58 protein-coding genes and 1 tRNA gene (2 of these 59 cut by a window edge) are annotated in these 55,119 nt (G+C 53.5%); 23 read left to right on the top strand and 36 right to left on the bottom strand.

What is annotated here, in order from left to right; genetic code table 11:
- The 3 genes from SynSYN20_RS14135 to SynSYN20_RS14125 all read right to left on the bottom strand — a co-directional run.
- Positions 1 to 586, bottom strand: the 5' portion of a protein-coding gene (locus SynSYN20_RS14135) for a formate/nitrite transporter family protein (RefSeq protein ID WP_186525702.1). The gene continues 302 nt to the left of window position 1, outside the view; 586 of the gene's 888 nt are visible here — the first part of the coding sequence; it begins with the start codon at positions 584 to 586; its stop codon lies off the left edge, out of view.
- 278 nt (positions 587 to 864) lie between these two features.
- Positions 865 to 2,406, bottom strand: coding sequence for a ferredoxin--nitrite reductase (locus tag SynSYN20_RS14130; RefSeq protein WP_186524185.1), 1,542 nt, complete (start codon positions 2,404 to 2,406; stop codon positions 865 to 867).
- 221 nt (positions 2,407 to 2,627) lie between these two features.
- On the bottom strand, positions 2,628 to 2,771 hold the full coding sequence (locus SynSYN20_RS14125) for a hypothetical protein (RefSeq protein WP_255444326.1): 144 nt from the start codon (positions 2,769 to 2,771) through the stop codon (positions 2,628 to 2,630).
- Between the two features lie 96 nt (positions 2,772 to 2,867).
- Here SynSYN20_RS14125 and SynSYN20_RS14120 point away from each other — a divergent pair, with 96 nt between their 5' ends.
- Both SynSYN20_RS14120 and cobA read left to right on the top strand, forming a co-directional pair.
- Positions 2,868 to 3,500 carry a DNA mismatch repair protein MutS gene (locus SynSYN20_RS14120; protein ID WP_255476297.1) on the top strand — a complete coding sequence of 211 codons (633 nt, stop codon included), beginning with the start codon at positions 2,868 to 2,870 and terminating at the stop codon, positions 3,498 to 3,500.
- An 11-nt stretch (positions 3,501 to 3,511) separates the two neighbouring features.
- On the top strand, positions 3,512 to 4,285 hold the full coding sequence (cobA, locus tag SynSYN20_RS14115) for a uroporphyrinogen-III C-methyltransferase (RefSeq protein ID WP_370586739.1): 774 nt from the start codon (positions 3,512 to 3,514) through the stop codon (positions 4,283 to 4,285).
- A 78-nt stretch (positions 4,286 to 4,363) separates the two neighbouring features.
- Here cobA and moaB read toward each other — a convergent pair whose 3' ends face one another.
- Positions 4,364 to 4,894 (bottom strand): molybdenum cofactor biosynthesis protein B, encoded by a 531-nt coding sequence (gene moaB / locus SynSYN20_RS14110; RefSeq protein WP_186525700.1) that lies wholly within the window; start codon positions 4,892 to 4,894, stop codon positions 4,364 to 4,366.
- A 59-nt stretch (positions 4,895 to 4,953) separates the two neighbouring features.
- On the opposite strand from moaB, the gene SynSYN20_RS14105 reads away from it, so the two are divergent.
- Together SynSYN20_RS14105 and SynSYN20_RS14100 are read left to right on the top strand one after the other, a co-directional pair.
- Positions 4,954 to 5,208 (top strand): MoaD/ThiS family protein, encoded by a 255-nt coding sequence (locus SynSYN20_RS14105; RefSeq protein ID WP_186524181.1) that lies wholly within the window; start codon positions 4,954 to 4,956, stop codon positions 5,206 to 5,208.
- Positions 5,171 to 5,662 carry a molybdenum cofactor biosynthesis protein MoaE gene (locus tag SynSYN20_RS14100; RefSeq protein WP_186524180.1) on the top strand — a complete coding sequence of 164 codons (492 nt, stop codon included), beginning with the start codon at positions 5,171 to 5,173 and terminating at the stop codon, positions 5,660 to 5,662. The genes SynSYN20_RS14105 and SynSYN20_RS14100 overlap by 38 nt, the downstream gene beginning before the upstream one ends.
- Here SynSYN20_RS14100 and glp read toward each other — a convergent pair.
- Genes glp through SynSYN20_RS14085 form a run of 3 tightly spaced genes read right to left on the bottom strand, consistent with a single transcriptional unit; the run spans position 5,659 to position 7,701 of the window.
- On the bottom strand, positions 5,659 to 6,918 hold the full coding sequence (gene glp, locus SynSYN20_RS14095; protein WP_186525693.1) for a gephyrin-like molybdotransferase Glp: 1,260 nt from the start codon (positions 6,916 to 6,918) through the stop codon (positions 5,659 to 5,661). The genes SynSYN20_RS14100 and glp overlap by 4 nt on opposite strands.
- Positions 6,902 to 7,378, bottom strand: coding sequence for a cyclic pyranopterin monophosphate synthase MoaC (gene moaC, locus SynSYN20_RS14090; RefSeq protein WP_186524179.1), 477 nt, complete (start codon positions 7,376 to 7,378; stop codon positions 6,902 to 6,904). The genes glp and moaC overlap by 17 nt, the downstream gene beginning before the upstream one ends.
- Positions 7,379 to 7,380: 2 nt before the next feature.
- On the bottom strand, positions 7,381 to 7,701 hold the full coding sequence (locus SynSYN20_RS14085; protein ID WP_186524178.1) for a hypothetical protein: 321 nt from the start codon (positions 7,699 to 7,701) through the stop codon (positions 7,381 to 7,383).
- 312 nt (positions 7,702 to 8,013) lie between these two features.
- Between SynSYN20_RS14085 and SynSYN20_RS14080 the strand changes: the two genes are divergently transcribed.
- Positions 8,014 to 8,469, top strand: a complete 456-nt coding sequence (locus SynSYN20_RS14080) for a nitrate reductase associated protein (RefSeq protein WP_186524177.1) — start codon at positions 8,014 to 8,016, stop codon at positions 8,467 to 8,469.
- On the opposite strand, the gene SynSYN20_RS14075 is transcribed toward SynSYN20_RS14080, so the two are convergent.
- A complete protein-coding gene (locus SynSYN20_RS14075) occupies positions 8,450 to 10,678 on the bottom strand; it encodes a molybdopterin oxidoreductase family protein (protein WP_186524176.1) in 2,229 nt (742 codons plus the stop codon). The genes SynSYN20_RS14080 and SynSYN20_RS14075 overlap by 20 nt on opposite strands.
- Before the next feature lie 71 nt (positions 10,679 to 10,749).
- The gene (locus SynSYN20_RS14070) at positions 10,750 to 12,312 is read right to left on the bottom strand and encodes an MFS transporter (RefSeq protein ID WP_186524175.1); all 1,563 of its coding nucleotides are present in this window, start codon (positions 12,310 to 12,312) and stop codon (positions 10,750 to 10,752) included.
- A gap of 198 nt (positions 12,313 to 12,510) precedes the next feature.
- Here SynSYN20_RS14070 and SynSYN20_RS14065 point away from each other — a divergent pair, with 198 nt between their 5' ends.
- From SynSYN20_RS14065 to SynSYN20_RS14055, 3 genes are all read left to right on the top strand, one after another.
- The gene (locus SynSYN20_RS14065; protein WP_255476296.1) at positions 12,511 to 13,128 is read left to right on the top strand and encodes a molybdenum cofactor guanylyltransferase; all 618 of its coding nucleotides are present in this window, start codon (positions 12,511 to 12,513) and stop codon (positions 13,126 to 13,128) included.
- The gene (locus tag SynSYN20_RS14060) at positions 13,125 to 14,177 is read left to right on the top strand and encodes a GTP 3',8-cyclase MoaA (RefSeq protein ID WP_186524174.1); all 1,053 of its coding nucleotides are present in this window, start codon (positions 13,125 to 13,127) and stop codon (positions 14,175 to 14,177) included. Before SynSYN20_RS14065 ends, SynSYN20_RS14060 begins: the two co-directional genes overlap by 4 nt.
- A gap of 64 nt (positions 14,178 to 14,241) precedes the next feature.
- Positions 14,242 to 14,733, top strand: coding sequence for a redox protein (locus SynSYN20_RS14055; protein WP_186524173.1), 492 nt, complete (start codon positions 14,242 to 14,244; stop codon positions 14,731 to 14,733).
- Here SynSYN20_RS14055 and SynSYN20_RS14050 read toward each other — a convergent pair.
- The 8 genes from SynSYN20_RS14050 to SynSYN20_RS14015 all read right to left on the bottom strand — a co-directional run bounded on the left by SynSYN20_RS14050 (position 14,721) and on the right by SynSYN20_RS14015 (position 22,556).
- Positions 14,721 to 15,620: a transglutaminase family protein gene (locus SynSYN20_RS14050; RefSeq protein ID WP_186524172.1), complete on the bottom strand. Its 900-nt coding sequence runs from the start codon at positions 15,618 to 15,620 to the stop codon at positions 14,721 to 14,723. The genes SynSYN20_RS14055 and SynSYN20_RS14050 overlap by 13 nt on opposite strands.
- Complete coding sequence (locus tag SynSYN20_RS14045) at positions 15,605 to 16,603, bottom strand: alpha-E domain-containing protein (RefSeq protein WP_186524171.1); 999 nt, start codon at positions 16,601 to 16,603, stop codon at positions 15,605 to 15,607. Before SynSYN20_RS14045 ends, SynSYN20_RS14050 begins: the two co-directional genes overlap by 16 nt.
- On the bottom strand, positions 16,597 to 18,069 hold the full coding sequence (locus SynSYN20_RS14040) for a circularly permuted type 2 ATP-grasp protein (protein ID WP_186524170.1): 1,473 nt from the start codon (positions 18,067 to 18,069) through the stop codon (positions 16,597 to 16,599). Before SynSYN20_RS14040 ends, SynSYN20_RS14045 begins: the two co-directional genes overlap by 7 nt.
- 427 nt (positions 18,070 to 18,496) lie before the next feature.
- The gene (locus tag SynSYN20_RS14035) at positions 18,497 to 19,258 is read right to left on the bottom strand and encodes a type 1 glutamine amidotransferase (protein WP_186524169.1); all 762 of its coding nucleotides are present in this window, start codon (positions 19,256 to 19,258) and stop codon (positions 18,497 to 18,499) included.
- Positions 19,255 to 20,964: an urease subunit alpha gene (gene ureC / locus SynSYN20_RS14030; RefSeq protein WP_186524168.1), complete on the bottom strand. Its 1,710-nt coding sequence runs from the start codon at positions 20,962 to 20,964 to the stop codon at positions 19,255 to 19,257. Before ureC ends, SynSYN20_RS14035 begins: the two co-directional genes overlap by 4 nt.
- Before the next feature lie 3 nt (positions 20,965 to 20,967).
- On the bottom strand, positions 20,968 to 21,288 hold the full coding sequence (locus SynSYN20_RS14025; RefSeq protein WP_186524167.1) for an urease subunit beta: 321 nt from the start codon (positions 21,286 to 21,288) through the stop codon (positions 20,968 to 20,970).
- Positions 21,289 to 21,299: 11 nt separating this feature from the next.
- The gene (locus SynSYN20_RS14020; protein WP_186524166.1) at positions 21,300 to 21,602 is read right to left on the bottom strand and encodes an urease subunit gamma; all 303 of its coding nucleotides are present in this window, start codon (positions 21,600 to 21,602) and stop codon (positions 21,300 to 21,302) included.
- Positions 21,603 to 21,665: 63 nt separating this feature from the next.
- Positions 21,666 to 22,556 (bottom strand): urease accessory protein UreD, encoded by an 891-nt coding sequence (locus SynSYN20_RS14015; RefSeq protein ID WP_186524165.1) that lies wholly within the window; start codon positions 22,554 to 22,556, stop codon positions 21,666 to 21,668.
- Between the two features lie 109 nt (positions 22,557 to 22,665).
- On the opposite strand from SynSYN20_RS14015, the gene ureE reads away from it, so the two are divergent.
- The 8 genes from ureE (at position 22,666) to urtE (ending at position 29,680) form a co-directional block, all read left to right on the top strand.
- The gene (gene ureE, locus SynSYN20_RS14010) at positions 22,666 to 23,133 is read left to right on the top strand and encodes an urease accessory protein UreE (RefSeq protein WP_186524164.1); all 468 of its coding nucleotides are present in this window, start codon (positions 22,666 to 22,668) and stop codon (positions 23,131 to 23,133) included.
- Entirely contained in the window at positions 23,130 to 23,810 is a 681-nt protein-coding gene (locus SynSYN20_RS14005; RefSeq protein WP_186524163.1) for an urease accessory protein UreF, read from the top strand. Before ureE ends, SynSYN20_RS14005 begins: the two co-directional genes overlap by 4 nt.
- Positions 23,810 to 24,412 carry an urease accessory protein UreG gene (ureG, locus tag SynSYN20_RS14000; RefSeq protein ID WP_186524162.1) on the top strand — a complete coding sequence of 201 codons (603 nt, stop codon included), beginning with the start codon at positions 23,810 to 23,812 and terminating at the stop codon, positions 24,410 to 24,412. Before SynSYN20_RS14005 ends, ureG begins: the two co-directional genes overlap by 1 nt.
- 117 nt (positions 24,413 to 24,529) lie before the next feature.
- Positions 24,530 to 25,825, top strand: coding sequence for an urea ABC transporter substrate-binding protein (gene urtA / locus SynSYN20_RS13995; RefSeq protein WP_186524161.1), 1,296 nt, complete (start codon positions 24,530 to 24,532; stop codon positions 25,823 to 25,825).
- A 91-nt stretch (positions 25,826 to 25,916) separates the two neighbouring features.
- The gene (locus SynSYN20_RS13990) at positions 25,917 to 27,071 is read left to right on the top strand and encodes a branched-chain amino acid ABC transporter permease (RefSeq protein WP_186524160.1); all 1,155 of its coding nucleotides are present in this window, start codon (positions 25,917 to 25,919) and stop codon (positions 27,069 to 27,071) included.
- A gap of 4 nt (positions 27,072 to 27,075) precedes the next feature.
- Positions 27,076 to 28,206 (top strand): urea ABC transporter permease subunit UrtC, encoded by a 1,131-nt coding sequence (gene urtC, locus SynSYN20_RS13985; protein WP_186524159.1) that lies wholly within the window; start codon positions 27,076 to 27,078, stop codon positions 28,204 to 28,206.
- Entirely contained in the window at positions 28,203 to 28,976 is a 774-nt protein-coding gene (urtD, locus tag SynSYN20_RS13980; protein WP_186524158.1) for an urea ABC transporter ATP-binding protein UrtD, read from the top strand. The genes urtC and urtD overlap by 4 nt, the downstream gene beginning before the upstream one ends.
- Complete coding sequence (gene urtE / locus SynSYN20_RS13975) at positions 28,973 to 29,680, top strand: urea ABC transporter ATP-binding subunit UrtE (protein WP_186524157.1); 708 nt, start codon at positions 28,973 to 28,975, stop codon at positions 29,678 to 29,680. The genes urtD and urtE overlap by 4 nt, the downstream gene beginning before the upstream one ends.
- Here the strand turns inward: urtE and SynSYN20_RS13970 are convergent.
- From SynSYN20_RS13970 to queC, 4 genes are read right to left on the bottom strand one after another with little or no spacing between them, the layout of a single operon-like run.
- The gene (locus SynSYN20_RS13970; protein WP_186524156.1) at positions 29,643 to 31,238 is read right to left on the bottom strand and encodes an APC family permease; all 1,596 of its coding nucleotides are present in this window, start codon (positions 31,236 to 31,238) and stop codon (positions 29,643 to 29,645) included. The genes urtE and SynSYN20_RS13970 overlap by 38 nt on opposite strands.
- Positions 31,239 to 31,262: 24 nt before the next feature.
- On the bottom strand, positions 31,263 to 32,129 hold the full coding sequence (locus SynSYN20_RS13965) for an aminotransferase class IV (RefSeq protein WP_186524155.1): 867 nt from the start codon (positions 32,127 to 32,129) through the stop codon (positions 31,263 to 31,265).
- Complete coding sequence (locus tag SynSYN20_RS13960) at positions 32,126 to 33,469, bottom strand: anthranilate synthase component I family protein (protein WP_186524154.1); 1,344 nt, start codon at positions 33,467 to 33,469, stop codon at positions 32,126 to 32,128. The genes SynSYN20_RS13965 and SynSYN20_RS13960 overlap by 4 nt, the downstream gene beginning before the upstream one ends.
- A complete protein-coding gene (gene queC / locus SynSYN20_RS13955) occupies positions 33,466 to 34,146 on the bottom strand; it encodes a 7-cyano-7-deazaguanine synthase QueC (RefSeq protein ID WP_186524153.1) in 681 nt (226 codons plus the stop codon). The genes SynSYN20_RS13960 and queC overlap by 4 nt, the downstream gene beginning before the upstream one ends.
- A 31-nt stretch (positions 34,147 to 34,177) precedes the next feature.
- On the opposite strand from queC, the gene SynSYN20_RS13950 reads away from it, so the two are divergent.
- Complete coding sequence (locus SynSYN20_RS13950; RefSeq protein ID WP_186524152.1) at positions 34,178 to 34,699, top strand: ecotin family protein; 522 nt, start codon at positions 34,178 to 34,180, stop codon at positions 34,697 to 34,699.
- Between the two features lie 4 nt (positions 34,700 to 34,703).
- Here the strand turns inward: SynSYN20_RS13950 and SynSYN20_RS13945 are convergent, their stop codons facing one another.
- From SynSYN20_RS13945 to SynSYN20_RS13925, 5 genes are all read right to left on the bottom strand, one after another.
- Positions 34,704 to 35,963, bottom strand: coding sequence for an HlyD family secretion protein (locus tag SynSYN20_RS13945; RefSeq protein WP_186524151.1), 1,260 nt, complete (start codon positions 35,961 to 35,963; stop codon positions 34,704 to 34,706).
- Between the two features lie 2 nt (positions 35,964 to 35,965).
- Entirely contained in the window at positions 35,966 to 38,920 is a 2,955-nt protein-coding gene (locus SynSYN20_RS13940) for a peptidase domain-containing ABC transporter (RefSeq protein ID WP_186524150.1), read from the bottom strand.
- Positions 38,920 to 39,678, bottom strand: a complete 759-nt coding sequence (locus SynSYN20_RS13935; RefSeq protein ID WP_255476295.1) for a peptidylprolyl isomerase — start codon at positions 39,676 to 39,678, stop codon at positions 38,920 to 38,922. Before SynSYN20_RS13935 ends, SynSYN20_RS13940 begins: the two co-directional genes overlap by 1 nt.
- A gap of 113 nt (positions 39,679 to 39,791) precedes the next feature.
- Positions 39,792 to 40,400 carry a 7-carboxy-7-deazaguanine synthase QueE gene (locus SynSYN20_RS13930; protein WP_186524149.1) on the bottom strand — a complete coding sequence of 203 codons (609 nt, stop codon included), beginning with the start codon at positions 40,398 to 40,400 and terminating at the stop codon, positions 39,792 to 39,794.
- Positions 40,397 to 42,070: a CTP synthase gene (locus SynSYN20_RS13925; RefSeq protein WP_186524148.1), complete on the bottom strand. Its 1,674-nt coding sequence runs from the start codon at positions 42,068 to 42,070 to the stop codon at positions 40,397 to 40,399. The genes SynSYN20_RS13930 and SynSYN20_RS13925 overlap by 4 nt, the downstream gene beginning before the upstream one ends.
- A gap of 53 nt (positions 42,071 to 42,123) precedes the next feature.
- Between SynSYN20_RS13925 and SynSYN20_RS13920 the strand changes: the two genes are divergently transcribed.
- Positions 42,124 to 42,858 (top strand): SDR family NAD(P)-dependent oxidoreductase, encoded by a 735-nt coding sequence (locus SynSYN20_RS13920; protein WP_186524147.1) that lies wholly within the window; start codon positions 42,124 to 42,126, stop codon positions 42,856 to 42,858.
- 3 nt (positions 42,859 to 42,861) lie between these two features.
- Here SynSYN20_RS13920 and SynSYN20_RS13915 read toward each other — a convergent pair whose 3' ends face one another.
- From SynSYN20_RS13915 to speE, 6 genes are all read right to left on the bottom strand, one after another.
- Positions 42,862 to 43,344 (bottom strand): Dps family protein, encoded by a 483-nt coding sequence (locus tag SynSYN20_RS13915; RefSeq protein WP_186524146.1) that lies wholly within the window; start codon positions 43,342 to 43,344, stop codon positions 42,862 to 42,864.
- 29 nt (positions 43,345 to 43,373) lie between these two features.
- Entirely contained in the window at positions 43,374 to 44,504 is a 1,131-nt protein-coding gene (locus tag SynSYN20_RS13910) for an RNA polymerase sigma factor, RpoD/SigA family (RefSeq protein WP_186524145.1), read from the bottom strand.
- 93 nt (positions 44,505 to 44,597) lie between these two features.
- Positions 44,598 to 46,433 (bottom strand): aspartate--tRNA ligase, encoded by a 1,836-nt coding sequence (aspS, locus tag SynSYN20_RS13905; protein WP_186525688.1) that lies wholly within the window; start codon positions 46,431 to 46,433, stop codon positions 44,598 to 44,600.
- A 61-nt stretch (positions 46,434 to 46,494) separates the two neighbouring features.
- A complete protein-coding gene (gene gcvT / locus SynSYN20_RS13900) occupies positions 46,495 to 47,604 on the bottom strand; it encodes a glycine cleavage system aminomethyltransferase GcvT (protein ID WP_186525686.1) in 1,110 nt (369 codons plus the stop codon).
- A gap of 596 nt (positions 47,605 to 48,200) precedes the next feature.
- Complete coding sequence (speB, locus tag SynSYN20_RS13895) at positions 48,201 to 49,079, bottom strand: agmatinase (RefSeq protein ID WP_186524144.1); 879 nt, start codon at positions 49,077 to 49,079, stop codon at positions 48,201 to 48,203.
- On the bottom strand, positions 49,076 to 49,939 hold the full coding sequence (gene speE, locus SynSYN20_RS13890) for a polyamine aminopropyltransferase (protein WP_186524143.1): 864 nt from the start codon (positions 49,937 to 49,939) through the stop codon (positions 49,076 to 49,078). The genes speB and speE overlap by 4 nt, the downstream gene beginning before the upstream one ends.
- 122 nt (positions 49,940 to 50,061) lie before the next feature.
- Here speE and arfB point away from each other — a divergent pair, with 122 nt between their 5' ends.
- Positions 50,062 to 50,496, top strand: a complete 435-nt coding sequence (gene arfB, locus SynSYN20_RS13885; protein WP_186524142.1) for an alternative ribosome rescue aminoacyl-tRNA hydrolase ArfB — start codon at positions 50,062 to 50,064, stop codon at positions 50,494 to 50,496.
- Between the two features lie 16 nt (positions 50,497 to 50,512).
- Here arfB and mazG read toward each other — a convergent pair whose 3' ends face one another.
- Both mazG and SynSYN20_RS13875 read right to left on the bottom strand, forming a co-directional pair.
- On the bottom strand, positions 50,513 to 51,361 hold the full coding sequence (gene mazG / locus SynSYN20_RS13880) for a nucleoside triphosphate pyrophosphohydrolase (protein ID WP_186524141.1): 849 nt from the start codon (positions 51,359 to 51,361) through the stop codon (positions 50,513 to 50,515).
- A gap of 33 nt (positions 51,362 to 51,394) precedes the next feature.
- Complete coding sequence (locus SynSYN20_RS13875) at positions 51,395 to 51,907, bottom strand: metal-binding protein (protein WP_186524140.1); 513 nt, start codon at positions 51,905 to 51,907, stop codon at positions 51,395 to 51,397.
- Positions 51,908 to 51,966: 59 nt separating this feature from the next.
- On the opposite strand from SynSYN20_RS13875, the gene SynSYN20_RS13870 reads away from it, so the two are divergent.
- Together SynSYN20_RS13870 and SynSYN20_RS13865 are read left to right on the top strand one after the other, a co-directional pair.
- Positions 51,967 to 52,038 (top strand) — tRNA-Val (locus SynSYN20_RS13870).
- A 218-nt stretch (positions 52,039 to 52,256) separates the two neighbouring features.
- Entirely contained in the window at positions 52,257 to 52,415 is a 159-nt protein-coding gene (locus SynSYN20_RS13865; protein WP_186524139.1) for a hypothetical protein, read from the top strand.
- Positions 52,416 to 52,996: 581 nt separating this feature from the next.
- Here the strand turns inward: SynSYN20_RS13865 and SynSYN20_RS13860 are convergent.
- Together SynSYN20_RS13860 and SynSYN20_RS13855 are read right to left on the bottom strand one after the other, a co-directional pair.
- Positions 52,997 to 53,230, bottom strand: coding sequence for a chlorophyll a/b-binding protein (locus tag SynSYN20_RS13860; protein WP_186524138.1), 234 nt, complete (start codon positions 53,228 to 53,230; stop codon positions 52,997 to 52,999).
- 579 nt (positions 53,231 to 53,809) lie between these two features.
- Entirely contained in the window at positions 53,810 to 53,980 is a 171-nt protein-coding gene (locus SynSYN20_RS13855) for a hypothetical protein (protein ID WP_186524137.1), read from the bottom strand.
- A gap of 307 nt (positions 53,981 to 54,287) precedes the next feature.
- Between SynSYN20_RS13855 and SynSYN20_RS13850 the strand changes: the two genes are divergently transcribed.
- Both SynSYN20_RS13850 and SynSYN20_RS13845 read left to right on the top strand, forming a co-directional pair.
- Entirely contained in the window at positions 54,288 to 54,632 is a 345-nt protein-coding gene (locus SynSYN20_RS13850; protein WP_186525684.1) for a hypothetical protein, read from the top strand.
- A gap of 320 nt (positions 54,633 to 54,952) precedes the next feature.
- Positions 54,953 to 55,119, top strand: the 5' portion of a protein-coding gene (locus SynSYN20_RS13845) for a hypothetical protein (protein WP_186524136.1). The gene runs 37 nt beyond the window's last position; the window shows 167 of its 204 coding nt (coding positions 1–167); the start codon lies at positions 54,953 to 54,955; the stop codon falls past the right edge of the window.

Below are 55,119 nucleotides of genomic sequence, written 5' to 3'. Positions count from 1 at the left end.
CACTTTTGCTCACAAGAGCCATCGTGACGCCGAGGCACACCAACCAGTTTGCAACAACTCCACGCAAGAAAGCCAAGAAGAAACCCATGCTTCCGAGGGCTTCGTACTTTTTCACAACGTTGATCTGATTCAGAGCAACAATCTTTTGAGCCACAAGATCCCAAATGGGTGGACCTACGTTCTCAGCAGCAGCATCCATGCTGCCGCTGGTGAGGCTGATGGCCATGATGATCGCCACAACGAGCGTGCCGATGAAATTGCCAATCCAGACCCATGTCCAATTTCGGAATGTTGCTTTCCAGCTACATTTGCCGGCCCATGTTGCCATCGGTAGCAACGCGAAGTTTCCAGTGACTAACTCCATCCCGAACAGGACGATGCTGGCAAAACCAAATGGGAATAGAAGAGATCCCACAAATGGCAGTTTCGTAAGGATTCCTACTGTGAGGGCCAGGATGACGGCAAGACCAAGAATGGCGCCAGAATAAAAGCCACGGATCAGCAGATTTTTAATGCTGACAGTTGCTTTCTTGCCGCCGGCTAAAATCATGCCGTCGACGAGTTCATTAGGTAGGACGTAGTCCATCTGGGACGCTGTTGCGCTCATGATTGGGTTTTAGTAAATGAAAAAGGAATCAACCGCTAACGCGATTCATGAAGCGTGAAAAAACATCTTGTTGCTGTGGGGATACAGAAACTGGTTCTTTGTCTTTGCCACTTGCGCTGAGCCAATTGACAAAGCGCGATAGGAAATCACCTTTGAAAGTCATTGTAAAATGAATAAAAGTTTGATTTTAAATGCGTTGAACAATGGCTTCAAAACAAAGCGCCACGGTTTGACGTCGTAGATCTAATTCGTTTTGTTTAAGCCCGAGGCTTTGCTCCGAATTGTTCGATCAGCACCTGTCGAAGAACGTTTTGAATGTCTTCTGCAGGGATTGCCTTTTGCTGGACTTCGCCGATCTGAGGGTTTTCACCTTGAGATCCCCCGATGCTCAGGGTGTAGCCCTCACCCATTTCGCCTTTGCTGTTTTTCGCCTTGGTGCCTGTTAGCCCGATCGCACCCATAAAGGCTTGGCCGCAGGTATTGGGGCAACCGGTCCAATGGATCTTCAGCTCTTCGGGTAATTCGAGATCTGCATCGAGTTGTTTGGCAACGGCAAGGGCTTGGTCCTTGGTGTTGGTGAGACCAAAGCTGCAGTAGGTGTTTCCCGTGCAGGAGACCGTGCCAGCGGCGATGACACCTGGTTCAAGAGGGAAGCGTTGCAACAACGGATCTGCTTTGAAGCGATCCAGATTGGCTGTTGAAAGACCCACGATGATCACGTTTTGGTCCTCTGTTAGGCGAATTTCACCAGTCCCGTAATCAAGACTTGCTGTTGCCAAGTCGTGCAGATCGGTGGCCGTGAGTCGTCCAACACTCACATGCAGTCCTGCGAAAAACTCATCTGCATTTTTTTGTGGGTGGATTCCGTAGTGAGAACGAGGAGTGTCGTTAAAAACTGAGCCTGGATCCTCTGTGAGCGGACCAAAGAGGCCTTCCACTTCACTTCTGAACGCGTCGATGCCGAGCTGGTCGAGATACATGCGGAAGCGCCCTTTCGGTCGCTTGTCCCGCTCGCCGTTGTCCCGCCAGAGGCGAATGACGCAATCGGTCATTTTGCAAATCTCATCCTGCTTCACCCAAGCATTAAGGGGAATGGCATAAGCATTCATTTGTGATGAGAGGATCCCTCCGACCCATACGCCGAAACCCAAAACACCATCTCGTTCAACAGGGTGAAAGACGATGTCGTTGTGGAGTAGAAAGTTATCTTTTGCCCCAGCAACCGCTGTATTCCATTTTCGAGGGAGGTTGGAGAACTCTGGATTTCCTTCGCAATGGTTTGTCAGAAAGTCCTGAAGTTCAGTAGTGAAAGGGCGTGTATCGATGATTTCGTTTGGATCAATGCCTGCAAGTGGGTTTCCAGTTACATTCCTTGGGTTGTCAAAGCCTGATTGGATTGAGCTCAGTCCAACGTCCTTCAGTCGCTTGAGAATATCTGGTAAATCATTCAGTAGGACGCCACGCAGCTGTAGGTTTTGGCGTGTTGTGATGTCGCAGCTTCCATTCTCGCCGTAACGCTCCACGATTGAAGCTACAACTCGAAGCTGTCGATGATTAATGACGCCATTGGGGACTCGCAAGCGAAGCATGAACTTGCCTGGTGTTTTGGGACGCCAAAACATTCCATACCATTTTAAGCGAAGCTGAAGATCGGTTTCATCAACCTCTTCCCAACCAATTCTTGCAAACTCTTCAATCTCATTGCCAACTAGTAAGCCATCCTTTGCTGCTTTGTTCTGCTCAATTTTATTGAGCTTCTTGTTTTCTAGGAATGGTCTTGTGGGGACTTGAATGCTCATAGTGCTGATGCCCTGGTACAGGAATTCGTCAGTTAGCGAGATTTCCAGCACATCAGAAGTGTTCGTGCTGAGAAAAGGTTTATAGCGATCTGTGGCGTAATCTTTCGGTATCGGTTGGAACCAAATCAGCGTCTACGGACTCGCATTTTTGTTTGATTTGCTACAAAGAAGTTCTGCAGTTTCTGGCTCGATTAACCCCTCCTTAACGGCAAAGAATTGAATCAGTATTGGCGGCCTATTTCTCCGATCCAGCGAACGGCTCCATGGCGGATCATGGACCAAACCCTTGCCATGGCCGCTAAATCGCGATCAAAATCATTTTTAAATTGCTGTGGTGCTCGGTTCCTGCGAGCAGTTGACTGCATGGGAGCGCGAGAATGCCTTCTGCGGTAGTTAGTCATGCATGCATGAATGAAAACCACCTGACTAGATCAGTTCCAGGGGCTTCAGATCCGTGGCCGTTGTTACGGAAACGTGGCGAATTGGGTGGTGGAACTGCCCTTCGTCTTGTGATCCATGGACGTTCAGGTGGATTGATATCCCCTTGCTTGCAGCAGATTGTGGATGCTGTGGCTGAGCGCCGAACGGCCCCAGTTGAATTGGAAGTGCTGACTGCAGAGCATCCATCGCCAGTGCAGTGCGATTGCCAGTGGCTTGTCCCTCTGCTCCTGCTACCTGGCAGTCATGCATGCAGTGACGTGCCGCTGATTCGTGAGCGCTTGAAGGCTGAGGGCGTTGTTGTGAAGTCGCTTCCTTTTCTTGGCGCCTGGAATTGTTGGTGGGTGCTGATGGCGCGTTGGATTGAGGATGTTGCCGCTAAAAACGCTTCTCTGGCGCTGGTTCATCATCCATTGAGGCCAGGGCTGTCTGATCGTTTCCTAGCTTCAATTCAGCATCGCTTTGACTTGCCTGTGGTGCCCTTTGATGCTTGGGACCAGTTTGCTAGTGACCATCCCAATGTGGTTCCATTACCTCTCTCCTTGGCTCCCAATCGGATGTCTGAGGCGTTGCGTCAGGCTGGTGGTCTGCCATCCCTCCTTGAAGATCCCCAGCTTCGGCAGGGACTGATTCATTGTCTTGCCCTATTGCCGTGACTGACTCGACCATGACGGGCACTGTGTACCTCGTTGGAGCTGGACCAGGCGATCCCGATCTCCTCACCGTTAAGGCGCATCGCCTACTGCAGTGTTGCGATGCCCTCGTCTACGACTCCCTGGTTCCCAGTGAGGTCCTTAATCTCGTTCCAGACTCCTGTGAACGTCACTTTGTCGGCAAACGCCGCGGTCACCATTCCGTGCCTCAGCCCAGTACGAATTCAGTTCTCGTTGCGTTGGGTCAGCGCCATCAAACGGTCGTGCGCTTGAAAGGTGGAGATCCCTTCCTGTTTGGCCGTGGTGGAGAGGAAGCAGCCCATCTGGTTTCCCATGGCATTGCTGTTGAGGTTGTGCCTGGCGTGACGGCCGGGATTGCGGCTCCCGCTTATTCCGGAATACCGGTGACGCACCGACGAGCAGGCTCGTCGGTCACCTTCGTGACCGGTCATGAGGAGATCGACAAGCGTCGTCCATCTGTGAATTGGCGTGCTCTTGCCAAAGCGAGTGATGGCTTAGTGATTTATATGGGTTTGCATAATTTGCCGCGAATTGCCGAGGAATTGATGGCCGGTGGTCTTGATGGGGACACCCCTGTCGCTGTTGTTCAACAGGGCACAGTCGCTGGTCAGCGTTGCTTGAAAGCACCCTTACGTGAAGTGGCAGCCGCGACTCGGACTGAAAAATTTGCCTCTCCTTCGATTGTTGTTGTGGGAGACGTGGTCAACCATCAAGTGGAGGCTTGTGCACCTGAGCCCGCGGCGGTCACCATGCCGATTCCGTTTTGAATTCTGTGCCTTTGGAGCAGAGACCACGTAGAGCTTTGAGGAGTCCCAACGACTGAATCAGGATTCACAGATCTAAATTCACTGATCTGGATTCACTGGTGCTCTCCAGGATGCTTCTCGTAGTCGAGGCAAAAGTTGTACGAGATTGCATGGACGCGTGTTCGCGTCTAATTGGCTGGAGATCAATCGGTCCCAAGCCGTTTGAACGGCATCTAATGAACCAGGGAGCACGAAGACGATGGTTCCGTTGGCAACGCCTGCTAGGCATCGACTTTGTAACGTGCTGCTCCCAATGCTCTCGTAGGAAAGAACGCGGAACAGTTCACCAAAACCGTCGATGGTTTTGTCCAGCAACGGGGCAATCGCTTCTGGGGTCCCATCTCGGCCGGTCAGGCCTGTTCCGCCGCTTGTGATCACCACATCAACGCTTGGATTGGCAATCCATTGACTGAGTTCTGAACGGATCTGATAGCGATCATCAGGGCAGATCCGCCGATCATTGAGTTGATGGCCTGCTGCCGTCAAACGTTGTTCGAGTGCATCACCGCTGGTGTCTTCCGCCCTGGTGCGTCGGTCGGAAATGGTGAGGAGTGCAATTGAGAGGGCCAGCTCCAGAATCGCGGATGCAAGATAACGCTAGAACGAAGCAGGTCTTGCAGGTGTTCGCTATGACGAAATCTCCGGAGAGAACACTCCAGGTGTTGTTGTTTGCTTCGCTTCGAGATCAGGCTGGTTGGGATGAACAGTGTGTTTTGCTTCCTGACCAAGATGTTGTAACGGCTGAGGATATTTGGCATCAATTGAACCTGGGACCTCGTCCGGCGTCTGTTCAGATTTCGATTAATCAGCGGTTGGTGAATGCGCTTACCCCTGTCCAAAAAGGGGATGAAGTTGCCTTCCTTCCACCCTTTACTGGAGGCTGAAGGGTTGACACAAAAACGAGAAATAACTATTGAGATTTACAGCCAACCCTTCGATCCTTGGATTCAGTTGTCTGAATGGTCATCGACTGCTGCTGCTTCAGCCTCATTCTGTGGACATGTTCGAGCTGTTGATGAACATGGGAGTTCGCTAGAAGCGCTTGAGCTCACGCACTATCCAGGACTGTGCGAAAGCTTGATCCGTGAGAATGCGCAAAGGTTATTGACGGTGCATGGAGCAACTGCAGCGCTTGTGATTCATCGGGTTGGACGCTTATCGCCCCATGAGGTCATCGTGCTTGTGGCTGTTGAGGCTGATCGCCGTGGCCCTGCACAACGTTGTTGCATGGCATTGCTGGAAGCGATTAAGTATGAGGCCCCTTTCTGGAAAAAAGAGTGGAGGAACGGACAAGGCTCGTGGGTTAGTGGAAATACGCCACTTTCATCCTCTTCTTAGAGGAGGCGGGATCGTATGAGTTGCGCCCAAAGACTCTCACCGGCTTTTAACTCTCCTGTTTGTGCCGGAATCTCTAGCAATAGATCGCTCTGAACCAGGGAGCCAATGCGGGATGAGGCTTGAGAATCGCTAACCCGCGCCATCAGCTCTCCGTTGGCATTGACCTCCAAGCGAGCGCGGGCTAGTTCGGGGCGTCCAGGCCGGCGAGCCAAAGCGTTGGCCAGCTTGACTTTGACGCGTGGGAAGAACTCAGTCTCCTGTTGACCCTCCAAGATCTGTAAGGCTGGCCAGAGCAGTTGTAGGGCGGTGATCGCCGCAGCAACAGGGTTTCCAGGAAGGCCAAAGAAAGGCACGGTCCCGTCCTGGCTTTTGATGTGGCCGAAGGCAAAGGGACGTCCCGGCTTCAGAAACAGTTTCCAGAAACTCACTTGCCCTAATTCGTTCACAAGCGCTCGGATCCAGTCACTGTCTCCTGCTGAAATCCCTCCCGTGCTCACCACAACATCACAGGTCTTGCTGAGCTCAGTTAAAGCTCGCCGCAACGCTTCTGGTTGATCGGGAACCACGCATTTCGTATGCACCTCTTGGTGGAGACTGTTCAGGATCGCCTCAAGCAGGGTGCTATTGCTTTCCCATATGGCTCCTGCCCGTCGCTCTAGCCCTGCTGGCACGAGCTCATCACCGCTGATCAGGAGACCAATGCGAGGTTTGCGATGGACTTGAAGCGTGGCTACACCACAACCTGCTAGACGTCCAAGCTGGGAAGGCGTTAAGCGCTGGCCTTGATTGAGCAATCGATCTCCGGCTTTGCATTCTTCCTCTGCGGCTCGGATCCAGGGTTGATTCGAGACTTCAGCAGCCAAGGTCAGTTGCGTTTGGCTGGTCTCCACACATTCCTGTGGCAAGACCCAGCCTGCTCCTTCTGGGAGGGGGGCTCCGGTCAAAATACGGATGGCTTCACCAGCGTTTAAGACCTGATTAAACGGAGAGCCAGGGGCTGATCGACCTTGCAGGGCCCATTGTTGGCCGACTGTCGGTTGATGGTGTTGCCCTAAGGCATACCCGTCCATGATCGAAGCTCGGAATCCTGGGATCGAGGCAGGAGCGTTGATTGACTTGGCATTGACGCGCCCAAGCGCCTCATCAAGAGGCACGGTTGCTAACGCCTTGATTGGGCTGATGTCTGAGAGAAGACGATGTCTGGCTTCGCTAAGAGGTAACCCTTCGCGTCCATAGGGCTCAACGGGACCAGGCACCGTTTCGACCTCCATCTTTATGGATGAGAGCGATCTGACCCAAGGTCATCCCTGGATCAATGGACTTGAGCATGTCGTAGAGCGTGAGTAATCCAATGGACACTGCTGCCATGGATTCCATCTCCACACCCGTGCTGTTTGTTGTGCTGCACCGGCAGCACAGGATGAGTCCCGGTAGTGAGGAATCCTGTTCAATCGTGACCTCCACACCACTGAGTGGTAACTGGTGGCAAAGGGGAATCAGTTCCCAGGTCCGTTTTGCCGCCTGTATTGCAGCGACTCGCGCAACAGCAAGGAGATCACCTTTCGGTGTGTTGCCGGAACGGATCAGTTCCAGCGTGGTTGGCTGCATTTGAAGGCAGCCCCTAGCGGTTGCTTCGCGTTTCGTTGGAAGGCGATCACCCACGTCAACCATGTGAACTTCACCTGCTGTGTTGAGGTGAGTGAGGCCTTCTTCCATGTTCAGCGGTTTCCTAAGGCAGACCAAAGTGTTGCTTCAGATCCCACAACTGGATCCACTACGGCTTTTGGCGATGCGTTGATGGCCGGTGATGACGAAGGTTGCTCAACCAACTCGCTGCGGGATCCCATATCGGCCCAGAGGGTGGCTGGTGAAGCAATCACTGGCTCCACTTGTGCACTGGGTCTAGTGCCGTCGATCGCAACCCCGCCTTGACTGCGCACCATTTGTACTGCGAGTGAGCCAACAATGAAGGCTCCTAGAAAGCCCGTCGCTATTGCGATTTGGCTGCGATTTCCTGTAGAGACGATCCCAGAGTTCATGCCTAAATCGAAGAATTCAGACTCTCACTATGGAAACGTGTTGAGTGAATCGCTACCAAATGAAGCAAAAGCTCCAGGATAATTCACATTCTTGACACCGAAGGGTGTGCCTGCGTGTGCATTGGCTTCGCTGGTATACCAGCCGTGAAGAGAGCCAAGAAGAAGTCCAAGTGAAATGGCTAAACGCATCGAAGAGGCCATAAGCTCACAAAATCTTCTCTTTGAACGTTGAAGTTCGAGGTTGCGAATGAAACCATTTCGGGGGCGATATCTAAAAATGGTTCAAGATGAACAATTTGCGTCATTCAATGCATGAATCAAGCCAGTCATTGCTTTGGATTTGAGAAAGACTTTGTGGGGAACTGGCGTTGCATTCCTCTTTGTGTGCGCCGGAAACTAGATCTCATCGGTGTCAAATTAAAATTGAGTCATTGGCTTGAGCTCACTCACGAACAGCGCCAAATGCTTGTGGATTGGCCTGATGAGTTGCCAGCTTTGAATGCATTGCGTGAGCACTTGCGACTGCTCACTCGGTTGATGGCCGAGGGGATGGCAAAAGACCTGCCCTTAGCTGTGGATGAACCTTGGCAAGTGTTGGGAGAGCTACCCAGCATTGTGCAGGAATCGGCTCGAAAGAAATCGATTGAGATCAGCGTTAGCCAATGGGCCTCTTTGTTGGAATTAGAGCGTTTTGCTTTATGTAAATTGGCGCGTCCTGGCCATGATCACCACAATTTGAATGCTGCTTTTAGCGAAATGCTGGGATGATCATGCGTCGCAATCTTTTTAAGCGATTGCCTTGCTGTTCGATGGGTTTGATGACGGAGACAGCGGGGGCCACGATGACGGCACTGGCCTTCAATTCAGGTTGTTTCGAAATGGGGCAAGCATGGTCATGCATTAGCGCATTGACCTCACAGGCTTGAGTTTGCGTAAAGCCCCAATGCATGGGAAGAAACACCGTGCCCTTTCGGATCTTGTCTGTGACCAGTACGCGAGCGGTGAGTTGTCCGCGACGTGAGCTGATGGCGGCGAGTTCGCCATGTTCAACAGCAAACTGATCGGCATCCTTTGGGTGAATTTCAAGCAGGGGTTCGGGGTGCATCGTTGTTAAGCGCTTCACCTTCGCGGTGCGCGTCATGGTGTGCCACTGCCCCAGATATCGGCCAATGGTGAGCACCAGTGGGTAGGTGTCACAGGGTGGTTCTGCAAGACCAAGTGGTTGGTCGGTACAGAAGCGTGCTCGTCCATTCGCGGTTGAAAACTTCTGATTGGTGTAAAGCCGTTTTGAATCTTGAGATGGTGAACTGTCTTGTGGAAATGGCCATTGTTGTGGTCCTTCTTTGGCCAAAACGTCATGACTTAACCCTGAAACATCACACAAACGCTCTTTCGTTAGTGCTGTGAATTCTGTATAGACCTCGGCTGCAGAGTTGTATGTGAATTGTTCTTCAAAACCAAGGCGCCGTCCGATCTCGGCAAAGACCTCCCAATCAGCACGGCTTTCTCGATGGGGATTCCTAAATGCAGGGCAGTAAGTGACCCTGCGCTCAGAGTTGGTCATCGTTCCAGCTTTCTCACTCCATTGAGCAGCTGGTAGAAGCAGGTGGGCGTAATGCGATGTTTCTGAGTCTGTATAGGCTTCGCTGACGACGACCAATGGGCAGTGTTTCATCGCTGCTTTCACGCGCTCGAGATCTGGCATGCTCACGAGAGGGTTGGTCGCAGCGACCCACCACAAATCAAGCTCTCCTCGTTCCATCGCCTCCACCTGCTGCCAGGCCGTTAGGCCAGGCTCGGGTGCAATCTTCCCTTGAGGAAACCCCCAGGTTTGTTCGACTTCAGTGCGATGCTCTGGGTTTGTGACTTGACGATATCCAGGAAGAAGGTGGGAGAGGCCGCCTGCTTCTCTTCCTCCCATGGCGTTGGGTTGCCCTGTGAGTGAAAAAGGTCCGGCTCCTTCTTTGCCAATTTGTCCTGTCAACAAGTGCAGATTGATGATTCCTCCCACTACAGCGGTTCCTTCTCGCCGTTGATTCACTCCCATCGACCAGAGGCTTAAGACTTTTTCGCGGCGATGAAAAAGTTGGGCGACTTCCCGTAAGCGTTTTTCTGGAATGCCACAAAATAAGGCCACCCGTCTCGGGGTCCAGCGGGCTACGACATCAAAAAAGGAGTCGTAGTTGTCTGTGCAGTTATCGATAAAAGCTGGGTCCTGTCCGTTTTCACGCATCACCAGGTGGGCGATGCCGTGAAGGAGGGCAAGGTCACTTCCAGGAGCGACCGCTAGGTGGATGTCAGCAGCCTTTGCGGTGTCGGTTTGGCGCGGATCGACCACCACGATGGTGACAGAGCCGGGATGTCTTTTTTTGCGTTTTAGTAAGCGTTGAAAGAGCACTGGATGACATTCAGCGGTGTTGGTTCCGATCAGAAACGCCACAGTGCAATGGTCTAGGTCTTCATAGCTGCAGGGGGGACCATCAGAGCCCAAGCTGCGGGTATAACCCGCAACAGCTGAACTCATGCAGAGTCTTGAATTAGCGTCGAAATTATTAGTACCTAGCGCCCCTTTGAGGAGTTTTTGCGCCAAATAATAGTCTTCGGTATGGAATTGTCCGGAGCCATACATGGCGATGGAGTCTGGTCCCTTGGATTCCAGGCTTGTTTTAATTTGGCTCGAGATGCGCTCAAGAGCTTCATCCCAGCTGATCGGTTGGAAGTCGTCATCAAGACTGGTGCGACCAAGGGGTTGATCCAGTCGGCCCCTTGACAGGGTTTCTCCAACTGTGGCCCCCTTGATGCAAACTTGCCCGAGACTTGATGGATGCAGTCGATCTCCTCTAGCTGTCCACATTGGGGTTCCATCTGCATCTCGCCGGACGGCTTCCCCTTTTTTTGCAGGTGGTCGTAAGTCCAAACCACACCCCACTCCGCAATACGGACATTGACTGCGAATGGTTGTGGTTGGCTCTGCCATGATTTAAAGATGGGTATTAGAAACACCCGGAACCAATAGCGCCGGGTGCAGTCATGAATTGGAATATGGAATCAGTTCTTGGCGAATTCAGGACTCGCTGTTTCTCCTTCATGCAAATCATCGAAAGAACCCTTGGGTTCTTTGAGGAAAAAGAAGCAGAAGAAAGCAACAATTAGGCCAGCGACTCCCAGAACTTGGAAGAAAGCACTATTGGAGGCTGCGATGATGTCTGGTGAAGGATCCTTGCCCCCACCCATCCACATCGGAAGCAGACTAAAAATGGTGAGATAAGTCACAGCTCCGACGTTGCCATACGCACCAACCAAACCAGCAACTTGGCCTGTGACGCGTCGCTTCACCAAAGGAACCATTGCAAACGTTGCCCCCTCTCCTGATTGAACGAAGAAAGAGGCCAACATGGTTATTAATACAGCGATGATGATCCCTGTGGTTCCGCTGAACGTACCAGGTTTGATCATGCTCATGACGAGGTAACCAATCCCTAAGCCTCCTGTTAAGAACGCCATCGTGTTCTTACGACTGCCAAGCTTGTCGGAGATCAGACCTCCGGCTGGGCGAGCGACAAGATTCACAAAAGCAAAGCAGGAGGCAAGGATGCCAGCTGTTGCCTTAGGGAGATCAAAAGTGGTTTCGAAAAATGTTGGCAACATTGAAACGACGGCCAACTCAGATCCAAAGTTCACAATGTATGTGAGTTCAAGAATGGCAACCTGCTTGAATTCGTAGCGATCTTCTTTGGGGTACGTTTTCGTACCCATGATCAGTTCTCGATTGGTGCGAATGATTCCCCAGGTTTGAAAGATAAACCAGATCAGAACCGCACCTAAGGCCAGTGGATAGGTGCCTGCATTCAGGAAGCCAACCTTCTGTAGGCGCCAACAGAGCACACAGAGAATGGCGGCAAACGGTACATTCATACCCACCAATCCCCAGAAATCACGCATCGATGTGACTTCCAATCCTGCTGTGCGCTCAGGCTTTTGATAAGTCTTACCAGGAGGTGTATCGCTAACGTTGAAGTAATAAATAAAGCCGTATACAGCAGAAATAATTCCCGTTAGTGCAATGGCACCACGCCAATTAAGGACGGCACCTGATGGCAATTCGAAGCCACCTGAGAACGAGAGCCATCCGGCGAGTCCTACGAGCGTTAGAGCCGAGAACGCTGATCCGAAATTGCCCCAACCTCCATAGATCCCTTCAGCTAGGCCTATTTCTTTGGGTGGGAACCATTCGGCAACCATGCGGATCCCGATCACAAAGCCTGCACCCACGATGGATAACAGCAGGCGCGCCACGACTAATTGGTTGAAGTCTTGGGCAGAGGCGAACATCAGGCAAGGAATGACCGAAAAAACCAGCAGGCTGGAATAGGTCAGTCGAGGCCCGTATTTATCGAGGAGCATTCCAATCAGAACGCGGGCTGGGATCGTGAGGGCTACGTTGCAAATGGCAACGGTGCGGATTTGACCGAGAGTTAATCCCAAATCGGCCTTAACGGTGGTGGCCAAGGGCGCCAGATTGAACCAGACGACAAAGGTCAGAAAAAATGCGAACCAGGTGAGGTGAAGAGTTTTATATCTCCCCTGGAACGACCAGAGTTCTCCAAGCATGGGGTAATTAAATGTGTGTAGAAAAACCTCTGCTTCTAAAAAATGCGCTGAGGTGTCAAGCTACGGCGCACATGCAAACCGCCTACTTATTTGATCATTAGATCGCCATTGTCTTGGTTGCATTGGATACGAAATTCAGTGGGATGATGATCTTTGCTTTTCATTTTTCGTCTTCTTCGCTACATTTTGGGACCTGAGATGTCCAATAATTTGTTGGCTATGGATGTGCCGTCGGTGCAGGGGCTTCGAGCTTGTCTGCTTTGTGGAGGGAAGAGTCGTCGCATGGGACGAGACAAATCACTCATCCCTCACCCTCAAGGTGGTTCTTGGTTGTCGCACAGCATTGGTTTGTGCCGTCGTCTTGATCTGCCAGTTGATGTTGTTAGCTCAATTTCTAGTCATCATCAGTTGGCTTCAAGGTTTGATGGGGTTGAGTGCAGGCCGGACCCTTTCCCTGGTCAGGGGCCTCTGGCTGCTTTGTCGGCTGTGTTTGGTCAGGAGAACGTTCTCGCTTCACTCGTCCTTCCTGTTGATATGCCTTGGTTGGAATCTTGGGCTCTGGTCCAGTTGATTCGTGCTTGGCAGGAGCAGCCTTCATTGGCTGTGGTGTCGCATGACAGCACACAGCTTCAACCCCTGTTTGCTATCTACCCCAATGACAGCATTTATCGAGAAACCCTATTGCGTCAGTTGGCTGATCATCGGCTGAGCATGCATGATTGGCTTAGGAGGGTTCCGCATCGGGTACTTGCATTGCCGAAGGGGGCGTTGCGCAATGTCAATTGTCCCGCTGATCTAGTAACTCTCGACGAATGACAAAGCCATCACATGTCATTGATCTCCTGGCTAGGCCGTTGGGAGTTTTAAGGTTATCTCTAACCGCGAGATGTAACTTAGCGTGTCCATATTGTTGCCCAGAAAGTATTGAGCCTCCGGGTTTGTTGAATACATATGATCAGCTTCGGTTGATTCATGCGGCCTGTCAGTTGGGAGCACATACGCTTCGACTCACGGGCGGTGAACCTTTGCTCAGCGATCGCCTTTGGCCGCTTCTTGATGCCCTCTCGGTTGGTAGGCAGTCGGTTTCTCACCCCTTCAGTCGCTTGAAAGAGGTTGCTATCACCACCAATGGTTCTCTTCTCGATCATCAGAAGGCGAGCCGATTGCGCGCGGCGGGAGTGGATCGCATCACGATCAGCTTGGATGCCGTTGACGGCGCGAGTATTGCGCGAATGGCTGGCTTGCGCTCTGGCCCTGAAGCTGGGAATGCTCTGTTGGAGCGGGTGCTGGCTGGCATTGATGCGGCTCATGCTGCTGGGTACAACCCTGCGCAGGGACGCCTCAAGCTCAATGCTGTAATCCAACGCGGCCACAATGATGATCAGTTGATTCCATTAGCACAGCTGGCCAGACAACAAGGATTGCAGTTGCGTCTGATCGAATATATGGATGTAGGTAATCGCAATGGCTGGTGTCGTGATCAGGTGATGCCAGCTAATGAGATGATTCAGCTTCTTCATCGTCATTGGCCACTTCAATCGATTGGTCGTCCAGTTGCTGGGACGTGTCGGCAGTGGTCCTATAAAGATGGTGGTGGGATGGTTGGCACAATTGCCTCAATTACAGAGCCATTCTGTTCTGATTGCAATCGTCTTAGGATCACTGCAGATGGGCAAGCGTTTACCTGTCTATTTGCGAGTGAAGGCCTTGATTTGCGTCCATCGCTTCGTATGGATGTCTCCGACTCGGAGCTTGCAGAGGTGATGGCACAGCTGTGGATTGGGCGTTCAGATCGTTTTAGTGAAGAGCGTGGATTGATACAGAAAGGGAATCATCATGCTGAGATGGCTTACTTGGGCGGATGAGTGGCCTTTGCTACGGATTGAAAAAGATATCGGCGTTAAACCTGGCTGCTAAATCTTTGTTGAGATGTTCGAACTTATTCCGTATACGCGATTTCGCGATACCCCATCTGTCAGGTTTTTTGATATCACCATTCCTGATTCAAATGCGCGTGATCTAGTGACACATCGTGGACCAGCGGTGAGTCCGCCGGATGCTGAAGAGAGTGGGGCGTGGCAGTTTTATTTGCATCCTCACCAAGACGACAATCTTCTTGCCGCTAGTGGTGGACGAACCTTCTATTTGGTGAATTTGGCTTGGGAACATCCCTTTCACATCGTCCGTTTGGACAGTGGGGGTGACATTCTTAATATCCCAAGAGGTACATTTCACCGGTCCTTGTCTGATCCCGATGGATCTGTTGTGCTTAATCAGGCCAAACGAAATCCCAATGCATGCATAGAGAGAGAGTTTCGTGTTTATAACAGCCTGAAGATTCCAAAGCTCTATGAAGTTACTTCTAAGGCTGCAGCGCGTCCTCTTTTGCATGGTCTTGAACCTGTCCTTCAAGCAGCGTGAGTGTGTTTGATCGCCATGCCCTCTGGCCTTGATCCTGAGACCTTGGCTTTGATTGTCCAGTTGAGGGTGCTGATCGTGTTCGGTGGACCTTTGAAATCGCCTGAAACAGCAGCGGTTAACTCTGGTTTTGAGGAGCTGGCCAGCACGATGTAGCGCTCGCTGATTTCGCTTCCAGAGCTGGGGTCAAAACCACGCCATCCGGCTCCAGGTAGATAGATCTCGGCCCAGGCATGAAGGTCGTAGTCATCAGGGGCAGGATCGGTGAGTTGATATCCGCTAGTGAACCGTGCAGGTAACCCGACGCTGCGGCAACATTCCACCATCAACATGGCTAAGTCTCGGCAAGAGCCCACTCTTTCCCTCAGGGTTCGGCCAGCTGGCCAAGCTGGGCCTAAATGTCGTTCGGTGTATTTCACCCGGTCTTGAATGGTCGCCATCAGTTGGCGCAAAAACGGCAAGGTTTGCTGGTTTCCCCCCATCAATGCATCTTGGGCTAGGGCTATGGCTGAGGGATCGTGTTGACCGTTCGGTAACCAGCCTTCAAGCGCACCGTGAAGATCAGGATTGAGATGTCCGCGGGGGTATGGAAGCGGAGGATTCAGTGGGTTGAAACATTCTTCCAGTGGCGCTGCAGCTTGGGTTTCCACTTTGCTGCGTGCTTCGATGCACAAATGGTCTGTTGTGCCTTGAAAGCGGATGCGTTGAATCTCATCTCCACTGGCTGCAACGAGAGCGTGGAGATGACTTGGTTTTGGAGACACGATCAGCTGATGTTCAAGCAGTCGCTGATGACCATGACCTCTTGGTTGGAGGCACAGGCGGTGATCGCCAAGGCTGATGGGTGCGTCGTATCGATACGTAAGGGTGTGGGTTAGCTCAGCGAGCATGAGGGGTCGTTCGAAATGGTTGAGGGGTCCTGCGGTGTGTGATCGGCGGTGCGGAAATAGCTTGTATGAATGAGCTCATGCAGTTGATTGAGATCGGTCTGCAGTTGATCAATCGCTTCGTGTAAACCGTGGTCAATCAGAGACTGAATGCGCACGTAACTCCACTTGGCCACCAGCTGACCGCGCAGGCATTCGAGATCGTCAGGTGATCCTGGAATGGGTTTGTGTTGAATTCTCTCGAGAATGTTGTTGATCTCTTGCAGGCAAAATCGGACGGATCTGGGAAAAATTGGATCTAGTAGAAGAAAGCGGGCTACTGAGGTGGGACTGATTGCTTGTTGGACGCTTTGTCGATACATCTGATAGGCACCAGCGGTACGGAGAAGAGCAATCCATTGCAGTTCATCCATTACTCCGCCTACTGCGCTGGGGATTGGTAAGAGCAGAAAGTACTTCACATCAAGGATGCGGGAGGTTTTATCAGCTCTTTCGATGAGCCGGCCTAGACGGCTAAACAACCAGGCTTGATCGCGGCTGAGTGTGACGTCAGTGATGCCATAAAACAGTTGGCAACCGCGACGAATATTGCGAAGTTGCTCTTGGTCTGGTTCCCGCCATAGGGCTTCTCCATCCTGAAGATTCCAAAAAAGATCGTTGATGTGCTCCCACATCTCTGTAGAGATCACATCGCGGATCTGGCGTGCATTTTCACGAGCATTCGAGATACAGCTCACAATGCTGTTGGGGTTGTCATTGTCGAGGAGTAAGAAGTTTCTGACATCTTTTGGTGATTGACGCGGATAGCTTTGATCGAAGCGTTGGCGATCGCCATTCGCATCGATTAATGGCAACCAGGGTTCAGCGTTGCTGCTGGGATTGTCCAGAGCCATTGCTTCGCTCACCTCAAGAAAGCGAGAGATGTTTTCAGCGCGCTCCACAAAACGGTTGATCCAATAAAGGGAGTCCGCGACGCGGCTCAACACGGTATGGCCTCCAGATCTTTCATCTTTGCTTGCGTATCACTCACCACCCAGGTGTCTTTGCAACCGCCACCTTGGGAGGAATTCACTACCAAAGATCCACGTCTTAAGGCCACGCGGGTCAGTCCACCTGGACTGACCCAGTTCGTTTTTCCACGCAGTACATAAGGACGTAAGTCCACATGGCACGGATAGAGCTCACCATCACTGAGAGATGGAACGGTGGAAAGCTGCAATGTGGGCTGTGCGATGAAATTTCGTGGATGAGCCTTGATCTTTGCGGCAAAGGCTTCGATTTCACTTGTTGAGGCGTGTGGACCGATCAACATTCCGTAGCCCCCTGCTTCAGCGACCGATTTCACGACGAGTGATTTGAGGTGTTCCAACACGTAGGTCAGGTCATCTGGTCTTGAGCAGAGATAGGTGGGAACATTTTCGATGATGGGTTCCTGCCCGAGGTAGTAGCGAATCATCTTGGGTACGTAGGCGTAAATGAGCTTGTCGTCGGCAACGCCAGTTCCTGGTGCATTGGCGATAGCGACGTTGCCCTTGCACATCGCTTCCATGAGGCCAGGCACTCCAAGGATGGAATCGCGGCGGAACACATTGGGATCGAGAAAGTCATCGTCAATCCGTCGATAGATCACATCAATCTGCTGCAATCCCTCTGTGCTGTGCATCCATACATGGCCGTTCTCGCAGACCAAGTCTCTGCCTTCCACGAGCGTGACTCCCATCTGCTGGGCAAGATAACTGTGTTCGAAATAGGCGCTGTTGAACACTCCTGGAGTGAGAAGTGCCACGCGCGGAGTATCACTCCATGGAGCTAAGTCTTGCAGAGTTCTCAGTAAGTGAGAGGGGTAATCATCGATTGCTTGGATCTGGCGTCCCTCAAAAAGACTCGGGAATAATCGCTTCATGACACGACGGTTTTCGAGGAAATAAGCCACTCCTGAGGGGCAGCGCAGGTTGTCTTCTAGGACACGCCAATTGCCGTCGCCATCTCTGATTAAGTCAAGACCAGATATATGACACCAGCGTCCCAAGGGTAATTTGATATCTTGCATTTCTGGTCGCCAGCCCTGAGAACTTTCAACGTCTTCCCGAGGGATGACCCCATCGTGGAGAATGCGTTGTGGCCCATAAATATCTGCTAAGAAATGGTCAATTGCATCTAGGCGTTGCAGTAAACCCTCTTCCAAAGTGCTCCATTCACTTTTGTGAATCAATCTGGGTAGGGGGTCAAAAGGAAGGATCCGTTCGGCTTCGCGGGGTCCTGAGTCGTTGATTCGGAATGTGGCTCCAAGGCGCCTTAATAGATTGCTGGCAGAGGCATGGTTGCGTTTGAGTTCGGCAAGGCCGATGTCACCAAGTGAGTTGAGAAGAGGCTCTAGATCTTTGCGTGGGGCGGCCTCCTTCTTGCAGAAATATTCGTCATATCCATGCGATGGCTGGTAATCCTTGAACATCGCCTCAACTGCTTCTGATCGTTCCCATCCAATCGCTTTGCATGCAGCTGACCCAGTGTTGTTTGTTACTGATTTGTAAATTGTTGGTTTTGCCCAAGCTTTCGCTCAGGATTCTTTGTTTTTTGGCTGTATGTGAGCACTCTTAACGGCTCTTCTTTCTTGTTTTTCTGCGGTGATGTGGTGGTCTGTATGCAATTTGATTGTTTTCTTGATCTCCTATTAGATGGTGTTTGAGGTATGCCTCCTTGAGGTGAGAATGCGAGGCTGCATGTTTCAAATCTTCGCTATAAGAGCCCGTAATCGGCATGTCTTAGTAGAAGCTTCTAGTTTGATTAGTGCTCGATATAGAATTGTATCCTGAGGATGGATAGAGTTGTCTTTGTGTTGAACAAGATGCGGATTGTGAATTCTTTTGCCTGTTTGAGGGTTAGATTGCTTGGGTGGTAAGAAGTGTCAATGCATTGCCGATAAAATGGCGTCCTTGGTGTTCAACTAAGTTGCCGAACCGTTCACTATCTTGTTGTAATCGTTTGGGTCCATCCGGCCCCATTGCGCTCACGATGTAGTTGTGGTCTTCTCGAATCCATTGCTTGAGATTTCTTGTCGTTAGTTCCATATGACATTGCAAGCCAATGGCATTCCAGCCAATACGGAAGACTTGTTCTTGGCAATGCAGGGATGAACCCAGCAAGGTTGCTGTTGGAGGTAGCTGGATGCGATCACCATGCCAGTGCAGGACCATTTCACTGGGTTGTAAGCCCATGAGGAGTGGTTCGCTGCTTGGTTTCATGAGCCAATGAATGGCTCCGTAGCCAACCTCTTTCAGGGGTTGAGGCGGCAGTCCCACTCGCAAGGGTTGTACTGCTCCACCGGCAGCGACCGCTAAAAGTTGTGCGCCGAGGCAGATTCCCAGCACTGGATTGTTTTGTTGATGCCAAAGAGCGAGCCAGTCCAACTCCCGTTGCATCCAAGCCATCCCATCTTGATGTCGCTCGCCGACACTCATCGGCCCTCCGAGAAGGACGGCGATTGTATTTTTCGTGCTGATGGGGTCGGGGAGAGGCTCCCCTTGGTCAGGGCGAATCGTGTGAATGACCATCCCTTGCTCCAGCGCGATTTCTGCAACGAGATCAGGGCCTTCTCGATCGATGTGCTGCACCACCAGCAAGGTGGGGGCGTTCGTGGTCAAAGCAGTAGATAACGCTGGGCGAGTGGCAACACCTCCGCTGGTTCACAGGTGAGAAGCTCGCCATCGGCAAACACCTCATAGGTCTGTGGATCCACGGTCATCTTTGGAAGTGCTGAGTTGAGTTTGAGAGCACTTTTGCCAACGCTGCGTGTGTTTTCTACGGCGATGCAGGTGCGTTCCAGCCCGAGTTTGCTTTGGATGTTGTCGTTCATGGCTGCATCGCTCATGAAGGTGAGGCAACTGGGGGCAAGGGCTTTGCCGAAGGCAGCAAACATGGGTCGTCCATGCACTGGTCCTGGTGTTGGGATTGAGGAGTTGGCATCACCCATTTGGGCCCAGACGATCGAACCGCCTTTTACAACGAGTTGAGGTCGTATGCCAAAGAATCCTGGTTTCCAGAGCACTAAATCAGCGAGTTTGCCTGTTTCCACCGACCCCACCTGACGGCTGATGCCGTGGGCGATCGCTGGATTGATCGTGACCTTTGCGATGTAGCGCTTCAGGCGGTGGTTGTCGTTACGGCTTGAGTCTTCTGGCAGTGCTCCGCGTTGAACCTTCATCTTGTGGGCTGTTTGGAAGGTGCGTGTGATCACTTCTCCCACACGTCCCATCGCTTGGGAGTCGCTGGCGATGATCGAGAAGGCGCCGAGATCGTGAAGGATGTCTTCAGCAGCAATCGTTTCGCGGCGGATGCGTGATTCCGCAAAGGCCACATCTTCAGGGATTTTTGGATCAAGGTGATGGCACACCATCAACATGTCGAGGTGCTCCTCGAGGGTGTTGCGTGTGTAGGGGCGTGTGGGGTTGGTGCTGCTGGGAAGTACGTTTGCTTCGCCGCAGATTTTGATGATGTCTGGTGCATGGCCGCCGCCCGCACCCTCTGTATGAAAGGTATGGATCGTGCGGCCTTTGATTGCGGCGATGGTGTCTTCCACGAAGCCGGCTTCGTTGAGCGTGTCGGTGTGGATGCAAACCTGCACATCCATTTGATCGGCCACCGATAGGCAGGCATCGATGGCGGCCGGCGTGGTACCCCAATCCTCATGCAACTTGAGGCCGCATGCGCCTGCTCGTACTTGTTCCTCCAAGGCTTCTGGTGTGCTGGCGTTTCCTTTCCCGAAAAAGCCCAGGTTGACGGGAAGCCCTTCTGCTGCCTGCAGCATTCGGCTGATGTGAAACGCACCTGGGGTGCAGGTGGTGGCATTGGTTCCAGTGGCCGGTCCCGTCCCACCGCCCATGAGTGTGGTCACTCCGCTGGCCAGGGCCGTTTCAATTTGTTGGGGGCAGATGAAATGGATGTGCGTGTCAATCCCACCTGCTGTGAGGATGTGCCCTTCGCCAGCAATCGCTTCGGTGCCGGGCCCAATCACGATGGTGACGCCTTCTTGGATGTCGGGGTTGCCGGCCTTGCCGATGCCAACGATGCGGCCATCTTTTAGCCCGATATCGGCCTTGACAATGCCCCACCAATCAAGGATGAGGGCATTGGTAATCACGGTGTCAACGGCTCCTCCAGCCCGCGAGGTTTGGGATTGGCCCATCCCATCGCGAATCACCTTTCCGCCGCCGAATTTCACCTCATCGCCGTAGGTGGTGAAGTCCTTCTCCACTTCAAGGATGAGTTCGGTGTCCGCTAAACGAATGCGGTCACCAGTGGTGGGCCCATAGGTTTCGGCGTAGGCCTGGCGGGAGATGCGGTAGGGCATGAATCAGGCGTCGAGGGGTCCGTTGATGTGTCCGTTGAAGCCGACCACGCGGCGTGCTCCAGAAAACGGGATCAAATTCACGTCGCGGTTGTCACCGGGTTCGAAGCGAATGGCCGTACCGGCTGGAATGTCGAGCCTTTGGCCGCGTGCAGCGTCACGGTCAAAGATCAGGGCCGCATTGGCTTCTTGGAAATGGAAGTGGGATCCCACCTGTACGGGACGGTCACCGCTGTTGGCAACGCTGAGGGTTGTGACCTCCCTATTGGCATTGAGTTCAAGTTCGCCGGGTTCCGGGATCAATTCACCGGGGATCAGGGGTGCCATCAGAGAAAGCCTTAGCGAATGGGGTCATGCAGGGTTACGAGCTTGGTTCCATCGGGAAACACAGCCTCGATTTGGACTTCATCGACTAACTCCGGAATGCCCTCCATCACCTGGTCGCGGCTTAACCATGTGCTTCCTTCCTGCATGAGGTCGGCCACATTCTTCCCATCGCGTGCGCCTTCTATAACCAAGAAACTGAGCCATGCCACAGCTTCCGGGTGGTTGAGCTTGAGGCCGCGCTGGAGTCGACGTTCTGCCAAGAGTGCAGCCGTGACGATCAGTAGCTTGTCTTTTTCCTGGGGGCTGAGGTGCATGCTGACCTTGCACTCCGCTTAGTTTCTATCTCCCGGGGCCAGCGGAATGTTCAGGCTGAACGCTTAGACCTTCAAGGGATCTTCCTGTAAAGGCCAGACCCTGGGAATCTTCGGCGCAGCCAGGGCTCTTGCCTGACGGGTGCGAGCCCAAATCCTGCTGAACCAGAAACGGGCATCACGGCTCGAGAAGCCGCTGTAACGGGCGATCAGTCCCTGGGGGAGTACGCCGCAATGCATGGTCCCTTTGAGTTCGTTTCGATCCTGCCGAATGTCATCAAGGAGGGTGTTGAGCTTGTCTGTTGGGAGAGGGAAGGGTGCCGCCCAAACCAAGGTGCCGAAGACCGGTTGTTGATTGAGTCCATGCACTCCCTTCAGCGCTGCGTCGCTGATTTCGAGCCGATCAACAAGCTCCCAGCGCCTTCCCTCAGCCGTTTGACGTTGAATTTGGAGGCTAGATCTCCAGCATCCGCGGCCCAATGTTTCATTTGCGGCAGTGCGCCCGAGACGCACAATTTCTGCGCTGAGAAACGATCCATCCATCGGCAAGGTGACGCTGAGGTTTTGTTCAAACAGAGCGTCGGCATACAGCACGAGCTCTTGGGGAAGCCACTCCAGATCGGTCTCGGCATCAAGCTCTGCCAAGACCTGTTGGCGGGCCCAAGCCCCCTGGGGATGGAGCTGGCTGCGACCCACTGATCCATATACCTTTTGCGCGGCCACGCTGGTGAGCAGGCAGCGACTGCCTGGTCTTAAGCCGAGGTTGACGCTCAATTGGTCTCCTCCCACAAGACCGCCAGCGGTGTGAAGCAGAGGAAGCTCGCAACGCCCGTTTTCTCCTCGTTCGGCGCGCATCAATTTCAAGGGGGCGGTGCAGCCCCCTTGATGCTGACTGCCGCTGCTGCCTGCAAAAAACTGCAGGTTGCAGGTGCCGTGCCATGGATCAAGTCGATGCATGGATGCACGCTCGACGCCAACTCTTCTTGGCTGTGTAGCAAGCACTACCAAACGAAGGCGTGCTGTTTGGGCAGTCTTTGTTGCGTGATCTCTTTGGCTGTCTGAACCCTTGGATGTTGGTTTGATCGTGTTGGACCATCGCCTCTTGTCTGAGGAGCCATTGCCTGACGCCACCCTCGCGGTGATGGAGTTGCCGCTGAGTGCGGATCAGCGCACGGTGCTGCGTGGCCGTCGTCGCACAGCCTGTGGTCGAGAGGTGTTGTTGCAGCTGCCACGCGAGCGGGCCTTGGCGCCTGGTGATCGCCTCACCAATTCCCCTCGGCAGGTGCATGTGTTGGTGACCGCTGCTCCTGAGGAGTTATTGCGAGTGCAGGCAGCAACGCCGCTGGCCTTGCTTGAGGCCGCTTATCACCTTGGCAATCGCCATGTGGCTCTTGAGTTGCATGAGCATGAGCTGTTGTTGCTCGATGACTCTGTGCTCGCCACCATGCTCAATGGCCGTGGATTGAAGCTGACACGGTGTTGTGGTCCATTTAGGCCCGAAGGCGGTGCTTATCTCGCCCATCAGCACGCATGACCTCGCTTGCATTGCTGCAGTTGGTGAGTCCTGCCTTGCCCGTTGGTGCGTTTAGTTATTCCGAGGGGCTTGAGGTTTTGATCCAAGATGGCGATCTGAACGATGCATTCGAACTTCAGAACTGGATTGAAGCGGAACTGCAGAGAGGTGCACTGAGGTTGGAAGCTGCGGCGTTACAACCATTGCGTGCTCTGTTTCAAGTCTGGGAGGGCGAAGGGTTAGGGATGCCCAGCGACTTGATCTCTCTGGATGGCTGGTTGCTGGCTTTGAGGGAGTCGGCTGAGGTGCGTGCCCAGCACGTGCAGATGGGCGGTTCTTTGCTGGCGTTGATGGCTGATCTTGGACATCCGTTGCCTCAGGCATTGCCTCAGCGGGTGGTCTTGGCTTGGCCAGCGGCCTGGGCTTGGGCTGCTTTGTCGTTGAAGATCTCTGAACAGGAGATGGTGGAGGGTTATCTCTATGGCTGGGTTGCGAATCAGCTCAGTGCGGCTGTCCGCTTGGTGCCGCTTGGTCCCACCACGGCTCAACGGATCCAACAGCAACTGTTGCCGATGATTCGTGATCAGGCGAGGGTTTTGAAGGATCAAGATCCGCGCACCCTTTGGTCTGGTGGTGCTGGTGCAGGGCTCGCCCAGTTGGCTCATGCTGAGTTGTATTCACGTTTGTTCCGAAGCTGATGAGCAGCAAACTCAGGCTTGGCGTCGCCGGTCCGGTGGGCTCAGGTAAAACAGCGCTCGTGGAAGCGCTCTGCAGGAGATTGCGTGATCGCCTGCAGTTAGCTGTTGTAACCAATGACATCTATACGCAAGAGGATGCCCAATTCCTAACGCGCTCAGGTGCATTAGAGCCGGAGCGTATCCGCGGTGTTGAAACCGGGGGGTGCCCCCATACGGCGATACGAGAAGACTGCTCCATCAACCGAGCTGCTGTAAGTGAATTGGAGCAGCAATTTCCCGGTCTTGATCTGGTGATGGTTGAAAGCGGCGGTGACAATCTTGCGGCCAGTTTTAGTCCCGAATTAGTGGACCTTTGCATCTACGTGATTGATGTAGCGGCTGGGGACAAGATTCCTCGTAAGGGCGGACCTGGAATTACACGGTCCGATTTATTGGTGATTAACAAGATTGATCTGGCTCCCCTGGTTGGTGCCGATTTGGGTGTGATGGAACAGGACACACTGAGGATGCGCGGGGATCGGCCCTGGTGTTTTACCAACCTTCGGACGGGAGAAGGACTCGATCGCGTGGAAGCCTTTGTGTTGCAACAGATACAAGAATGAATCGTATTTAGGCGCTTAAGAGCCAAATTGTTTTTATTGATACAGGAACTTGCGGCTCTTGATCTGTACCTTTCGTGCTCCGACGTTTAAGCGTCGATTCACTTGTTTTTGGTACTCATGAGTTCATCATTGTCCAAGCGTCTCTTTGCCGGCATGGCCGCAGCGTCGCTGGGTCTGGCCGTCACCGCTTGTGGTGGTGGCGATGAGAAAGCCTCCAGCGTGGAATTCGACGACAGCGTCACTGTCGGCATCCTTCATTCTCTAACGGGGACGATGGCGATTTCTGAGTCCACCTTGGTGGATACAGAAAAGATGGCCATTGATGAAATCAATGCTGCCGGTGGTGTTGAGGTGGACGGCAAGAAGTACAAAATTGATTACATCGTTGAAGACGGTGCCTCCGATTGGCCCACGTTTGCTGAGAAGTCCAAAAAACTCATCGATCAGGACAAAGTTCCTGTTGTGTTTGGCGGCTGGACCTCTGCTAGCCGTAAGGCAATGCTTCCGGTGTACGAATCGAAGGATGCTTTTCTGTATTACCCAATTCAGTACGAAGGGCAAGAATGTTCGAAGAATATTTTTTACACCGGCGCGACTCCTAACCAGCAGTCGGAGCCAGCGACCAGCTTCATGTTCGAGAAGTCACCAGCTGCAGGAAAGCCTTTCTATCTAGTGGGCTCTGACTATGTCTTCCCTCGTACTTCAAACACCATCACCAAGGAGCAGGTGAAGTCTCTGGGTGGAGAAGTGGTTGGTGAAGACTATTTGCCCCTAGGTAATACTGAGGTTGCTCCAATTATTGCCAAGATTAAAAAAGCCTTGCCTGATGGTGGTGTAATTATCAACACCTTGAACGGTGACCAGAATGTTGCTTTCTTTAAGCAGATTCAGGATGCTGGCATCACTCCTGAAAAGGGTTACTACGTGATGAGCTATTCCATTGCTGAAGAAGAAATCAGCACAATTGGACCTGAGTTCCTTGAGGGCCATTACGGCGCTTGGAACTACATGATGTCCATTGATACGCCGGCTTCGAAGAAGTTTGCTGCTGACTTCAAAGCTAAGTATGGCGCTGACCGCGTTGTTGCCGACCCTCAAGAGTCTGCATACAACATGGTCTACCTCTGGAAGCAGGCTGTTGAGAAAGCCGGTACTTTCGATGACGACAAAGTACGTGAAGCCCTGATCGGTATTAAGTTTGATGCTCCTCAAGGACCCATCGAGGTTCGTCCTAACCATCACATCTCTCAAATCGTTCGGATCGGAGAGATCACTGCAGATGGTCAGTTTGAAATCGTAGAAGAGTCGGACAGCCCAATTGATCCTCAGACCTGGAACCAGTTTGAGCCCACATCGAAGGGCTTCGCTTGCGATTGGTCTGATCCCAGCAAGGGAGAGAAGTACAAGCTCTGATCATCGATAGCTCCATCTATTGATGGATTGCTACAGGAGGAGTCCCTTGGGGGCTCCTCTTTTTATTTGTTTCGCTTACTAGACCCTCCCCGTGCAACTGCTTTTCGAAAGTCTGTTCAACGGTGTGGCCATCGGCTCTGTGTTGCTGATGGCCGCCCTTGGACTGGCAATTGTGTTTGGCTTGATGGGTGTGATTAATCTCGCTCATGGCGAATTAATCATGCTTGGTGCCTACACCACCTACGTGGTGCAGCTCATTTTCAAACTTCCCCTACTTGCACCTATTTACAACGCCTACGTATTGGTTGCGATTCCATGCGCCTTCGTTGTAAGCGGTGTTGTTGGCATTTTGCTTGAACGCACAGTGATACGACGTCTCTATGGGAGTCCACTGGAGACGTTGCTTGCTACGTGGGGTGTCAGTTTGATTCTCCAGCAGTTTGTGCGCAGCGTTCCGCTTGCTTATGCGGCAGGAATGGTTCTGTTTCTCGTGCTCGGATTCAGCGTTCCGTTGTTTCTTCCGAAGCACTTATTGGAGGGACGTCAATCCCGGTTTGTGCGATTAGGTGGTTGGGCTGTTTCCGCTTTCATTGGAGTGTTATTTGCGGGTGGATTGGCCTCGCAAATTAGCCGGATTGCTAAGGCGACATCTCGCAATGTGGATGTCACCGCTCCGAAGTGGATGCGCGGTGGTCTCGAGTGGATGGATCTCACATTTCCGGTGCCACGTCTTGTGATCATCGTGATGACGTTGATCGCAGTCGTTGGGGTGATCTGGTTCCTTAACCGCAGTGTTTGGGGTATTCGGATTCGGGCAGTCACTCAGAATCGTTCGATGAGCGACTGCCTCGGCATTCCGACTGACACCGTTGACGTCCTCACCTTTGGGATCGGTTCTGGTTTGGCTGGCGTGGCTGGAGTTGCAGTGTCGTTGTTGGGTTCGGTAGGTCCCAACGTTGGAACGTCTTACATCGTGGGCTGTTTCATGGTTGTGGTGCTCGGTGGTGTTGGCAATCTTTTCGGCACCGTCTTGGCTTCATTTGCGATCGGCTTGTTAACTGATCTGATTGGAGCGGGAAGGCTGCTTACGATTTGGCCCGATATGCCTGGGCCACTGGCTGGTGGCGTTGAATTTTTTGCGACCACGAGCATGGCTCAGGTGATGGTGTTTGCCCTCATTGTGGTGTTCCTTCAGTTCCGTCCTTCAGGCCTGTTCCCGCAAAAAGGCCGCATGGTGGAGGCTTGAACTGATGTTTCGTTCGTTTCAACAGCGTCCATGGCTCTCGGTGGCTGTTTGGGTGTTGATCATCGCGGTCATCGTTGCTGCTCCATCGGTTCTTCCTGTTTTCCGTCTGAACCTGTTGGGTCGGTTTCTATCGCTAGCGATTGTGGCGCTTGGGATTGATTTGATTTGGGGCTTTACAGGTCTTCTGAGTCTTGGTCAGGGAATTTTCTTTGCTCTTGGAGGTTATGCCGCTGCGATGTATCTCCAACTGAAGAGTTCTATGGATATGCCCAATTCTATTCCTGAATTCTTCAGTTTGTATGGAGTTGATCGGTTGCCATTGTTTTGGGAGCCTTTTCGTTCGCCTCTCTTTACGCTCATTGCAATTTGGCTAGTCCCTGCTTTGCTCGCAGCTGTATTGGGGAACTTGGTGTTTCGTAATCGGATTAAAGGGGTTTATTTTTCGATTTTGACCCAGGCTGCTCTGTTGGTCTTTTTTAACTTCTTCAATGGACAGCAAAAGCTGATTAATGGGACCAATGGTCTCAAAACGGATGTCACAGTTCTGTTTGGGCAGCTCGAGTTGGGATCGGCAGAGATGCAGCGTGGTTTCTTTTGGTTGACGGCTGTCGTTGTGATCTTGGTGTGGGTCTTTCTACGTTGGGTTGTGCGTGGTCGCTTTGGAAACGTTCTAATTGCAATCCGTGATGATGAGCCGCGGCTTCGTTTTGCTGGGTATAACCCAACGTTATTTAAAACAATTGTGTTTGCAATTGCTGGGGGATTAGCGGGTATTGGTGGGGCGCTCTACACCGTGCAATCAGGCATCGTTTCGCCCCAATTCATGACTGTCCCGTTTTCGATCGAAATGGTGATTTGGGTCGCTGTTGGTGGTCGTGGAACATTAGTTGGAGCGATTCTTGGTTCTGTTGTCATCATGTACTCCAAAAGTCTGGTGAGCGAAGCATTGCCTGAAACTTGGCTTTTCATCCAAGGTGGTTTATTCATTCTTGTCGTGACGGCACTGCCTGAGGGGGTGATTGGTTGGTTCCAAGGAGAAGGACCGAGGAATCTGATGTCCCGTGTGGGCTTTATTCGGCCGATTGGTACTTATCCGCAACTTGAAGTTGATGGCAATGACGAGGTGCAGCCATGAGCAATATTGTTTCTGGTTCCAGAGCATTGCTGGAGCTCAAGGACATCACGGTGAGTTTCGATGGCTTTCTTGCTCTTCGAGATCTCAACCTCAGTTTGCAATCAGGAGAGCTACGAGCGGTCATCGGTCCCAATGGAGCGGGGAAGACAACATTTTTAGATGTCATCACTGGAAAGGTTGCGCCTAGCTCAGGAGGCGTGCTTTTTAAGGGCCGATCTCTGGTTGGAATCCCAGAACACCGCATTGCACGACTTGGCATCGGCCGTAAGTTCCAAAGTCCTCGTGTGTTTGAAGATCTAACAGTTCAGGACAACTTGGTATTGGCTGTTAGTCGGTCAAAGCAGCCTTGGACTTTGCTTTTTGGCCGTATCAGTGCTGAACAGCGTGAACAAGTTCACCATCTCATGAACATTGTTAATCTTCAATCTCGCTCTGACTGGAGAGCTGGATCCCTGTCTCATGGACAGAAGCAGTGGTTAGAAATTGCAATGTTGGTTGGTCAAGATCCTGATCTCTTGTTGGTGGATGAGCCGGTTGCAGGTCTTACGGATGAGGAAACTGACCTAACGGCTGATTTACTGAAGTCTTTGGCTGGAGAACACACTGTTTTGGTCATTGAGCACGATATGGAATTCATCCGTCGTCTTGAAAGCCCGGTGACTGTGTTGCACCAGGGTCATGTTCTTTGTGAGGGCTCTATGGATCAGGTGCAACAGGATCCTCGAGTGATTGAGGTTTATTTGGGAACTACGGAGGACGAAGCTCAATGACAATGCTCGAGATTCGGGGCCTCAATACCTATTACGGCGAGAGCCATATTCTCCGAGATGTTGATCTGAGGGTCCTCGCTGGAGAAATGGTTTGCCTGATCGGCCGGAATGGGGTGGGAAAGACCACACTGCTTAAGTCTCTGATCGGTTTGCTTAAACCACGGTCTGGTGAGATTATTTTTGAAGGCCATGGAATGGAGCGTCAGCCTCCTCATCAGCGTGCAAGGTCAGGACTTGGCTATGTGCCTCAGGGTAGGGAAATCATTCCTCAATTAACAGTTGAAGAGAATTTGATGTTGGGGATGGAGGCCCTCCCAGGAGGCCTTGCTCGAAATCGTCGTATCGATCCTTTTATTTACGAACTTTTTCCCATTCTCCAGGAATTTCTTTCACGAAAAGGTGGAGATCTCTCCGGTGGTCAGCAGCAGCAGCTTGCCATTGCTCGTGCTCTTTTAGGTCAGCCAAAATTGTTGCTTCTGGATGAGCCTACTGAGGGTATTCAGCCTAATATTGTTCAGGATATTGAAGCTGCCGTTCAACGCATTATTGCTGAGAAAGGGATTGGCGTTCTGCTAGTGGAGCAGCATTTGCATTTCGTTCGACAGGCGGATCGCTATTACGCCATGCAGCGCGGAGGAATTGTGGCCAGTGGCTCCACGTCTGAGCTCAGCCAAGATGTTGTTGATCGGTTTTTAAGTGTGTGAGCGCGTGGGGTGAAACTTCTGGTAAGGCGCTGTTGACTGCAATCGGCAGCACCAGAAGGGCTATCCCCGCCAGTACAGCGAGATGGGACAGGTTCGAGAGTTCCAGGGGTTGTCCTTGGCTAAACAGCTCCATGTCCAACACAAGTAGTCCGAGATAAAGCCCCCACCACAGGCCTTCTTTGGTTTCAATTGGCTGGCGTTTTCTCCAGTTGTGAAGCGCAAAGAGCAGGCTTGGGATTCCGATAGCGAGCACCGCTCCCTCTAATGCTGTGCGCCCGCACCAGTTTGTTGCCCATGTCGCCATCACAAAGGCCAAGGCACTCAAGGCTGTGGGATAGGGAATTCGAAAATGGCCTCGTTCTTGGGGGAGTTGTTGGCGCAGGGCTAACAAGCTTGCTGGCCCCATGGCTAGGGCGATCATTTGCGCTGCCGTGAGGAAGGCCACAACCTGTTGCCAGCCTGGGCCGATTAAGAACAGGGCACATCCCAACACCAAGCTGCTGACGACGGCAACATCCGGTACTCCATGTCTGTTGACCTGACCCAGGGACTTAGGGAGCAGTTTGCAGCGGCCCATCATCCAGCTCACCCGCGCCGATACCCCCAGGTAGGCCATCGCCGTTGTGCTGGGGGAAAGCGCTGCGTCGATCAGTAACAGCACCACCATCCAACCGAGCCCAAGACCAAGGGCGATGGCTGCAAGCGGACCGCCATGTTGGCCGAGGCTCAGCTGCGACCATCCTTTTTGCAGGGCTTCTGGTGGCACACTCACCAGGAAAGACCATTGCAGAACGAGGTAAATCAGCAGGCTGATGCCTAGCCCTAGTCCCATGGCGAGCGGCACATTGCGTTGGGGGTTGCGCGTTTCTCCAGCGAGGTCGACGGCGGTGCGAAAGCCGAGGAGACAAAACAGAATGCCTCCGCTTCCGACGGCATTCACCAGTTCCGTGCCGCTGCCAGCGTTGATGGCCGATGGGTCGCTGGCGATTCTGACTGGGATGCTCAGATTTCCCCAGTGCTGACTGAGCAGCATCAACACACTCGCTACAAGCAGGGGCACGATCAACTTCCAGATGGTGAGGTTGTCGATCCAGCGGGCCAGACCCTTCACACCGTTGAGGTTGATCCAGGTGAAGAACACCATCAAGACGATGGCGACAGCCAGACCGCCTCCGCTGAGAATTTGTGTGCCGTTCCGATCTTGCGTGAGCCAGGGCAGGCTGCTGTCGAGATAATCGAGCATGGCTAACAGCTCGATGGTTGGGACGCACAAATAGCTGATCCAGATGCTCCAACCACCGATGAAGCCAGACAAGCGCCCATGACTGAGAAGTGGAATCTGGGCCAGTGCTCCGGAACTGTTGATGAGTGAGCCCAACTCCGCAAACACCAGAGCGAGCATGAAGGAAATCAATCCCCCGAGCAGCCAGGCGGGCAGGCTTGCGGGTCCAGCTGTTCGAGCGGCGTAATAGGAGGCAAATAACCATCCCGAGCCAATCGTTCCGGTGACGACGGTCAGGGTGAGGCTTGTAAGGCTTAAGTCACGCCTTAATTCCATGCGGCTGATCGTGTTCTGTTGCGCTCAGGGTGGCAATGAAATTTCAGAATGAGATGGCAATAAATATCTCCAAAGGGTTTCTCCATTTCCCCTGTTCGTGAGTGGTTCGCCATTCACTTGGCTGATCGTCCGGCAGCCAAGACTGTTGATTAATAACCATTGATCACCAGGTTGCGGTTCGGCTGAAAGCGACTGCTCTTGGATCAGTCCCTGCTTGAGGGCTTGGCCCCGCATCACTCCTGGCAGGCAGCCATCGCTTACAGGGGGTGTGAGCCATTGGCCTTGGCGTTGCACAACAAGATTGGCGCTGCTCCCGCAGCACAAAGTGCCATTGGTGCTGAGCATCAATCCATCATCAGCTCCCTTTTGCTGAGCCTCCCGGCGCACTTGAATGGCCTGCCCATAGGAAAAGGTTTTGCATCGGCTCATCAGGCTTGATGCCTGCCGATATTCATGACAACTGATCCATGTGCGCACCGACTCAAACGTTGGCGTATGGGTTTGCAACGTCAGCCAAAAGCGATGCCTGGAGGGGTCGGCAGAGTGGTGATCAAGTCCAATTCCTCGATTGCTTCCATCGCCTCGACTCCAGTTGAGGCGCATGGCCCCGTACCTCTGCGCGATTCCAAGTCGTTCGATTGCTTCTTGAATCAATGGATCCAACCAAGACCTTTTGGGCGGTGCTGCCATTCCCAACAGCTCACAACTTTGCTCCCATCGACGCAGATGTGCGTCTAATAAGCAGGGACGGTTGTGATGAAGGAGGACCGTTTCGAATAGTCCATCGGCGAGCTGCAGTCCCCGGTCGCTGAGTGGCAGCGCTAGCTCTGCAGGCTGCCCCCATGTGCCGTTGATCCAGGCGATGGAGTGTTGTGGCTCAGATGCTGTCATTCCAGTGCCTCTAAAAGTGGCAGCAATTTCCAGTCCAGTTCGTCGGCTTCTGCCTGAGGATCCGAGTCGGCAACGATTCCGCAGCCTGCATGCACCCGAAGCTCATTGTTTTTGCGCAGAACGGTGCGAATCAAAATATTGCTGTCAAAACGCCCATCCCAGTTCAATGTGAGCAAGGAGCCGCAGTAGGGACCTCGACCTTTGGGCTCTAATTCCTGAAGCCTTTGGCACGCTCTCAGTTTTGGTGCACCACTGATCGAACCACCAGGCCAGCTCGCTTCCAGCAGATCCACCCAGTTCAATCCATCCCTGAGTTGGCCGTTCACGACTGAGGTGAGGTGGTGGACCCTGGCGTAGCTTTCGAGATGGACCAGCTGAGGAACATCGACGCTGCCAGGCACGCAGACCCGGCCAAGGTCATTGCGCAGCAAGTCGACGATCATCACGTTTTCGGCACGGTCTTTTTCGCTGCAAACCAACTCAGCAGCTTGATCGGCATCCCGGATTGGATCGGAATCTCTAGGGCGTGTTCCCTTGATCGGTCTTGTTTGAACAACACCATTAGGGAGCACTTCCATGAACCGTTCCGGCGATGTGGATAGGAGTGCTTCGCCAGTGGCATCCCCGCTGGCAACGACGAGACCCGCAAAGGGTGCCGGGCAAGCTCGACGCAAGCGCCGAAAGAGCTCCAGATTATTGATCGATTCCGGCAAGGTTGTGCTGGTGCAGCTGGTGAGATTGGCTTGAAAGAGGTCTCCCATCGCGATCAGCTCACGGATTCGCTCGACGCCCTTGGCATAGGCCTGCCTGTCGCTGTGACGGACCCAAGCTGTTTGCAGGGGTTGGGGATGGGGGAGTGCGTCGGGGGTTTGATTGCATCGTGCATTCACCCCTTGAATCCAGCGCTCCATTGCCGCATGGCGCTTGGCATCAAGCCCTTCAATCCAAACCTCCCGTTGTTGGAGGTCAAAACGCAGAACGGGGTCGTGGCGCCCGATCCAAAGGCTCGCCATGGCATCGCTTCGCCAGGCGTTTGTGGGTTCGAGCCAGGCGGCGGCGTCGTAACTCAGCCAGCCTGTCCAGTGCCCCGGATCGAGTGAGCGCATAGCTTCAAACGGATTGGTGGCTCCCACCTCTCCGGGCAATCCCCGGCAACAACGTTGCTCGAGAGGATCAGCTGCCAGGGTGAGCCAACGGCCCAGGTCGCTGGTATCCCCGTCCAACCAAATCAATCCCGCTTCTCCGTGCTCTTGGGCGAGCGCTTGGGCGACTACGTCAGGTGCGATCCAAGGATGCTTGCTGCGAATCAGTGTTTGGGGACTGGCTTGATTGGAGTTCATCGACGGCCTGGGCTGCACAGGTCCGGCCGTCCGGCGGCGAGCAGCGCTTCATCACGGATTCGGCAGCTGTCGCACACACCACAGGGCACGTCTCCGCCGCTATAGCAACTCCAGGTGCGTTCAATGGGAACCCCTAGATGTAGTGCTTCTTCTGCAATTTTTTGTTTACTCCACTCCACAAGTGGTGCCCATAGCGTTGGACCATGGCCTTCTCGTCCAACGCGGCTGCTGAGGTTTGCAAGATCCTGAAAGGCCTTTAGATAATCGGGCCGGCAGTCGGGATAGCCCGAGTAATCCACTGCGTTTACGCCCAGCACGAGTCGATCGGCACCTCGCGCTTCGGCGAGGCTGAGTCCGATCGCAATGAACACAGTGTTTCGCCCTGGGACATAGGTGTTCGGAATCATGCCCGCCTCAACGCCGCTGGTGGGAAGGGTTTGGGCGTGATCGGTGAGTGAGGAGCCTCCCCACATCGCCAAATCCACGTGGATGGTGTGATGTTCTGCCAGGTTCAGAGCCTTGGCGATGTCCACGGCGGCCTCAAGCTCACGCCGATGGCGCTGGCCGTAATCAAAGGAGAGGCCGATCACACGGAAGCCAGACTGGATGGCGAGCGCAGCAGCCGTTGCGGAATCAAGCCCTCCCGAGAGCAGGGCAATCGCGGTGGAATCGGTCATGCTTGCATTCTGTTGCCGTAGGGGTAAGACCATGGGTCTGGGATTCTTGAGGCTGGCACTGCCGCTGTTGATGGTTGCTGCTTCAGCGCCTGCTGTTGCGATTCCCCGTCTTGACTTGAGTGGTTACCCAGCACCCAAGCAAGGCTTGAAACGTTGGGTGATTCAGCCCTCGGGCTTGCTGCCTAAGAGCGACGACGCGATGATTTCGACCCATCCACTCGATTGGCGCGTCCAGTTGATCGTGGGGAAGGAGGTAGACGTTGACTGCAATCTCAAACGCTTGTCGGGTCCGCCTTTATCGATGCAGCGACTGCCTAAAGCTTCTGGAAAGGCCTTGTTTGAAGTGACTGGGCCCGTGCTTGTGCTGAGTACGCGCATGGCTTGCACGTCGGAACAAGCCAAAGGCAAATCTTTTCTGTCACTTGGTAAGCAGCCCTATTTGATTCCCTACAACGCGTCTTGGCCGGTTGTGGTGGATCTGCCCGATGGGGTGGAGTTGCGCTGGCGAGTTTGGAAAGCGGAGACCACGCAGTATGAAGCGGTGATGTTTTAGTTGGTCAAAGCTGTCTAAGAGAGTCTGTTTTGGTCTGGAAGGTATTAAGTAACAGTTGAAGATAGCTAACACTACGCAGCTTTATGTTTGCCGTAAGAGACATTCCAACCTGTAGGGGCAATGTTTTGCCGTTTTTAATCTTTAATTGCTGGCTGTCCAGCTTGATCACGGCTGGGTAGGCATATGTCTGACGCATTCGTTGTTGATCGGGCGGGAGAGCATCGGATCCCACTGATTGCACAGTGCCTTCGAGTACACCAAAATCACTCGCTGGGAAGGAGTCAATGCTTATGTCGGCTGCTTGACCAATCCGCACGAATCCAATCTTGTTGCTGGGAATCTCTACATCCGCTTCCACAGCATTAAAAGGCACTACTTTTAATACAGCTTGAGAAGATTGGGATTGTGAGATGTACCCAGGATTGTTCAACTTCAAGTCAAACACGATGCCGCTAACCGGTGCACGAAGAGTCTGGTTTTTGTTTGTTACTCTCACCTCTGTGATTTTTGCATTCAGCTGAGATCTCTCACTGCGGAGCCCGGCAAGTTCGGCATTGATTTGTTCAATTTGTTGGTCGATTTGATTGATTTGGCGTTTGCCCTCTAGCTCTAGTTTGATCAGATCTCCCTTTAGGCCCGCTACCTTGTTGAGTTGTTGCAGATACTGGATATCAGCAGTTGCGCCTTCTCTTGCTAGGCCTTGAAGTCGATTAAGGATTTGGGTCTCAAGTCCCAAATTGTCACGGGTGGTAGCTAGTTGCTCACGATTGAGATCTAACGTCCGATCGCGCTCTAGCTTTTTGAGCGATAGTTGTTCCTTCTTCTGGTTGATTTGGGACGTTTTTTCTTTAAGCCCTTGTTCGAGTGACTTGAGCTGTTCTGCTGTGCTCTCCTGATCAAGAAGGATAAGAGCTTGGTCTTTGCTGACCTGCTCACCGTTTTTCACAAGGATTTCTTCCACCACGGCTCCCATTGGCACTCGAATTTCTTTGACATTGCCGACAGGCTCCAGCTTTCCTGTGGCTACCACTACCTCCTCTGTGCGTGCGATGGCCAGCCAAGCAATACCGAAGACCGTTGTCCCGATCAAACCCCAGGTCACCGCTTTGACCCAAACCTGACTTTGCTGAAGCACGGCTTCGTTGTGATCACTACTACTTACAGAGCTTTCAAGTTTGTTTTGTGCTTTGCGCAGCAGATTCCCTATCGGATTGGTACTTGTGTTAGAGATTTTTGAAGGTGGTTTTTTGTTTGGTTTTGTCATGTTTAGCTGGCCTCCTGCTGGCGGTAAAGGGCGTAGTAGCGACCCCGTTTTTCCATTAATTCTTCGTGGGTTCCCTGTTCCACAAGGGCTCCCTGATGCATCACTACAATCCTGTCAGCTCGGCGTACGGTGGATAGGCGGTGGGTGATAAAGAACACGCTGCAGTCATGCAATGCATTGATCAAGTTGTCGCAAACCTTGCGCTCTGTTTCGTAGTCCAGAGCACTGGTGGCTTCATCCATCACAAGAAGTTTTGGGTTAGCGAGCAGAGTTCTGGCGATTGCGATCCGTTGACGCTGTCCTCCGCTGAGAGATGCTCCTCGTTCTCCAACTGGTGTTGAGTAACCACTCGGTAATTGCATGATGAAGTCATGAGCGCAAGCAATCTTGGCTGCCGTCACGATCGAGTCGCTTGGAACATCCGGCTGTGTTAGTGCGATGTTTTCACTGACGCTGCCTGAAAATAGAAGTGGATCCTGGGGCACGATTCCAATTTGACGCCGCAATGAGTAGAGCTCAACTTTGTCGATGTCGTAGCCATCGATCAGGATCCTGCCTTGATCAGGGGCATAGAGCCTAGGGAGCAGTTTCATCAAGGTGCTTTTCCCGCTACCGCTCTGACCCACAATCCCCACGAAGGTACCTGCTTTGACATGCAAATCAACGTCATTCAGCACAGGTGGTGAACCTTTACTGAATGCGAAGCTTAGATTTTCGAAACTGACATCTCCTTGAAGAGATGGAAGAGGAACTTTTGCTTTATCGAGTTCGTTCGATTCCTGAGGTGTATCAATTACATCGGCGAGGCGTTCGAAACTCACTTTCAACTCTTGGATGCTCTGCCAGATAGTCGACAAGCGAAGGAGTGGCTGGGTGACATAACCGGAAATGATCCGGAATGCGATCAGTTGTCCCAGAGTTAGTTCTCCCGAGAGGACTAATGTTGCACCTACCCATAGAACAAGTAGCTGAGAAATTTTTTGCAGAACCTGGGATGTTTGACTGAGTGCTGTTCCGCTGATTGTTTTTTCAAAAGTGCTGCTGATGTACTCGGCGTAGCGCTCTTGCCAGGTGTAACGGCTAACCATTTCTACGTTCTGACTCTTCACCGTTTGGATGCCAGTTAGTACTTCCACTAAATGACTCTGTGTTTTGGCGTTTGCTTCTGCAGCTTTTCTGTATTGACGACGGAACAGGGGTGCTCCAAGCAGTGTGAGCCCCACCTGAATTGGGAGAACTGCTAGGGCGATCAGAGTTAACAACCAGCTGTAAAACAACATCACCACGATGTAGATCACTGAAAAAGCAGCATCAAGAATCGTTGTGAGGGCCTGTCCTGTTAGAAAATTGCGGATCTTCTCGAGTTCGCTGATCCTTGAGCCCAGTTCGCCAACTGGTCGCTTGTCGAAATAGCCAAGGGGCAAGCGCAAAAGGTGATCGATGACCTCTGCGCCCAGACGCTGGTCGATGCGATTGGTCGTCTCAGCGAAGAGGAATGTTTTGAGGCTTCCGAGTACACCTTCAAGAATGGTCACTGCCACTAGGGCAATACCCAGCACTTGAAGCGTGTCAAGGCTGCGCTGATTAATCACCTTGTCGATGATTACTTGAATCAGTAAGGGATTCGCCAGTGTGAAAAGTTGAATGACGAAGCTGGCTGCTAAGACTTGAACCAGAACGTTGCGGTAGCGCTTGAGCGCCGGCCAGAACCAGCCCGGTCCAAATTTCTGTTCTGGAGTGGTGTTGGTGCGATCGAGCAATAATAATTCGATTCCGTCTGGAAAGATTTCTTCTAGTGTTGAAGCTGGAAGATCAACGAATCCCTGACTAGGTGATGCGAGCACGACGCCGCGCTCATCACTTCGGAAAACAAGAGCAAAGCCTTGCTGCCAAGTAATCATCGAGGGTGTCTGTAGGCGGGTGCCGTAGCGAGCATCGACGCTTGCGCCGGAGACATGGAGGCCAAGACTTGCTGCGATCTGGCCGCATAGGCGCAGAGTTGGCGATTGGCCGCGCCTTAATTCATCTCGGAGGATCTTCTCAATGGAGTCTCGGCGGAAGGGCAGCTTCATCAGCTTGGCCACCATTTGCAGGCATGCAAGGGTTTCTTGTAACGGTCCCTCCCCGCCTATAAAGAAATCGCGGTCATTTTCATTGGTGTTGTTGAAGCGGCTGACGGGAGGTCGAAGCGGTGCCTTTGGGATGCTTGAGTCAGTAGAAGTTGTGACATCAGGGTTTTCGACCACTTCAGCAGTCACAAGTTCCACTGGAACTGATTTATTGAGCTCCTGGATGGCTTCTTCTGGAAGTGCAATCAGACGAAGAGGCAGTTCATGAATGCCTGTTGGGAGGGATGCAATCTCATCAAGATTTGAGATTTCTTCCCCAAGTTGGGTATTCCCCGGTTCGTTGGATTCGCCAGCTACAAATAAGCGCTGATTTGAAGTGAGGGCTAATTGGACCGCATCGCTGTCGGTTGGATTCAGGAGATGAGCTTGGGGAAGAAGCTCTTCGATCCAACTGCTAAGAGGTCGTGTTTGTTTAGGAGCATTTTCCAGAAGGGATTTCAACAGTGCAGCTAACTCCGCAGTCCATAAGTGGTTTTGGCAGCTAGCTGCAACTTCACTGTTGTTGTGAACAAGATTTAAAAAATCTTCGTCACTGATCCGCCTTGCAACAAGGTCTGTCGCAGCACGAACGTCCTCACAAGGAGCTCCTCTAAGTAATGAGGCGGCTCCAACTATTTGACCTTCTTCCAGTTTGGTCAGCGTGCTGAGTCGCGAACCTTGCTCGCCTAGAAGACGAGCACTACCACTTTCGATCAGTAGAACCTGGCCGGGTACGAAGTGAGATTCACAAAGTGTTTGTCCAAGCTCATAGCGCAAGGCTTCCCCTCGGCCACGAACAAATGTTTGCAAGGCTGCAAGCCCTTCGGAGGATGGGTAAGTCAGGTTCATCAGGACAAGCCAGCCGTATTGTTGCGGGAGAGAACAGCTTTGACTACCTCAACCGTTTCTGCATTAATCCATTGTTGGAGAAGTTCAGTTGCCATCCGTTGACGCATGGCTTCGTCGAAGCTGGCTTCAAGGCGCTCCTCCAATCGCGACACTACCCACCACTTCTCGATGAGCACTGGTTCAAGAACAACCCCTGGAGTGGCAGTCCAAAGTCGTTGGCGTAGTTGGGGATGGGCTCGCATCAGTGGTGCCGGTCCGACTTTTCCGCCGCTTTTCTGCTCTGGCCCTTGACTGTATTGAGTGGCAAGTGTTTCGAAGCTCGTTTCACCCGCCTCTAATTGAAGGTAGAGCTCATGAGCAACTCCTGAATTTTCCACTCTGATGAGGCTGTAAGTTGCCTGATCTAACGCTTCCTTGCGTTGCAGGAAGCGAGCTTCAGCTTTGGGGGCAAAAGCTTCCAGCGCCAGTGCACTGAGTTTGAGAGGCAGGCTCAGTTGGACTAAAAGCTCAGCCTTGGTGATGAATCTCTCTGATAACCAGCTCTCTAGGGCTTCTTCATTGTTGAGCTGCTCTTGCTGACAATGCTTTGAAAGAGCTTGCTCCATGAGCTTCTCAGGAGGGTTGAGCTCTTTGGTTGATTCTTCAATCAGCAAGCGACGCACGAGTGACTGAAGCTGATCGGTACGCCTTAAAAGGTCGACCGTATCGATTTGAACGTCGTTGAATATCGACAGCACCATCGGACGGCAATCTTTCATGAGAGTGGGGGAAGCCGTTCGAGGAACCGATGTTGACTCAGGTCAACGAGATTGGCATCCCTTTATGGCCAATTCAGATTGGTTGAGGCTGATTTGAATTCGGGTGGTATAGCTCAACGCAAGCCAAGCCATTTGTGGCTTTGCATGCTCAACCTCCAGCGCTGATCTTGCTGAACCTTGCCTACAGCGAGTTGCAGGCCTTCTTCGCAGTCCCAGCCAGGCTGAAGCAGCCAATGGGCCTGGGGTGCTTGAGCTGCCACCACCTCCGCAAACAGCAGATCTGCAGGCTCATGCACTACAACTTTGAGCTCGTGACACGCGTTCACTACCTCTGGTGTTGGAGGCCTGTGCCGTTTGGGGGAAAGAGTGATCCAGTCGGGTTCTCCGCTAAGGCTGTCGACTCCGCTGGTTTCGATGTGGATGGGAATCTTTGCAGTGGTTCTAAGTGCAGCCGCAAGGTGATCAAGATTGTGATGTAGGGGCTCTCCACCAGTGATCACCACAAAGGCGGCTCCGGTTTCAGCGGCAGCAGAGGCTTCAGTCGCCAAGTCCATCACCAGACGTTTTGGATGGGAATCAGTAGGCCAGGAGTGCTTGGTGTCACACCAGCTGCATCCAACATTGCAGCCTGCCAGGCGGATGAAAAAGGTACTGCGGCCCGTATGGATCCCTTCCCCTTGAAGAGAGTGAAAGGTTTCAACAACCGGTAAAGAGTCGGTCAAGGTTGCAGGCTGGCATGACTGGATCCAGCCGCTGCATTGTTTTGTTGGCGCATCGCTTCGCTTGGGCTGGAGGGCAAGCGTTGTTGCGCCGCTTCGATCAGGCCTCGGAACAGGGGATGGGGACGGCCGGGTCTGGAGAGGAATTCAGGGTGGTATTGGCAGGCGGTGAAAAAGGGATGTTCGGGAAGTTCGATCAGTTCCACCAACCGCCCATCGGGGGAGCTTCCGCTGATTTCGTAGCCAGACTCGAGAAACAGGTTTCGGTAGGCGTTGTTGAATTCGAAGCGGTGGCGATGGCGCTCGTACACCACCTCCTCTCCATACAGCCTGGACGCCAGGGTGCCTGCCGTGACGCGGCAGGGGTACACACCAAGACGCATCGTGCCTCCAAGGTCAACAACGTCTTGTTGTTCGGGAAGGAGATGGATCACAGGATGGGTGGTTCCTGGCTCGAGCTCTGCGCTCGTGGCATCGGTAAGTCCCGCCAGATTGCGTGCCCACTCGATCACGGCGCATTGCATCCCAAGGCAAAGGCCAAGGAATGGCACGCGCTGCTCCCTTGCCCAGCGAATGGCGGAGACTTTGCCGTCCACTCCACGGTTGCCGAATCCACCCGGAACCACCACGGCGTCCATCCCTTTGAGAAGGGGATCAGCTCCCTGGTTTTCGATTTCTTCGGCGCAGACCCAGTGCAGATCGAGGGAGGCATCCTGCGTTAAACAGGCGTGGCGTAAGGCCTCTACGACGGACAGGTAGGCATCATTCAGCTGGACGTACTTGCCCACTAACGCGACTTTCACCGCCGGACCTGGATTGCGGAGTTTGTGCACCAATTGCGCCCAATCCACCATGTCACTGTCGTGATCTTCGAGGTCCAGGACGTCGAGGACTTCGCGGCATAGTCCTTCGTCTTCGAGCGTGAGCGGTACGGCGTAAATGCTGTCGGCATCCAAGGAGGGGATCACCGCTCGCTGGGGAACCCCGCAGAATCCTCCGATTTTGCGTTTGAGCTCATCGTTGATGTCGCGATCGCTGCGACAGACGAGCAGATCTGGCTGGATCCCGATTGAGCGCAGCTCTTTGACTGAGTGCTGGGTGGGTTTGGTTTTCAGTTCTCCCGATGTACCGATAAAAGGGAGCAGAGTCACGTGGATGTAGGCCAGATCTTGTCGTCCCACATCCCCTCGGAACTCACGAATTGCTTCTAGGAACGGCAAGGATTCGATGTCACCAACGGTTCCGCCGATTTCGGTAATCACAACATCGGCATTACTGTTCGCGGCCACACGGTGAATGCGGTCGCGGATTTCACCGGTGATATGGGGGATGACCTGCACGGTTCCGCCGTTGTAACTGCCGCGGCGTTCCTTATTGATAACGGATTGATAAATCGAACCGGTGGTCACGCTGTTCAAGCGCGACATGGCGGTGTCGGTGAAGCGTTCGTAGTGGCCAAGATCGAGATCGGTTTCGGCGCCGTCTTCGGTGACAAACACCTCACCATGCTGATATGGGCTCATGGTGCCTGGATCCACATTTAGGTAGGGATCCAGCTTCAGGATGGAAACGCTGTAGCCCCGAGACTTCAGCAGGCGCCCGAGGCTCGCGGCCACAATCCCTTTGCCGATGCTGGAGACCACACCGCCGGTTACAAACACGAACTTGGCCATGGCTTGCTCGGCAACGTGTCAATTTACCGCTGTAGATCCTCACCCTGGTAGCCGTGCGCACTGTCCTGATTAGTGGTGCAAGCCGTGGGATTGGTCGTGCGGTCGCGGAACGCGCTCTTGCCGACGGCCACCGCCTCAGCCTGGGGCTTCGCGATCTGGAAGCGTTGAAGCAGACGCCCCTGGATCCCGACCTGGCTGGGAGCGAACGGGTGTTGCTGTGTCCCTATGCCGCGGAGGACCCTGCGGCAGCCCAGGCTTGGGTCGAGGCCACCAATCAGCATTTCGGCGGCTTCGACAGCGTGATCCATAGCGCTGGGATCTTCAGCCGCGTGCCGCTCCTGTTTGAGCCCGGCGAAGAACAAGACATCGCTCACACCATCAATGTGAATCTGATGGGACCGTGGTGGCTCACACGTGCCGCCTGGCCGCAATTGGTAGCCCACGGAGAAGGTCGCATTCAGGTTTTGGTTTCGATGAGCGGGAAGCGCAGCAAAGGTCGCCTGGCTGCCTACAGCGCCAGCAAATTTGCCTTGCTTGGTCTGTGCCAAACCATGCGTAACGAGGGTTGGGCTGCTGGAATTCGGGTGACGGCGATTTGTCCTGGTTGGGTGAATACGGATATGGCTGCTGCTGTGCGCAGCGGTCCGAGCGACCGCTGGCCAACGCAATCAATGGACGCTGAAGCGATGACCCAGCCCGAAGACCTCGCTTCGATGAGCGCTGAGCTGTTGAAACTTCCCAATCGGGCGGTCCCCTTTGAGCTTGCGGTCAGCTCCAGTCTGGAGTGATGCTTAGTTTTCCAGGAGGCTGCGCAGCATCCAGGCCGTTTTTTCGTGGATCTGAAGCCGCTGGGTGAGCAGGTCAGCCGTCGGTTCGTCGTTGGCCGCCTCTGCCAGGGGAAAGATGCTGCGTGCCGTACGGGCCACGGCCTCATGGCCGGTTACGAGCTCACGCACCATGTCTAGTGCTGCAGGTTGTTGGTCTGCTTCTTGGATTGAGGCCAAACCGGCCAGGGTGGACCCTCCATGGGGAGCCAAAACGCCAAGGGCGCGAATGCGCTCGGCTATCACGTCCAGGGCGTTCCACAGTTCGGTGTATTGATCCATGAACATCAGGTGCAACGTGTTGAACATCGGTCCGGTCACATTCCAGTGAAAGCCGTGGGTTTTGCCATACAACACGTAGGTATCTGCGAGCAGGCGGCTGAGTGCAGCAGCGATCTCTTCCCGTTGTGCGCTGGTGATGCCGATGTCGATGGCGGAGTGACTAGCCATAGTTGATGGGAATGAAACGAGTGGTGGGTTTAAGAGTCCAGGGATTGGATGTAATCGCGGACCTTGCTCCGGCGCTGGGGCTGGCGCAGTTTTAAAAGGGCACGGGTTTCAATTTGACGCACCCGTTCGCGGGAGAGGTTCATGCCTTCGCCGATTTGGGCGAGGGTTCGGGGGGTGTCGTCTGCGAGTCCAAAGCGACAGCGAATCACGGTGGCTTCCCTCGGGGTCAGCTCTTCAAGCAAATGTTCGAGATCGTCGTGGAGTGCATCGCGGGTCAGGGTTTGCTCTGGCGTGGCGTGGTCGTCTTCGAGGAGCTCCCCAAGTTGGGTCTCTTGATCACGGCCTACCTTGGTTTCCAGAGAAACAGACCGTGGAACGCGGGCCAGGGTTTGACGCACCGTGTCTTCGCTGACGCTGAGCTCCCTCGCAAGATCTGACATCGAAGCAGTGCGCCCTTCATTGCTGGCGATCTCTTGCTGCACCCGTTTGATGCGGTTGAGCTTTTCGGTGATGTGGACGGGGAGGCGGATGGTGCGGCTTTGGGTGGCGATCGCCCGTGTGATCCCTTGGCGAATCCACCAGTAGGAGTAGGTGCTGAAGCGAAAGCCACGGGTGGAATCGAATTTTTCGACCGCCCGTTCGAGTCCCAAGGTGCCCTCTTGCACCAGATCCAGCAGTTCCATGCCTCGGTGCTGGTACTTCTTCGCGACGGCCACCACCAAGCGCAAATTGGCCTGGATCATCCGGTCACGAGCTTTTCGACCTTCACGGAGACGCCGCTGCAGGTCGCGGCTCTCGGAGTCAACCAGACCCGCCCAGGTGTCATACCCCTTGCTGATGGCCTGGTTCAGTTCTTGCAAAGGCATCCCGGCGGCCCGTGCCCATTCCTGTCTTGTTGGCCAGTGAGAGAGATGGTTGGCCTCTCTCAACTGCAGTTCCTCAAGGCACAGCAACCGTTCGATCGCCGGATGATCTTCTGCGAGTTGCCGCTCTTCGCGCTTCAGGCGCTCGTATTGCTGCACGAGCCGTGACAACACCACCTCGTCTTCAGCGGTGAGCAGGTCCACCCGACCGATGTCCTGCAGGTAGAGACGCAGCAGGTCATTGCCGCCGCTCCAGCGGATCGGGGTTGATCCCGTTGATGAGGAGCTGGCGGACAAGGGACTGAGAATTCGATGAGATGTCTCAAGGGTCTCGGTTTAAGCCACTTGGTCTGCAGAAACGTTGGTTTCTGTTCGGGTTTCACTCGGCAACTAATCAGTGTTTTCTGTCACGGGATCCACCCAGGTGCTGGCCACATGCAGATCGTCGAGCTGGCGCGCAGAGACGCCTGCGGGTGCAGCAGTCATCAGGCAACGTGCCTGCTGAGTTTTCGGAAATGCGATCGTGTCGCGGATCGAGTCCTCTCCAGCGAGCAGCATCACCATTCGGTCCACGCCAAAAGCCAGCCCGCCATGGGGAGGTGCGCCCATATCGAGCGCATCGACCAAGAATCCGAACTGTTCTTGGGCCTCCTCCGGCGCAAGCCCGATGCTGTTCAGCACCTCACGCTGCAGGGCGGAGTCGTGAATACGCAGGGAGCCGCCGCCTAGTTCCAGACCGTTGAGAACCAGGTCGTAAGCCTGGGCGCGAGCTGTGGGGAGTGTTTTGGCCCACTCCTCAGCCTTATCGCCCAGGTCGGTGGTGTTCGGGGCGCAGAAGGGATGGTGCAGGGCTTCGAGTCGATTTTCGTCCGTGTTGAATTCGAACATCGGGAAATCGACGACCCACAGAAAATTCCACTGGTCGTTGTCCCTGTCGGGCTTTACGAGCCCCATCTCTTTTGCGAGGTACTGGCGCACGCGATCGAGAGCTTTGTTCACTGTTGCGGTGTCTCCAGCACCAAAGAGCAGAAGGGTTCCGGGTTGAGCCCCGGTGCGCTGCAGCAGGGTTTGCTTCTGCTCGTCTGAGAGGTTGTCCTTGATGGCGCCGATGGTGTCGATTTCGCCGCCCTCACGCACCCGGATGAAGGCGAGGCCACCGGCTCCTGCCGCTTGGGCTTCGCTAAACACGTCACCACCGGGTTTGATGCGCACGTTGGATACAGCGTCATTGCCTTCTGCAACCGCAATGCACTTCACGGAGCCGCCGGACTTCACGGCTCCACTGAACACCTTGAAACCCATGTCTTTCACGATGTCGCTCACATTGGTGAGCTCCATGCCGTAACGGGTGTCGGGGCGATCCGTTCCGTAGCGCTCCATCGCCTCGTGCCAGGTCAGGCGTGGGAATGGCAGTGGCAGATCAATTCCCTTGACCGTTTTCCAAATCGCAGCAATCAAACGCTCATTGAGCTCGAGGATTTGCTCCTGGCCCATGAAGCTCATCTCCATGTCCAGTTGCGTGAACTCAGGTTGTCGATCTGCCCGCAGGTCTTCATCGCGGAAGCAGCGAGCCACTTGGTAGTAGCGCTCAATGCCGCCCACCATCAGCAGCTGTTTAAACAACTGCGGGGACTGGGGAAGTGCGAACCATTCACCACCGCAGACGCGGCTTGGAAGGATGTAATCCCTGGCGCCTTCTGGTGTTGAGCGGGTCAGCACCGGAGTTTCCACTTCGATGAAGCCTTCGTCTTCAAGGAATCGGCGCGCTGTTTGGATCGTTTTGGCACGCAAGCGCAGGTTGTCGCTCATGCGCTTACGGCGCAGATCTAAAAAGCGGTGGCGGAGGCGCAGTTCTTCGCGCGTGTTTTCCTCGTCATGGACAGACACTGGGAACGGAAGCGTGCCTTTCACGCTGTTGAGCACGTGGATGCTGCTCGCTAAAACTTCCACCGCACCGGTGGCAAGGCGGTCATTCAGCGACTCACCAGGACGGGCCCGCACCTTGCCATGGACTTGCAAGACGGTTTCGCTACGCAGGTGTTCGGCGACGGCAAAAGCATCAGCGCCCAGGTCGGGATCCACGGTGATTTGAACCGTGCCGCTGCGGTCGCGCAGGTCGATAAAGATCACTCCGCCATGATCGCGGCGGCGGTCCACCCAGCCGCAGAGCTGAACGGTTTCGTCGATGTGCGTGTCGCGCAGGTCGCCGCATCCGTTGCTGCGCATGGGAGTTTCGCTGGAGAGAGGCGAGTTTCCCACAGCCCGTGCCAAGACGCCTGTGCCCCGACTAAGAACGGCGATAGAAGGGACGCTTCACCACGGTGGCTGGTTGGAGTTGCCCGCGGATCTCCACACTGAGTTCTGTGCCGAGCTTGGCGAGGGCTGGCGGAAGGGAGGCGAGGGCAATGGGCTCTTGGAGAGTGGGGGACCAGCTGCCGCTTGTTACGACGCCCACGGTCGATCCGTTGTGGATGACGGGGTAATCGTGGCGGGCAATGGAACGGCCTTGCAGCTTCAATCCCACGAGACGCTTGGACGGTCCCTGTTCAACCGCTTGCTCAAGGGCTTTCCGTCCGATGAAAGTGGCAGGCATTTCCAGATGCACCAGCCACCCCAAGCCGGCTTCAAAAGGGGTGGTGGCAGCGTTCATGTCTTGGCCGTAGAGATGCATGGCTGCCTCCAGACGCAGGGTGTCGCGAGCGCCGAGGCCGCAGGGTGTCACACCCTCCTCGATCAATTGCTGCCAAAGCTTGCGTCCGTCGTCTGGCTTAAGCAGTAACTCCACCCCATCTTCTCCGGTGTAGCCCGTGCGTGCTGTGAAGACTGGAGCTGTGAGCCCTTGAATGTTGAGACTGCAGTGGCCAAAGCGCGGCAGTTCGCTGAGATCGCTGCCACTTAATCGCTCCAGGAGGCCGATTGACTTTGGCCCTTGGAGAGCGAGCAAAACGCCGTCCTTCTTTTCGTCGAGGACCTGCAGATCAGTGCCTTCAAGATGTTGGCGAATCCAGGCGGTGTCGGTCTCTGCGCAAGCTGCATTGATGACAACTAGCAAGGTTTCGTGGCTTGCGTCCAGCAACGATGGCCCGAGGTCGTAAATGATTAAGTCATCAATGATTCCGCCTTGTTCATTTAGCAAGACCGAATAGCAGGCTTGGCCAGGACCGATTCGGTGTAGATCACTTGGAACAAGATGTTGCAAAGCATCTTTGGGATTGGCACCTTCAATGCGAAGAACCCCCATGTGGGAGATATCAAACATGCCGCTTTCGCTGCGTACGGCCTTGTGTTCAGCCATGAGCCCTGAAAACTGAACGGGCATTTCCCATCCAGCGAAAGACACCATTCGACCTCCGGCCGCGATGCAGAGGTCATGGAGCGGTGTGAAGTTCTGGTCCATGACCGAGGCGCTAGCGCTCAAATCCTATGAACCAATTTCGCATTCATTGGAATTAATCCTGGAATTGGAAGCAAAGCAGCAGATTGCGGCGGTTTTGTGGTCCGCTTTGGCAAGCGTCCTTAGTCTGATCTCACGTTTACGTAGGTGAGATGTGACTCAGTCAAGTTGCCAATCCTGCGTGCATTGCACACCCCCTGCAGCAACAGGTTCTGGGTGGTGTCGCTTACGACGACTTTCCGTACATTCGGAGTTGGCAAACCAGGTGTTCTGTCATCACTGGACGAGTCGTCCACCATCTCTTCCTGAGTTCAATCTTCAGGAGCCCTTATTGATTCCCTTGGATCGTCAGTTGGATTTGTGTGATTCGATGCAAACGTCTGATCAGGATTCCGAATTAACAGTCCGGCTCTGAGGATTAACTGGTTGGTTTGCAGCTCTTTGAGAATTTTTGAAATTTAGATTTAGAGATTAATAAATCCTTTTTTTGGTTCGCTTTTTTCATACTTTTTAGGCTGTTGCAGATTGCTGCATTGATTGTGAAGGCGAGGAGGATGTTCAGGTACGCCTTGACTCCTGAGCTTTTGAAACGTGACCGACTAAGCCATCAATAGCAGCAGGCTGCGGGTGACTTTGGCGGCCAAGACGCTACTGATCCCACTCGGATCGAGTTGGGGAGCGAGTTCCACCACGTCTGCGCCCATGAGGCGGTGATGTCGTAGCTCGTTGATCACAGCTGCAAAATCGTTCCAAACAAATCCACCTGGTTCGGGGGTCCCTGTCCCTGGCATCACAGCAGGGTCAAACCAGTCGAGGTCCACCGTGAGGTAGATCGGCCGTCCCCTGAGCTCGCTCATGCGATTCGGAATGTCTTGCACTGAAATCAGGCGTCCGCTGCTCTGGAGCTCTTTGAATTCATCACGGGTGCCGCTGCGGATCGCAAGCTGCATGAGTTGCTGGCTGGGAAGCACCTCCAAACAGCGGCGCATGGCACAGGCGTGGCTGTGACGGGCCCCAAGCCACTCATGCCGTAAGTCGGCATGGGCATCGAGTTGCACCAGTACGAGATCGGGGTGCTGTTTCGCCACAGCTGCAACCGCACCAGCACTGATGGAATGCTCACCGCCAAGCATCAGCGGTTTCATGCCTGCAGCAAGCACGGTGCTGGTGGCATGGCACACGGCATCCACAACGGGCTCCGGATCGCCGTAGGGAATCTCAACAGCTCCAATGTCGGCGTAAGCGAGGTCTTCGAGGTCTCGATCCAGCTGGGGGCAGTAGGTCTCAAGACCTGTGCTCACCTCACGAATTGCGGCTGGGCCAAATCGAGTGCCAGGGCGGAATGAGGTGGTTCCGTCATAGGGAACGCCAAATAAGGCCACTCGGCATCCGCTTGGATTGCGCCGTGCCCCCATGAAAATGGCACCCTCATCGTCAAACAGGCTCTGATCAATCGTTTGGGTTGTTGGATTGGTCATGGATTGAGTTCCCGTTCAATGAAGGCTGGAATGGTGTTGAAGGCTCCTTGCTGCCAGCGGGGACTCCAGATCGCACAGCCTTCGGCCACGGCTGCGGTGCGCTCGCTTTGAACAGTGAAGTAGCGGGGCCCATCCTTGGCTGCAAAGGTCCAGCTCCACCAACCACTTGGATACATCGGGACCCAGCCATAGAGAGGATCAGCGTGGCCAAATAGCTCGCGAATGAGCTTCACCATGTCGATGTGCACTTGGCGGAAGGCTTCGGGTGATTCGCTTTGAGTGGCAAACACCCCCCCCGGCTTGAGGATGCGGCAACAGTTGCTGAAGAAGGCTCGGTTGAACAGGCCTTCGGCGGGCCCTGTGGGATCGGATCCATCCACTAAAACAACGTCGTAAGAGGCGTCTTCGGCTTCAGCGGCCCAGGCGATTCCATCACCTACATGCAGGTGAAAGCGGGGGTCGTTCCAGCACCCGCCACCGATTGAAGGCAGGTGTTCTTGGCTGAGATCCACAACCCGGCCGTCGATCTCCACCAGGTCGAGGTGCATTACCCCTGGGTGGCGCAGGCATTCGCGGGCGGTTCCGCCATCACCGCCGCCGATCACCAGCACGCGCTCGATGGCCTCAGCTGTGCAGAGCGCAGGATGCACTAAGGATTCGTGGTAGTGGCGTTCCTGGTGCTCAGCGGTCATCCAGCAGCCGTCTAGCAGGAGTCCCTTCCCGTAGCGCTGGCTATCGATCACGGTGATGCGCTGAAACGGGCTGGTTTCGTCCACCAGCACTCGGCCTTCCAGGCCATAACGCACGCCGTTGTGGTGTTCATCGATCCAGTTGCCACTGGTTTCAGGTGCAGTGGTCATGGCGGGGCGCTGGACGTTCGCTCCATCCAGCTAAAACCAGCACCGGTTGGATGGCGTGATGCCAAGGTCAGGTGTGTCAATCGCTCGTTCAGCGATGGATGCACTGAAGGAGTGCTGGATCGATGCCCCAGGATCTCACCGTGAATGCTCGCCTGGTGATCCCCTCGAGGGAGCTTCAATGGCGATTTTCCCGCGCCTCAGGTCCTGGAGGGCAGGGGGTGAACACCACGGATTCTCGGGTTGAGCTGGTGTTTGATCTGGCGAATTCGGCGGTGCTGGGCCCCTTTCGCCGACAACGGCTTATGGAGGTGCTGGCATCGCGATTAGCGGATGGCTGCGTGCGTGTGGTGTCTGCAGAGGAGCGCTCTCAGTGGCAAAACCGCCAGCGAGCGATGGCTCGATTGGCTGATTTATTGCGAGAAGGCTTGAAGCCACCGCCTCCACAGCGCCGGGCCACGCGTCCAGGACGTGGTGCCGTGAAGCGACGCCTAGAGGCCAAGGGGCGTCGCAGTCAGATCAAAAAAAATCGTCAACAGCGTCCGTCATTGGACGATTGATCTCTTGGCGGCATGCTCACGAATCGGGATGGTTGTTGCGAGCTACGGGGCTGGAGGCTTGTTCGGCGCGGATTGCCAGTTTTGCTTGCTGCCAAATCGTCTCCAGTTCCTTGATGCTGCGGTCTTGGAGGTCTCCCCCCAGAGCAGCTTCCACGCGAGAGAAGCGATCGAGAAAGCGCTGGTTGGTGCCTGCTAGGCCTTCTTCCGGCTGGATCTCACACCAGCGAGCCACATTCACAAGCGTGAACAGCAGGTCGCCGAGCTCTTCTTGGGCGTGCTTTGGATTACCGGAGGACACCGCTTCTTTCAGTTCATCAAGCTCCTCTTGCACTTTGTCCCAAACCCCTTGCATGTCATCCCACTCAAACCCTGCTTTGGCGGCTTTACGCGAGATGGTCATGGCTCCAGCCAGAGCTGGTTGTCCGCGAACTTTTCTGGTGAGTTGATCACTCAACGGGCTGGTTGAGTTGGAGGGACTTTCGCCCCGCTCGGCTTGTTCTGCGGCTTTGATGGCGTCCCAATTCGCGGAGACGGTTTCGCTGTCATGGGCCTCTGCAGTGCCAAAAACATGTGGATGGCGGCGAATCAACTTCTCAGTGATTCCACGAGCAATCGCCTCGAGATCGAAGCGCTGTTGTTCTTGAGCGAGTTGGGCGTGCAGTACCACTTGCAGAAGCAGATCGCCGAGCTCCTCCTTGAGGTGCCGATCATCGCCATGGCGGATCGCGTCCACGACTTCGTGGGCTTCTTCCAAGACGTAGGGCACCAAGGTTTGATGCGTTTGCTTGAGGTCCCAAGGGCAACCGTGTTTGGGGTCGCGCAATTGCGCGACTACCTCAACCAGATCGTGCATGGCGTCGCTCATGGGGGCAGATCGCGGAGTCTTTGTTGCCCTGAGTCAACGACGGCGTCTTCGCTTGCGAAGCCACTGGAGTTTGATCGGCAGTCTTGGCATGGGGTCACCGTCCTGAATCAGATGCAGCCAAGCGCTCGCTTCAAGGCCAATCAGCACGACCAGAACGGAGTTTGATGATTCGTTCCATGTGTGTTGGAGCCAGCTCCCCCATTGCTCTGGCGTGGGGGTGCCCCAACGGCTGCCTAGCCAACTCAGGGCTGCCACAAAAAAGCTGAGATAGATGATCCGAATGGCCGTTCCAAGAAATGGGCTGTGCGAGAACATCGAGCGGTGACGGATCAAGCGTTGGTAGGGCCACCACAGCCAGCGCAGGACACCCCAACGTTGATAGGGCCTGGAATTGATATCGAGATCAGGTGAAAGAAACAGTCCGCCGAACAAAAAGGACAGTCCACTGCAGATGGCACCGCTGATCCCTAGCCATGGCCAGCAAATGGCCCCATAGATCAAAGCCAGCACACAGGTGGCTCGGTCGTGCTCCCGGCCGGAAGCCATGCTTGTTGAAGCACCGTGTTGGACATAGCCTGACATCTTCAGGCAGAATCCCTGTTCAAGGGCGATTAGCTCAGCGGTAGAGCGCCTGCCTTACAAGCAGGATGTCCCTGGTTCGAAACCTGGATCGCCCATTTCAGCTCACCCTCAAAAGCCCAGTAGCTATCGGCTATTTGACGTCTCATTGATGGGTGACGCTCGTTTTTAGATTGCATGCGATTGCCCCTCGGCATCGAGAGGGAATGAAGACTGACGTCGCTGCATGCTTTGAACTGGATTGGCTTTGAGTAGAAATGACTACCAACTGAATCTTGATAGTTCTTTACATTCGTTTGGAGCTACCCGCTTTGCCATGAGTTTGCCTCTCCATTTTCAATTCGAAAAGCTCCAGCTTCAGGGGGCTATCCAGCAAGCCAGTGATCTGAATGAGCTGAAGGAAGTCGCTGGCCAACTCTTGGATCTTTACTTCATGCAAAAGGCCGCCACAGCACGCGTCATTTCAGAAAAATAACGAGTTATCCAATGTCATCAGATCACTCACCTGAAATCGTAGCCACTGTTCACTTGAGCCAAGAGGCGTTGCGATTAGCGTATAAAACTACATGTGACGCGCTTCGTAATTGGCCTGGAGGTGATCCTCTGGAGCAACAGTTTTTGGCTGAAAGTAAAGATCAGCTCTTTAGATGTTTGCTGGAGCAGTCGTTTGAGCTAGAAGCTGGATGAGCTTCGCCTTATTGAAGTGTGGGCGCTCAGGAAATGTCTTTAATTATGTCTGTTTGATGAACCTGCTTTGACGACGTTGATGCATGAATTGCCATTTTTTTAAATACTTAGCGACCTCTGTATTCATTCGTGGCCTTGCGATTGTTGATAGTTTCAACTTTCTGTGCCGCAACAGAGTCCAGAAAAAGACCCATGAAGTGGATGGTCAGGGTGTTGACGTCCTTCAGCGTAATAGAGCTTTTCCATCAGGAGATTTGGGGCCTTCATCCCTACGTTTGCTTGGGCTGGAGTTGCCATCAGGATGATTGCTGCAATAGCGGAGAAAAGTTTCATGAATTTCACCAATGAATTTGATATGGGTTGATGTCGTCAAAGACCAATGGCGCGTAGTAAGCCTTCTCCAGTCGTTAATTCTGTAGCTAATGCGGCAACGAATCCAAGCATCGCTAATCGTCCATTGAGCTTCTCTGCCCGCTCATGGAAGCCCCAGCCAGCATCTGCTGATGCGTATTCCATGCGTGGCTCTTTGGCGTAAACATTGCCATGACCTTCGCCATCTTTAATAACGAGGCCTGTTGGTGTGCGGAGTGTTGTTGCAGTCATAGCTGTCTCCGATTGGGACCTGATTGGTCTAGATCTGCCTCCCTAAACCTGGAAGGGTGGTAGCCGTCAGCGAAGGTTCGGTTTCAGGACCTGCCTGCATGGCCGTAGCGAGAGTAATGGGAGCTTTTTTCTCTGGTTGCCAACGTCTTAAGAGGACTAGTACTTGAGAATGATGGATGCCTTTTGACTAGGGTGAAAGGCTTGATATTGTGCTATCTGCGGACATTTTCAATTAACGAAACGGGGTTTCTGCGATGATTAATTCTTTGGATTCTTCATTCACGAATACTGATTTTTAATTGGAAGTTTGTAAAACAGCTGTGATGCTGTGTGGTCTACGACGTAGTTCTTCGTTGAACTCCATTGCTAAATTTTGTGCTTCCATGGCGTCTGAAGCGTACACACTATCTTCGTAGCTACAGCCGGATGAGTCGCGATATCGGATTGCATAGCGCTTGAAGGTCTGCTGGGTGGACATAAAATTTCTGCTGAACTGTTGTTAAATCTGAATAAAATGTGTCGGGCCTCCGATGAAGGCGGCAGGACACGTTGCAATGCTGGATTCGTGATGTGCCGTGATCAACCGGCGACAGCCGAGATGCTGTAAGGAGCCTCTGGAAAACTGGTTGGCATTGGGTCAAGCTTGCCTTGAGCTAATGCTTTAGCGCGTTGATACATCTGACTTGATGTTGCGCCTGATGCTTCCATGGCTTTAGCAACCACATCCCAATTACGAATTTCAGTAGACATTTGAGATCGATTTTGAACTCAATAACTATCGCTAGTTGATCGATCGGTGCGTGACAGTGAAATCCCCCCATTGGCCGAACACGCGTTTTGGCTGAGCTTTCGGTATGTACCAGATATTAATTTTGATCTTGTTCGAGCGTCCATAAGCTCTGTTTGTATCGCTTTGAAGGTCAGGACCTCGCTTGCAGGCCTGATTTGGCTTCCAGGGCACTGGGGCACGGCTCGCCAAAGCGGTCATGAGTGATTGCAACGATTCGCTGAAATCCAACTCGGTCAGTGCCATGGTTGAACATTAAGGTTGAAATTGATGCTGAAAGTTGAACATGTGGCGATTGCATGCTTTGCCGCATTGCAATCGCTCTCTTTTGCAGGTTTGCCTGTAAGTGCGGCACAAAATTGTGGCCCTAACCGGCACTGGGTTCAGACCGGAGCGGGTTACGGCTCTGGATATTGCAAGCCTAAGAAGAGGCGGGATCATCAAGTCTGTGCGATCGGCTATCACTATGAAGGTCGTGGTGTTTGTAAACGTAATGGAGATTGGTGGCAGGGGCGTAGGCCTATTAATTGGGGGCCTCGCTATGAACCTCAGAAGCCAGAAGGTGGTGTCACATTTCAAGGACCAAATGGTGGCAATATTAAAGTGAGATGGTGAGATCTGCCACGAGTCTGGACTCGTTGCTTTAACGATTCCCAAGCCCCGTGTTGAGCGGGGCTTTTTTATTGCTGTAACCTGAAATACTCATTAGCTTTGGTTGAGGATGTGGATCAGGATGCCGCTCAAATATCTATTGGTTCTAAGTATCCTGATTAATAAGGTCGTCATATTTGGCTCCTGCAATCAGTACTCCTAGCTCTGCTTAGCTACGTGGCAAGTAAGTGCTCTGTGCAGTCTGCAACGAAACGATTTGCACTTGCTCGCTCCTTTTGTTGGCTGGAATGGTCATGATATGCCAGCCCCTTTTTGCTGCATCCATGTCGAAAGCCCGCGACCTGATTAATGCCCACCTTTATCCTGCGTTGGCAACATTTTCTGTGGTTTACTTTGCGATCCAGATTGCTCCGATCGCAAATCAGGCTCGCTATTTCGACCATTGCGTGGATGAAGTGATTAAGGAAGCGAAGGGTAGTTTTGCCGAGAA

It is taken from the genome of Synechococcus sp. SYN20 (genome assembly GCF_014279555.1).
Classification (GTDB): domain Bacteria; phylum Cyanobacteriota; class Cyanobacteriia; order PCC-6307; family Cyanobiaceae; genus Synechococcus_C.
Note: the sequence above shows the minus strand (reverse complement) of the source record. Positions and strands in the feature narration are given on the sequence as shown.

Coding starts and splice junctions, on each gene's coding strand:
- cobA (WP_370586739.1), top strand. CDS start 3,512: ATGACGGGCACTGTGTACCTCGTTGGAGCTGGACCAGGCGATCCCGAT.
- SynSYN20_RS14080 (WP_186524177.1), top strand. CDS start 8,014: ATGAATCAAGCCAGTCATTGCTTTGGATTTGAGAAAGACTTTGTGGGG.
- aspS (WP_186525688.1), bottom strand. CDS start 46,433: ATGCGCAGCAACGGATGCGGCGACCTGCGCGACACGCACATCGACGAA.
- SynSYN20_RS14015 (WP_186524165.1), bottom strand. CDS start 22,556: ATGCATCGACTTGATCCATGGCACGGCACCTGCAACCTGCAGTTTTTT.
- SynSYN20_RS14060 (WP_186524174.1), top strand. CDS start 13,125: ATGACAAAGCCATCACATGTCATTGATCTCCTGGCTAGGCCGTTGGGA.
- queC (WP_186524153.1), bottom strand. CDS start 34,146: ATGACCGATTCCACCGCGATTGCCCTGCTCTCGGGAGGGCTTGATTCC.
- ureC (WP_186524168.1), bottom strand. CDS start 20,964: ATGCCCTACCGCATCTCCCGCCAGGCCTACGCCGAAACCTATGGGCCC.
- urtD (WP_186524158.1), top strand. CDS start 28,203: ATGAGCAATATTGTTTCTGGTTCCAGAGCATTGCTGGAGCTCAAGGAC.
- SynSYN20_RS13935 (WP_255476295.1), bottom strand. CDS start 39,678: ATGAAAGATTGCCGTCCGATGGTGCTGTCGATATTCAACGACGTTCAA.
- SynSYN20_RS13925 (WP_186524148.1), bottom strand. CDS start 42,070: ATGGCCAAGTTCGTGTTTGTAACCGGCGGTGTGGTCTCCAGCATCGGC.
- SynSYN20_RS14125 (WP_255444326.1), bottom strand. CDS start 2,771: ATGCAGTCAACTGCTCGCAGGAACCGAGCACCACAGCAATTTAAAAAT.
- gcvT (WP_186525686.1), bottom strand. CDS start 47,604: ATGGACCAGAACTTCACACCGCTCCATGACCTCTGCATCGCGGCCGGA.
- SynSYN20_RS13860 (WP_186524138.1), bottom strand. CDS start 53,230: ATGACTGCAACAACACTCCGCACACCAACAGGCCTCGTTATTAAAGAT.
- SynSYN20_RS13970 (WP_186524156.1), bottom strand. CDS start 31,238: ATGGAATTAAGGCGTGACTTAAGCCTTACAAGCCTCACCCTGACCGTC.
- SynSYN20_RS13875 (WP_186524140.1), bottom strand. CDS start 51,907: ATGGCTTCCGGCCGGGAGCACGACCGAGCCACCTGTGTGCTGGCTTTG.
- mazG (WP_186524141.1), bottom strand. CDS start 51,361: ATGAGCGACGCCATGCACGATCTGGTTGAGGTAGTCGCGCAATTGCGC.
- SynSYN20_RS13855 (WP_186524137.1), bottom strand. CDS start 53,980: ATGTCTACTGAAATTCGTAATTGGGATGTGGTTGCTAAAGCCATGGAA.
- SynSYN20_RS14025 (WP_186524167.1), bottom strand. CDS start 21,288: ATGGCACCCCTGATCCCCGGTGAATTGATCCCGGAACCCGGCGAACTT.
- SynSYN20_RS14055 (WP_186524173.1), top strand. CDS start 14,242: ATGTTCGAACTTATTCCGTATACGCGATTTCGCGATACCCCATCTGTC.
- arfB (WP_186524142.1), top strand. CDS start 50,062: ATGCCCCAGGATCTCACCGTGAATGCTCGCCTGGTGATCCCCTCGAGG.
- SynSYN20_RS13945 (WP_186524151.1), bottom strand. CDS start 35,963: ATGACAAAACCAAACAAAAAACCACCTTCAAAAATCTCTAACACAAGT.
- urtA (WP_186524161.1), top strand. CDS start 24,530: ATGAGTTCATCATTGTCCAAGCGTCTCTTTGCCGGCATGGCCGCAGCG.
- SynSYN20_RS13950 (WP_186524152.1), top strand. CDS start 34,178: ATGGGTCTGGGATTCTTGAGGCTGGCACTGCCGCTGTTGATGGTTGCT.
- SynSYN20_RS14050 (WP_186524172.1), bottom strand. CDS start 15,620: ATGCTCGCTGAGCTAACCCACACCCTTACGTATCGATACGACGCACCC.
- SynSYN20_RS13940 (WP_186524150.1), bottom strand. CDS start 38,920: ATGAACCTGACTTACCCATCCTCCGAAGGGCTTGCAGCCTTGCAAACA.
- SynSYN20_RS14040 (WP_186524170.1), bottom strand. CDS start 18,069: ATGTTCAAGGATTACCAGCCATCGCATGGATATGACGAATATTTCTGC.
- moaC (WP_186524179.1), bottom strand. CDS start 7,378: ATGGAAGAAGGCCTCACTCACCTCAACACAGCAGGTGAAGTTCACATG.
- urtE (WP_186524157.1), top strand. CDS start 28,973: ATGACAATGCTCGAGATTCGGGGCCTCAATACCTATTACGGCGAGAGC.
- SynSYN20_RS14065 (WP_255476296.1), top strand. CDS start 12,511: ATGTCCAATAATTTGTTGGCTATGGATGTGCCGTCGGTGCAGGGGCTT.
- SynSYN20_RS14105 (WP_186524181.1), top strand. CDS start 4,954: ATGACGAAATCTCCGGAGAGAACACTCCAGGTGTTGTTGTTTGCTTCG.
- SynSYN20_RS13960 (WP_186524154.1), bottom strand. CDS start 33,469: ATGAACTCCAATCAAGCCAGTCCCCAAACACTGATTCGCAGCAAGCAT.
- SynSYN20_RS14070 (WP_186524175.1), bottom strand. CDS start 12,312: ATGCTTGGAGAACTCTGGTCGTTCCAGGGGAGATATAAAACTCTTCAC.
- SynSYN20_RS13915 (WP_186524146.1), bottom strand. CDS start 43,344: ATGGCTAGTCACTCCGCCATCGACATCGGCATCACCAGCGCACAACGG.
- SynSYN20_RS14100 (WP_186524180.1), top strand. CDS start 5,171: ATGAAGTTGCCTTCCTTCCACCCTTTACTGGAGGCTGAAGGGTTGACA.
- SynSYN20_RS14075 (WP_186524176.1), bottom strand. CDS start 10,678: ATGGCAGAGCCAACCACAACCATTCGCAGTCAATGTCCGTATTGCGGA.
- speB (WP_186524144.1), bottom strand. CDS start 49,079: ATGACCAATCCAACAACCCAAACGATTGATCAGAGCCTGTTTGACGAT.
- ureG (WP_186524162.1), top strand. CDS start 23,810: ATGAGCAGCAAACTCAGGCTTGGCGTCGCCGGTCCGGTGGGCTCAGGT.
- SynSYN20_RS14020 (WP_186524166.1), bottom strand. CDS start 21,602: ATGCACCTCAGCCCCCAGGAAAAAGACAAGCTACTGATCGTCACGGCT.
- SynSYN20_RS14005 (WP_186524163.1), top strand. CDS start 23,130: ATGACCTCGCTTGCATTGCTGCAGTTGGTGAGTCCTGCCTTGCCCGTT.
- SynSYN20_RS13965 (WP_186524155.1), bottom strand. CDS start 32,129: ATGACAGCATCTGAGCCACAACACTCCATCGCCTGGATCAACGGCACA.
- SynSYN20_RS14130 (WP_186524185.1), bottom strand. CDS start 2,406: ATGAGCATTCAAGTCCCCACAAGACCATTCCTAGAAAACAAGAAGCTC.
- SynSYN20_RS13865 (WP_186524139.1), top strand. CDS start 52,257: ATGAGTTTGCCTCTCCATTTTCAATTCGAAAAGCTCCAGCTTCAGGGG.
- speE (WP_186524143.1), bottom strand. CDS start 49,939: ATGACCACTGCACCTGAAACCAGTGGCAACTGGATCGATGAACACCAC.
- urtC (WP_186524159.1), top strand. CDS start 27,076: ATGTTTCGTTCGTTTCAACAGCGTCCATGGCTCTCGGTGGCTGTTTGG.
- SynSYN20_RS13850 (WP_186525684.1), top strand. CDS start 54,288: ATGCTGAAAGTTGAACATGTGGCGATTGCATGCTTTGCCGCATTGCAA.
- SynSYN20_RS14085 (WP_186524178.1), bottom strand. CDS start 7,701: ATGAACTCTGGGATCGTCTCTACAGGAAATCGCAGCCAAATCGCAATA.